The sequence below is a fragment of the Flammeovirga agarivorans genome (assembly GCF_012641475.1).
GTDB classification, from domain to species: domain Bacteria; phylum Bacteroidota; class Bacteroidia; order Cytophagales; family Flammeovirgaceae; genus Flammeovirga; species Flammeovirga agarivorans.
Genome location: NZ_JABAIL010000007.1, coordinates 115,344 through 173,014, shown reverse-complemented (window position 1 = coordinate 173,014; position 57,671 = coordinate 115,344). Strand labels below are relative to the sequence as shown.

41 protein-coding genes (2 of these 41 cut by a window edge) are annotated in these 57,671 nt (G+C 32.6%); 14 read left to right on the top strand and 27 right to left on the bottom strand.

Going from position 1 to position 57,671, the window contains the following annotated elements:
• From aldA to HGP29_RS20720, 6 genes are all read left to right on the top strand, one after another.
• Positions 1-426, top strand: the 3' end of a protein-coding gene (gene aldA, locus HGP29_RS20745) for an aldehyde dehydrogenase (RefSeq protein WP_211093357.1). It extends 1,041 nt beyond the left edge of the window; 426 of the gene's 1,467 nt are visible here — the last part of the coding sequence; its start codon lies beyond the left edge, outside the window; it ends in the stop codon at positions 424-426.
• An 82-nt stretch (positions 427-508) separates the two neighbouring features.
• Complete coding sequence (locus tag HGP29_RS20740; protein ID WP_168884354.1) at positions 509-688, top strand: hypothetical protein; 180 nt, start codon at positions 509-511, stop codon at positions 686-688.
• A 126-nt stretch (positions 689-814) separates the two neighbouring features.
• The gene (locus tag HGP29_RS20735; protein ID WP_211093356.1) at positions 815-1,978 is read left to right on the top strand and encodes a DUF6786 family protein; all 1,164 of its coding nucleotides are present in this window, start codon (positions 815-817) and stop codon (positions 1,976-1,978) included.
• Between the two features lie 110 nt (positions 1,979-2,088).
• Positions 2,089-2,655, top strand: a complete 567-nt coding sequence (locus tag HGP29_RS20730) for a Crp/Fnr family transcriptional regulator (protein ID WP_168884352.1) — start codon at positions 2,089-2,091, stop codon at positions 2,653-2,655.
• Positions 2,656-2,685: 30 nt separating this feature from the next.
• Positions 2,686-2,886 (top strand): hypothetical protein, encoded by a 201-nt coding sequence (locus HGP29_RS20725; RefSeq protein ID WP_168884351.1) that lies wholly within the window; start codon positions 2,686-2,688, stop codon positions 2,884-2,886.
• Positions 2,887-2,913: 27 nt separating this feature from the next.
• Positions 2,914-3,726, top strand: coding sequence for a hypothetical protein (locus HGP29_RS20720; RefSeq protein ID WP_168884234.1), 813 nt, complete (start codon positions 2,914-2,916; stop codon positions 3,724-3,726).
• Positions 3,727-3,729: 3 nt separating this feature from the next.
• Here HGP29_RS20720 and HGP29_RS20715 read toward each other — a convergent pair whose 3' ends face one another.
• From HGP29_RS20715 to HGP29_RS20645, 15 genes are all read right to left on the bottom strand, one after another.
• Positions 3,730-4,680 (bottom strand): helix-turn-helix transcriptional regulator, encoded by a 951-nt coding sequence (locus HGP29_RS20715; RefSeq protein WP_168884350.1) that lies wholly within the window; start codon positions 4,678-4,680, stop codon positions 3,730-3,732.
• Positions 4,681-4,858: 178 nt separating this feature from the next.
• Positions 4,859-6,682, bottom strand: a complete 1,824-nt coding sequence (locus HGP29_RS20710; RefSeq protein ID WP_168884349.1) for an arylsulfatase — start codon at positions 6,680-6,682, stop codon at positions 4,859-4,861.
• A 79-nt stretch (positions 6,683-6,761) separates the two neighbouring features.
• Positions 6,762-8,102, bottom strand: coding sequence for an L-fucose:H+ symporter permease (gene fucP / locus HGP29_RS20705; RefSeq protein ID WP_168884348.1), 1,341 nt, complete (start codon positions 8,100-8,102; stop codon positions 6,762-6,764).
• Between the two features lie 144 nt (positions 8,103-8,246).
• Positions 8,247-9,035, bottom strand: coding sequence for a hypothetical protein (locus HGP29_RS20700; protein ID WP_168884347.1), 789 nt, complete (start codon positions 9,033-9,035; stop codon positions 8,247-8,249).
• Positions 9,036-9,080: 45 nt separating this feature from the next.
• Positions 9,081-10,544, bottom strand: coding sequence for a formylglycine-generating enzyme family protein (locus HGP29_RS20695; protein WP_168884346.1), 1,464 nt, complete (start codon positions 10,542-10,544; stop codon positions 9,081-9,083).
• Positions 10,545-10,549: 5 nt separating this feature from the next.
• Positions 10,550-12,379 carry a hypothetical protein gene (locus tag HGP29_RS20690; protein ID WP_168884345.1) on the bottom strand — a complete coding sequence of 610 codons (1,830 nt, stop codon included), beginning with the start codon at positions 12,377-12,379 and terminating at the stop codon, positions 10,550-10,552.
• A 236-nt stretch (positions 12,380-12,615) separates the two neighbouring features.
• Positions 12,616-15,924 carry a cadherin-like beta sandwich domain-containing protein gene (locus HGP29_RS20685; RefSeq protein WP_168884344.1) on the bottom strand — a complete coding sequence of 1,103 codons (3,309 nt, stop codon included), beginning with the start codon at positions 15,922-15,924 and terminating at the stop codon, positions 12,616-12,618.
• Between the two features lie 434 nt (positions 15,925-16,358).
• Positions 16,359-17,975, bottom strand: coding sequence for an Ig-like domain-containing protein (locus HGP29_RS20680; protein ID WP_168884343.1), 1,617 nt, complete (start codon positions 17,973-17,975; stop codon positions 16,359-16,361).
• 19 nt (positions 17,976-17,994) lie between these two features.
• Positions 17,995-19,629: a RagB/SusD family nutrient uptake outer membrane protein gene (locus HGP29_RS20675; RefSeq protein ID WP_168884342.1), complete on the bottom strand. Its 1,635-nt coding sequence runs from the start codon at positions 19,627-19,629 to the stop codon at positions 17,995-17,997.
• A 2-nt stretch (positions 19,630-19,631) separates the two neighbouring features.
• The gene (locus HGP29_RS20670; RefSeq protein ID WP_168884341.1) at positions 19,632-22,742 is read right to left on the bottom strand and encodes a SusC/RagA family TonB-linked outer membrane protein; all 3,111 of its coding nucleotides are present in this window, start codon (positions 22,740-22,742) and stop codon (positions 19,632-19,634) included.
• Positions 22,743-23,277: 535 nt separating this feature from the next.
• A complete protein-coding gene (locus tag HGP29_RS20665; protein ID WP_168884340.1) occupies positions 23,278-26,310 on the bottom strand; it encodes a putative glycoside hydrolase in 3,033 nt (1,010 codons plus the stop codon).
• 180 nt (positions 26,311-26,490) lie between these two features.
• A complete protein-coding gene (locus tag HGP29_RS20660) occupies positions 26,491-27,627 on the bottom strand; it encodes a putative glycoside hydrolase (RefSeq protein ID WP_168884339.1) in 1,137 nt (378 codons plus the stop codon).
• A gap of 302 nt (positions 27,628-27,929) precedes the next feature.
• Entirely contained in the window at positions 27,930-32,024 is a 4,095-nt protein-coding gene (locus HGP29_RS20655) for a hybrid sensor histidine kinase/response regulator transcription factor (protein ID WP_168884338.1), read from the bottom strand.
• A gap of 483 nt (positions 32,025-32,507) precedes the next feature.
• On the bottom strand, positions 32,508-34,331 hold the full coding sequence (locus HGP29_RS20650) for an alpha-L-fucosidase (protein ID WP_168884337.1): 1,824 nt from the start codon (positions 34,329-34,331) through the stop codon (positions 32,508-32,510).
• Positions 34,332-34,698: 367 nt separating this feature from the next.
• Positions 34,699-35,724, bottom strand: a complete 1,026-nt coding sequence (locus tag HGP29_RS20645; RefSeq protein ID WP_168884336.1) for a LacI family DNA-binding transcriptional regulator — start codon at positions 35,722-35,724, stop codon at positions 34,699-34,701.
• 146 nt (positions 35,725-35,870) lie between these two features.
• Here HGP29_RS20645 and HGP29_RS20640 point away from each other — a divergent pair, with 146 nt between their 5' ends.
• The 3 genes from HGP29_RS20640 to HGP29_RS20630 all read left to right on the top strand — a co-directional run bounded on the left by HGP29_RS20640 (position 35,871) and on the right by HGP29_RS20630 (position 40,281).
• Complete coding sequence (locus HGP29_RS20640; RefSeq protein WP_168884335.1) at positions 35,871-37,649, top strand: L-fucose isomerase; 1,779 nt, start codon at positions 35,871-35,873, stop codon at positions 37,647-37,649.
• A gap of 65 nt (positions 37,650-37,714) precedes the next feature.
• The gene (gene fucK / locus HGP29_RS20635; RefSeq protein ID WP_168884334.1) at positions 37,715-39,109 is read left to right on the top strand and encodes an L-fuculokinase; all 1,395 of its coding nucleotides are present in this window, start codon (positions 37,715-37,717) and stop codon (positions 39,107-39,109) included.
• A gap of 128 nt (positions 39,110-39,237) precedes the next feature.
• On the top strand, positions 39,238-40,281 hold the full coding sequence (locus HGP29_RS20630; RefSeq protein ID WP_211093355.1) for a winged helix-turn-helix domain-containing protein: 1,044 nt from the start codon (positions 39,238-39,240) through the stop codon (positions 40,279-40,281).
• A 77-nt stretch (positions 40,282-40,358) separates the two neighbouring features.
• On the opposite strand, the gene HGP29_RS20625 is transcribed toward HGP29_RS20630, so the two are convergent.
• Both HGP29_RS20625 and HGP29_RS20620 read right to left on the bottom strand, forming a co-directional pair.
• Complete coding sequence (locus HGP29_RS20625; protein WP_168884332.1) at positions 40,359-41,297, bottom strand: manganese-dependent inorganic pyrophosphatase; 939 nt, start codon at positions 41,295-41,297, stop codon at positions 40,359-40,361.
• Positions 41,298-41,436: 139 nt separating this feature from the next.
• Positions 41,437-42,393, bottom strand: a complete 957-nt coding sequence (locus HGP29_RS20620; protein WP_168884331.1) for a hypothetical protein — start codon at positions 42,391-42,393, stop codon at positions 41,437-41,439.
• A 481-nt stretch (positions 42,394-42,874) separates the two neighbouring features.
• Here HGP29_RS20620 and HGP29_RS20615 point away from each other — a divergent pair, with 481 nt between their 5' ends.
• Positions 42,875-43,795, top strand: a complete 921-nt coding sequence (locus HGP29_RS20615) for a leucine-rich repeat domain-containing protein (RefSeq protein WP_168884330.1) — start codon at positions 42,875-42,877, stop codon at positions 43,793-43,795.
• Positions 43,796-44,015: 220 nt separating this feature from the next.
• On the opposite strand, the gene HGP29_RS20610 is transcribed toward HGP29_RS20615, so the two are convergent.
• The 5 genes from HGP29_RS20610 to HGP29_RS20590 form a co-directional block, all read right to left on the bottom strand.
• Positions 44,016-45,140 (bottom strand): NAD(P)/FAD-dependent oxidoreductase, encoded by a 1,125-nt coding sequence (locus HGP29_RS20610; RefSeq protein ID WP_168884329.1) that lies wholly within the window; start codon positions 45,138-45,140, stop codon positions 44,016-44,018.
• A complete protein-coding gene (locus tag HGP29_RS20605) occupies positions 45,133-45,843 on the bottom strand; it encodes a methyltransferase domain-containing protein (protein ID WP_168884328.1) in 711 nt (236 codons plus the stop codon). The genes HGP29_RS20610 and HGP29_RS20605 overlap by 8 nt, the downstream gene beginning before the upstream one ends.
• The gene (locus HGP29_RS20600) at positions 45,840-46,892 is read right to left on the bottom strand and encodes a type III polyketide synthase (RefSeq protein ID WP_168884327.1); all 1,053 of its coding nucleotides are present in this window, start codon (positions 46,890-46,892) and stop codon (positions 45,840-45,842) included. Before HGP29_RS20600 ends, HGP29_RS20605 begins: the two co-directional genes overlap by 4 nt.
• Positions 46,893-46,913: 21 nt before the next feature.
• On the bottom strand, positions 46,914-47,795 hold the full coding sequence (locus tag HGP29_RS20595) for a UbiA family prenyltransferase (protein WP_168884326.1): 882 nt from the start codon (positions 47,793-47,795) through the stop codon (positions 46,914-46,916).
• Positions 47,796-47,947: 152 nt separating this feature from the next.
• The gene (locus HGP29_RS20590; protein WP_168884325.1) at positions 47,948-48,322 is read right to left on the bottom strand and encodes a hypothetical protein; all 375 of its coding nucleotides are present in this window, start codon (positions 48,320-48,322) and stop codon (positions 47,948-47,950) included.
• A 974-nt stretch (positions 48,323-49,296) separates the two neighbouring features.
• Between HGP29_RS20590 and HGP29_RS20585 the strand changes: the two genes are divergently transcribed.
• Positions 49,297-49,707, top strand: coding sequence for a hypothetical protein (locus tag HGP29_RS20585; protein ID WP_168884324.1), 411 nt, complete (start codon positions 49,297-49,299; stop codon positions 49,705-49,707).
• Positions 49,708-49,781: 74 nt separating this feature from the next.
• Positions 49,782-50,126, top strand: a complete 345-nt coding sequence (locus HGP29_RS20580) for a hypothetical protein (protein ID WP_211093354.1) — start codon at positions 49,782-49,784, stop codon at positions 50,124-50,126.
• 234 nt (positions 50,127-50,360) lie between these two features.
• Here HGP29_RS20580 and HGP29_RS20575 read toward each other — a convergent pair whose 3' ends face one another.
• Positions 50,361-50,585: a hypothetical protein gene (locus tag HGP29_RS20575; protein ID WP_168884322.1), complete on the bottom strand. Its 225-nt coding sequence runs from the start codon at positions 50,583-50,585 to the stop codon at positions 50,361-50,363.
• A gap of 226 nt (positions 50,586-50,811) precedes the next feature.
• Between HGP29_RS20575 and HGP29_RS20570 the strand changes: the two genes are divergently transcribed.
• Positions 50,812-51,522, top strand: a complete 711-nt coding sequence (locus HGP29_RS20570; protein ID WP_168884321.1) for a chalcone isomerase family protein — start codon at positions 50,812-50,814, stop codon at positions 51,520-51,522.
• Between the two features lie 52 nt (positions 51,523-51,574).
• Here HGP29_RS20570 and HGP29_RS20565 read toward each other — a convergent pair whose 3' ends face one another.
• The 4 genes from HGP29_RS20565 to HGP29_RS20550 form a co-directional block, all read right to left on the bottom strand.
• The gene (locus tag HGP29_RS20565; RefSeq protein WP_168884320.1) at positions 51,575-52,579 is read right to left on the bottom strand and encodes a helix-turn-helix transcriptional regulator; all 1,005 of its coding nucleotides are present in this window, start codon (positions 52,577-52,579) and stop codon (positions 51,575-51,577) included.
• A gap of 70 nt (positions 52,580-52,649) precedes the next feature.
• The gene (locus HGP29_RS20560; protein WP_168884319.1) at positions 52,650-54,440 is read right to left on the bottom strand and encodes a sensor histidine kinase; all 1,791 of its coding nucleotides are present in this window, start codon (positions 54,438-54,440) and stop codon (positions 52,650-52,652) included.
• Positions 54,441-54,512: 72 nt separating this feature from the next.
• Positions 54,513-56,336, bottom strand: a complete 1,824-nt coding sequence (locus HGP29_RS20555) for a 7TM diverse intracellular signaling domain-containing protein (protein ID WP_168884318.1) — start codon at positions 56,334-56,336, stop codon at positions 54,513-54,515.
• Between the two features lie 44 nt (positions 56,337-56,380).
• Positions 56,381-56,992, bottom strand: coding sequence for a response regulator transcription factor (locus tag HGP29_RS20550; protein WP_168884317.1), 612 nt, complete (start codon positions 56,990-56,992; stop codon positions 56,381-56,383).
• A 117-nt stretch (positions 56,993-57,109) separates the two neighbouring features.
• On the opposite strand from HGP29_RS20550, the gene hrpB reads away from it, so the two are divergent.
• Positions 57,110-57,671 carry the 5' end (the start) of an ATP-dependent helicase HrpB gene (gene hrpB / locus HGP29_RS20545; protein ID WP_168884316.1) on the top strand. 1,928 nt of this gene lie beyond the right edge of the window, so the window shows 562 of its 2,490 coding nt (coding positions 1-562); it begins with the start codon at positions 57,110-57,112; its stop codon lies off the right edge, out of view.

The window sequence follows — 57,671 nt, the reverse complement described above, 5'->3', positions numbered from 1 at the left end:
AAAAGAGCCGTTGAGCAAGGTGGAGATGTATTGTTAGGTGGTAGAGCATCTACAAACTTCTCAAAAGGATATTACTATGAGCCAACGGTTATCGTTAATGTTGAGCAAGATCATGAAATCATGCAGGATGAAACTTTCGGTCCTATCCTTCCAGTAATGAAAGTTTCTTCATTCGACCAAGCTTTAGATTATGCAAACGACAGTGACTATGGCTTAACATCATCTATCTATACTAATGACATCAACAAAGTGCTTAGAGCAACTAAAGAGTTGAGATTTGGTGAGACGTATGTTAACCGTGAAAACTTCGAGGCAATCCAAGGTTTCCACGCAGGCTTCAGAAAGTCGGGTATTGGTGGAGCAGATGGTAAGCATGGTTTAGAAGAGTATCTACAAACTAAAGTAATGTATATACAGCAAAACTAATCCAATTAATTAGCAAGAGTCTATTGCTTTTGGTAGACTCTTGCCACCTATTTTTTTTCAATGATTCATATTTTTTAAGGACATGACTTATCCATTAAACAATCTTCAAGAAGAACAGCAAATCATTAATGCCATTTTACGTAATGATCAAAAACGCAAAAAATGGCTTAAGGCTTCCAATTGGTTAAAAACACAAATGATCAAATGGGAGATTCAAAATATTGCACCTGATCAAAGATCAGTGATCATAAAAAATAAGTAATAGACGAATATATACACAATTAAAGCTCTTCATAATTATGCAAGAGTTTTTTCTCTTTCTAAAAAGGACACCTCAAACTTAGTACTATTTAAAGAAATGAAATTTATTAATAAAATATTTATCGTTATGAGTTTATCAACAACACTAAGTTGTAATGAAGAGAGTAATCAAATCAAAGAAGGTACTTTTGGTTATGATGTTGACTTTTTAAACCAGTACCAGAATACCATTGTTTTAGAAAATAATAATGGAAAAAGTAAGGTAGCAGTTGTACCCGCTTATCAAGGTAGAATACTCACAAGTTCTGCAAGTGGTAATCAGGGAAATAGCTATGGTTGGTTAAATTATGACGCTATTTCTTCAGGTAAAATAGAAGAGAAAATAAATATATATGGTGGTGAAGACCGTTTCTGGCTAGGCCCGGAAGGTGGCCAATACTCTATTTTCTTTGATCCTAAAACAGAATTTACCTTTGAAAATTGGAGGACACCCAAGGAAATTGATACAGATGTATTTGAAGTTGTCGAGAAAAGTAAAAATAAAGCTGTCTTCCAAAAGGAAATGCAGTTAACTAATTACTCTGGTTTCCCATTCCATATTTTAGTCAATCGAGCTGTTAAAGTTTTTGATCAAGCAGAAATTGAAAAAAATATTTCATTAAACCTCAATGATTTATCCGTTGATTATGTAGGTTTTGAATCGATCAATGAAATCAAAAACATTGGTAAAAAAGCATGGAACAAAGAAACTGGCTTACTCTCTATATGGATTTTAGGGATGCTAAATCCTACCAAAGAAACTGTTGTGATGGTTCCTTATAAATCACAAGCTGACTACCAAAGTTATTTTGGTGATATTCCGACAGAAAATATCAAAGTAAAAGATCAACTCATTTTGTTCAAGGCAGATGGTACCCATAGATCCAAAATTGGATTGGCTCCTCAGAATACTATCCCTCTATTAGGAAGTTATGATGCGGAGAAAGAGGTACTAACGGTAGTCCAGTTTAGTTTTAATAATGATCAGGACTATGTAAACTCAATGTGGGAATTACAGGAAAATCCATATAAAGGTGATGTTGTAAATACATACAATGATGGTCCATTAGAAAATGGGGATCAATTAGGTCCGTTTTATGAACTAGAATCATCTTCTCCGGCAAAAGAACTTTCTATCAATGAAAGTATTGTTCACAAACATATTACCTATCATTTTGAAGGTAATAAAGAAGATCTCAATAAGATTAGTTTGCGGTTATTTAAAACTGACTTAGAAAGTATCAAACTTTAGTCTCTTATTAATTTTCTAATTTGATAAGCTCAACTTAATTTAAGTTGGGCTTTTTTCTTACCCAAATTCATTTACATTTGTATTATACTATTTATGAATCACTCAAAAACATGCGAAACTATCTAAATGCAACCGGCTTATTTAATCAACAAGAAATTGATGAGTTTCTCTCAATAGGTAAAAGAGTTTACCTGCAGAAAGGAGAGTTTTATCTTTCCGAGGGAGAAATCGCTAAGAAATTTGCCTTTGTCGTTTCAGGTGTGTTACGTTCATTTTATTATTCTAGTAAAAGTGAAGAAATCACCTATTGTTTTTGCTTTAATAATGAGCTTATTAGTGGTTATTCATCGATGGTCACTCAACTCCCTACAAGAGAGAACATCCAAGCAATAGATGACTGTGAATTGATCGAATTTTCTATGGAACAAGTCAATCAAATCATAGGAAATAAAAGTAATTGGTTACAATTTTCGAAAGAAATCGCTGAACGAAATTACATTAAATTAGAACAACGTATCTTTATTCTTCAGAAAGAAAACGCTCAGATGGCTTATAATGATCTTTTGGAACGACATGCAGAGTATCTCAATAAAATACCATTAGGATATTTAGCCTCTTACCTAGGAATTAGCCAAAGGCATTTAAGTCGTATTCGGAAAGAAGCAACATATATATAATCAAATTCCAAAACTTAAATTACCCTCTTTATGCCCGACAAGAAAAACTTTTTAGTAGGAGTAACTTTCCTTATTATGATTGTTTTAAGTATTTCACTTTTTATTAAAGGAAAAGATGCTGAACTTCAAGCCAAGGAAAGTAAAAAATTACAACAACTGTATTCTGTTGAAAAGGAAAAAGTAAGTGCCTTACAGGAAAAACTAAAAGAATGTAGAGCACAGAATAAATAACGACAGATCATTAACGCTCTATCTTAAATGAACAAAACTCATTTCATCTTCTTCTCTCTAATTTTATGCCTTGGCTGTAGTAAAAAATTAAATACGATTGTGATCCCAGAAGGTACAGATCCTAATTTTAAAATTGTATCACATCAAGATAAGGGGTTCACTGCTACAAATAGAAAAGTAGATGTATTTGGTATTCCGATCTATGCCTATAAGGATGTAGAAGATGAAAAACTTTTACATGCCGCAAATGTGATGGCACAGTATCTAGATAATGATGAAGATGGAGTTGTAGACAATCCTATACTAATCACTACTTTACTAGCAAATAACGCTGCTCTTTTTATGTGGAAAAAGGAGTCTCAAATCCGACTAAATGCTCAAGATTTGGGAGCAGATGAAACCGTTCCAGAATGGCACAGTAATCCTAATATGAGGTTTGATGCTTCACTTGAAGAAGTTTGGCATGTCATTACACATTCGGGTTATTCTAAAGCCTATCCAGAGGTTTTTGGTGAAAATGAAAACTCTCAATTGGCAAAAGCTATGGATATAGCTAGAGGCGGAGTTTATCAAAAAATACCATCCGAATACCCCTCAACAGCCTGGTATACCTACAATGACCGTACTTGTACTTATGATTGTCAGGTGACAGAATATTTTTATTGGGGTATGACTTCAATTCTTGGTGCACAAAAAGATCGATTAGAAAGTATTGATAATGAATGGAGATTAAATACAAAGGATAAAGTTGCCCAAACAGATCCTTTACTGTACCAATTATTGACTGACTCCACTTATCAATTCCCAACGATATTACCCAACGGAAAGTATCGACAGTAAAGACTACTTTCTATACTCACTTGGTTTTACTCCAAAATACCCTATATAGCTTTTGGATAGATGATTTACATCTGAAAATTGATATTCATAGGCTAATGTAGTAAGTGTCTTGTTTGTATTTTCAAGTTCTTCTTTCACTTTTAATAGACGTTGTTCATTGTAAAACTTATAAAGTGTCTGTCCATATAACTCTTTAAAAATATTGGTCAGTTTAGTGGATTGTATACCATATTCTTTGGCCAACTCTTTCAATTTTGGCTTTACTTTCAGGTTTTCAGTGATTAGATATCGGATTCTTTGAACTGCTGCTAATTCATGATCCAAGAAAAATAGTTGGTCTTCTTCTGCCTGAAATTTTTCTAATGTATTTTCTAAAATGACTAATAGTAATCTGAGTCGAGCATTATACCACTTCTCTTTATATTGAGGCAAAATTTCGTGTCTTAATCCTTTAATCATTCCTTTATACCAATCTGTTGTTAACTTATTTCCAGAATGATAGAGGTAAGTATTTATCTTTTCTAACTTTTCAATAACTATGGGAGAAAATACACTCTTATTGATTTGAAAAACAATGGCCTTTTGAGTGATTCCTTTTTTCTGATTGATTCTAATTTTTTGATCCCCTTTTAGAAAAATAAAACCTTTGGGAGTATTAATAAAAACTTCCCTTTCCCCCTCCATAAATGAGATGCCATTAAAAAACAAAGCTATCAGGTAATCGTAATTTTTTGTTTTATGTACATCGACTTTAAAATCCTGAAGAATTTGATGTTCATGTGCTACCACTACAAGCTGTTCATGATCTTCTGAACAATACGAATAACCTTTTATTAAATCATTATCTATCTCTACAGTATAGGGTGATATGATCTTCCCTTTTATATGCTTTTCTAAATAGTTAATGTAAGGTCCATCAAAACCTGATTCATGAAATTCGAGTGATTCTGCCATGTTAATACGATCCGTTTTATATTTAAAATATGGCTTTTACTTCAGAAATTCTATTAAAAAAAGGAAACCGTACTGTTCAATTATATTCAATATTTAAAGAATACTAAAAAGGCCATCATTTACTATGAAATGATGACCCCAAATTATTCTAGCTATAAATTTCTGTTTGAAATTGCTTTTAAAGATTTTTATCAGAGTGATGCTCTACATATATGTAAAAAGCATTTGTTTTTATTCCTTTATCTGTAGTGAACCAAGCGGTTAAATCACTATTTCCTTGAAGGATGTCAGCATCTATCGATACAGCACTTTTTGAGTTATCGACATCAACTGAATATTCTTTTTCTCCTACTTTGATGTGTGCTGTTTTGAAAGACATTGCTTTCCCTGCCACTCTTGCATCGGTATACTTTGTTGCTGGAATAGCATCATCAATTGCTGCATTTAATGGTAATCCACTTTCTTCTGGCCATCTGCTTAAATTAAATGTATACTTACCAGATTTCACAAAGTTGACCGCAAAACTTGCCGGTTTCATTGGCTTACCTTGACGAATTAGTTTCTGGTTCCAAGGTGGGTAATAATCAATTGTTCTAACATCATGGCAAGTCAAAACATCAATATCATCTACACCAAGATCAATTATCGAATATTTAGTTTCTTTGATCATCGTATCCCACCAATTGTTGTAGAAGTCGTTCATCTTTTGAACTCTTTCTTGATGCGTTGAAGCAATATTCTCTTTTTGTCCAGGATCTTTAGAAAGGTCATACAACTCATCTCCATTCACCAATCTCCATTGACCATCCATCACACAACTTTGCTTCCCTTTCTTAGGCCAAGAAATACGTTGAGTATCTACTACAAGCATTCTCTCTTTAGTCTTTGTTTGTTTTAGCAAATAGTCGCTGATATCCATACCATCCATTAACTTGTTTGGTGTATGTTCAATACCAGCAAAGGTTAATAAAGTAGGTAAGATATCTACATGAGCGGTCAAGTCACTTAACTCCTTACCTCCAGTAAGGTTACCATTTGGCCATCTGATGATAAAAGGAACTCTATGGCCACCTTCATATTCACTTGCTTTAGTACCTCTCATTTGAGCATTATAACCATGGTATTTTTTAGTCTTTTTATTCAACTTATAACCATTGGCTGTACCATTATCGGTAGTGAAGATGACGATAGTATTATCTGCAATTTCCAATTCATCTAACTTTGACAATAACGTTTTAAAGTTATCATCTACATTAGAAATCATACCATAAAAACGCTTCTGAGTCTCTAATAAACCTTCAGCATCTTTATACTTTTCGTAATATTTTTCTGGAACATTGTATGGACCATGAGGTGCATTTAAACTTACATAAGCCAAGAAAGGTTCATCTTTCTTCTCTTCAATAAATTTGATGGCTTCATTAAACCAAACATCAGTACAATATCCTTCTTGTTTTTCTGGCTTACCATTTCTAAAGTAAGTATCATCAAAGTAATCGTTATTCCAGTAATCAGGTGTTTGCCCAATTCCTCCTCCGCCATGATAAAAGGCCACATCAAAGCCTCTATCTTGGGGTAAAAAAGGATGGTTATCACCTAAATGCCATTTACCAAACATGGCCGTATTATAACCGTTTTCCTGGAAAATATCGGCCATGGTTACTTCATCTCTATTCAACATTGAAGCACCCATAATCGTATGCCATACGCCTATTCGATTTGGATTTCTACCCGTCATCAAAGCCGATCTTGTAGGAGCACAAGTCGTTGAAACATGATAGTTCGATAAGTTGATTGATTCTTTCGAAAATTGGTCAATAGTAGGCGTTTGAATCACAGTATTACCTGTATGCCCCATATCTCCATAGCCTTGGTCATCTGTAATGACGATAATAATATTAGGTTTTTTGGCTGAAGTTTCTTGTTGATTTACTTTTTGGCATGAAAACGCGAAAAAAAGGTAAACCATTAATCCCAACGAGGAGAATAATTGTTTTTTCATGTTACTGTCCTTAGTAGAATAATTGTTTATATAAAGTAACCACTATCCGATGATTGATAATCGGATAGTGGCATTCCGATTACCTGTTTGCGAACCTTCTAAATCCGAATAATGCGATCATACAGAAACATACAAGAGGTATAATAAACGAGAAGTTTACACCATCTAATCCCATAATCGTTTCTTGATCAATCAAAGTACCTTGCATCGGAGGCATAAGTGCTCCACCTACGATTGCCATAACAAGACCAGCAGCACCAAACTCCTGATCCTGATCTAAATTCTCTAATGTGATACCATAAATTGTCGGGAACATTAAAGACATAAATGCTGATGTAGCTACCAATGCATACAGACCAACATTTCCACCTACGAATATGGTGATACACATTGTAGAGATACCTCCTACTGCAAAAATAGCAAGTAATAAAGCTGAATTTACATACTTCATCATGGCTGTTGCTATGAATCTACAAAGAAGGAAAGTTACCATAGCAATGATATTCAAGCTTTGTGCTTCTGCTTTTGTATAGCCAATATTTTCAGCGTATTGGATGATAAATGTCCAACACATGATCTGAGCCCCTACATAAAATACTTGAGCAAGTACACCTTCTCTGTATATATTATTAGATACCAATCTTTTGATTGTATCCATTAATTTAAACTCCTCATCTTCTTTATTGTTAGGAATCTTTGTAATTGCTATCACCACAAAGAAACCAATAACTACTATACCCAATAAAGCATATGGGTTTCTGATCACTACCAAATCATGCATCTTAATCATTTGCTTAGATGCTTCATCTAATGTTGCGTAGATCAACGATCCATCAGCAGCTTTTTCAGCAGATTGTAATTGTGATAAGATAAATTGCTGAGCGACAAACATACCAGTAATTGATCCAATTGGATTAAAAGATTGTGCGAGATTTAATCTTCTAGTAGATGTTTCTTTAGAACCTAACGATAAGATTAGTGGGTTAGCTGTTGTCTCTAAAAAGGCTAATCCAAAAGTTAAGATATAAAGTGATACTAAGAAAAATCCAAACATCTGGAAATTAGCTGCTGGGATAAATAATAAGGCTCCCACTGCATATAATCCAAGTCCAATTAAGATCACTGATTTATAGGAATATTTTTTAATTAATATTGCTGCCGGTAATGCCATAGTAAAGTAACCTCCATAAAAAGCAAACTGAACTAAAGATGCTTTAAAAGTGGAAATCTCCATTACTGTCTGGAATGCTGACACCATTGGGTTTGTAATATCATTTGCAAACCCCCAAAGTGCAAACAAACTGGAAATCAGTATAAATGGCACTAAATATTTTTTTTCAACGACTTTACTCTCAGAAGTTTTTTCTTCCTTTTGAATATCATGTTGTTCCTCTATTTGCTCTGCAATAATCTCATTCATCTTTTATAAGTAGATAAGTGTTTTAAATTTGTTTTAAAAATTGACAGAAAAAAATCTTTGAATTGGTTATGATTTAAAACTAAAGAAAGTCTATTGCAGAAGTGTCCTACAGTTTCCTGTTTTCATCAATTTTTGTTCAAATTTTTATTGTTTATATAACTTAGTTTTTCTACCTAAGGCATTGATTAAAAATATACCTTTTGAATCGTCGGTAAGTTTAATTTTTATCATATGATCTAAACTCTCCATCACTTCATATGGTACATGTGTGCCTGATAAAGAATATACTTTTAAATAATCTTGTTCATTTCGATTTAAATTTATTGAAACTTCATCAACAAATGGATTCGGAAATACTAAAACATCATCTTTATCATCTAATATAAGTTTAACTTCCAAAATATAAGAATAACTTGTCGCTCCATCAAGGTCATTTTGTATTAATCGATAATATGATGTACCCCAATAAGGCTCGCTGTCTACCCAAGAATAGTCAATAGCAACATTCGAATTTCCTGCACCTTCAATTTTTGCTATAGTTTCCCATCTTTTCTTGTCTGCACTCCTTAAGATATCGAACTCTTTATTATTGAGTTCAGAAGCTGTTTGCCATTGCAATTCAACTGCTTTATCGATAACATCAGCTTCAAAAAAGGTTAATTCAACAGGTAAATCAAAAAGCTCATCTAATTCTACTGTAGAAGAAGAATAACCAGCCTTTGTCCCTCCTTGGAATATTTGTATACCAAAAGGTTGATCATAAATAATCGTTGCATCTCCACTTCCACTATCACCACCATAGATATCTATACCTTTAAACAGGTGTACTGCTAATGTTACTCCACTTCCATTCCCACCTTGGTAGATATTTTGTGCTTCTAAAGGAAGGGCACAAACAATAAGTAGTAAGAATACATATATTAATCTTGACATAAGGGTCTCTTGTTTTAGTAAATGAATGATAGTACTTCACTTATCTTAAGGAGCAGTTCTCACTCCTCTTCCTCCACTGTAACCATTACCTGTATTGTAAAGGGCAGCATATATCCTGTTAGACACTCTCATATGATCTACGTTCGTTCTATAACTCCCGCCTCTTTGCCCTATACCTGTATTTGAGGAAGCTGATGGCCAATCTGAAACATCATGGAAACCATTTGAATCCAATGTGCCATCTCCATGACTTCCTTCGTATAATCTTCCCATTGATGTTCCTGCAGAAATTACTGTTTCATAAACATTACCCCCCATATCTAATATACCATAATAAGTGGCCCCTGCTTCCATTCTTGAATTGGCATTGGAAGAAAAAATTCCAACTCGAACAGGAGTAGAATAGATAGTCAGGTAATTGGCGTTTCCTTCTACATTACTATATCCCGTACTTACTACTTCAGTACTTAAATCTGCATCAGTTAGTGTAATAGCAGAAGAAATTGCAGTTGCATCACCCCAAGGGTTCTCGTTTTCTACAGGAGCTTGATTACCTCTACATGCTTTTTCGAATTCTAACTCTGTCATAGGGCGTATTGCAGCCCAATCCAAATAAGCTAGAATCTGATTTGAATTAATAATATTGACGGGTAAATAAGGATAATTGGAGACATAATCGTCACCATTTAAAGTAATTCTATCTCTAAAATTAACGTTCCCCGAAGTCTTACTGTTCCCTAATTGTGCGTCCGTTAATGTATTAAGAAAATCTGCATATTGTCCTTGAGTAATCTCATATTTCATACAGTAAAAAGCATCATATCCTTTAGGATAATTACTTGGAATAGTTCCATCTTGTATAGTTGATGAATTCGCAGAACTATTTGAATAATATAAGTTCCCATCACTTTGCCCTACTGTAATTGCATTTTCATTTGCTACTAAATAAGGGTTCTCTGAAAGATCCGAATTGTATGTATAGAAAGCATCTGTTTCATTTCCATCTGTTCCTAAATAAAATTGGCCAGCAGGAATATACACCATTTCAATACCATATACTCTAAACTCAAAAGTATCATCATCACTCTGACCATCCTCTCCGTATTCCCACTGTAATGTTACATCATAGTCCACCGATTGCTGACCATGTTCATTTGAGGCATAAAGAAAAATACCTTTAGAAAAACCTGTACCTGTATCATCATCAGTAACAATTGTTCCATTCATGGCCGAATGACCCGAATTATGTGTTAAAGTGGCATGATGCCAACTTTCCTCGCTGAGTTTCCTATACTTTACAAAAAGCCAAACTGCATCCCAATTGCTCTGATCTGAATTCAATTTCCAGGAATTATCCCAACTCACATTCATATCCAAGGTTATGGTCTTATCTGTAGTATTTCTAAAAGCAACAGTTAAACCTGAAATCTGAAGATTATTGGCGTTGGAATTCATCGAAATGAAGACAATAAATAATGATAGTATTATAGGTAGGTAATTCTTATTCATAGCAATTAAAATTCAGTTGGTTGTAAAAGATTATAGTTATTATTATTGTCAGATTCTTTGTACAAGTTTTCTATATTTCTTGATACCTTATGAGATTCATTCTGAATATCCTTCCAAATTTCAAAGTGGATATCTCCCAGTATTTTTTTCATTTCTTTTTCATAATTCTTATTGATCTTCTGTCTCTCAATAACTAATGCTGCGTCTGATATTTCTAATACTCTTGTGATGGAAATATCATTCGTTACTTTATTTATGAGTGCTTTTTTTATTTCAGCCAATTGCTTCTGAGTCAATAAAAAACGCAATCTGTTTTTTTCTAATATTGGACCCGCGGCTAATGAGATGATCTCATTTAACAATTCTTCGTCGGATGTAGTATATGTATTGCAAAGAAAGTTTTGTCGATATGCTTTTTTCCTAATTGGAGTGGCCCCAATCAGCTTATGACATACGATATTATCTCTTTTTAATAGGACTTCAACATTACCCTTTTTGATATCTACATAAAAATTATTTCTTCCTTTTGCAGCAAAACCAACCAACTTTCCATTACAAAACACCTCTGCGGGTTGATTTAGATAAGTTGTTATTTCTACTTTATCTTGATCCTCTAATGTTCCATACCTCTCAACTACATGTAAGGGCATTTCTTTTTGTAACAGAGCATCTGACTTAACAGTCTGATAAGATAACATGACAAACTCTTTGCTGCTCGATGTGCTTTTTCCCCATTTATTTTTATAATAATTAATGAGCAATGAGTACCCCATATTATGATATAATTCAGGAGCAAGGTGAGAACTTCCTCTATAATCATTCCAAGAATCTAGATTGATCATCTTTGCTTTTTTCAATACAGCACTTTCTAATTCATCCTGGAATACAGCTGTTTGCTTGACAGCGGTTACAGCTAATTTCGGTTCATTTTTATTCGTGAAAAATACCTGAGATTTTTGAGGTGATACATATTGAATATATGCCCTGTCGTTCTTTTCAAGAAGCTTATAAATAGACTGATCTGCCACTTTATTCTGATTATATACATACCACACTGATTTAAAGTGATCCAAGATTTTCTGATTTATTTTTGTGTCAGATAAAAACCTCACCTGATAAACAATAGCTAGTGGTTGTTTTATATACGATTGAATATCAATCAATGCATAATAAACCTTATCGATATATGAGAGATCATTATGAATAGTATTTCTTACTGAAGTATATCCTTTTTTTGTAATGTTTAAATCTTCAATGATTGACTCCGTTGTTGCTGTAAGAGTTAAAATTTCATTGTCTGAAGATCTTACCCATTTTGTACTTTTTGAGGTTAACTCCAAAATATTCTGAAGCTGAACTTTCATATGTTGTATCATCTGACTTGATGATTGTTTACGACTATGATGAAAGTCGATATAGAGGGAAAATTTAAAATCAATCTTTTTCTCTTCCGCTACTCTATGGTAAGCTGCTATTATTCTGCTGATCAGATCAATATTTCGTACCGATGCATATCTAATTACAAACTGGAAACCATCTATCCCAGATGCAATGGCTGCTTTCATTTCAAATTCTACAGCATCATCCAAGAATAAAGGATTTGTAATTTCTGATATCAATGGTAAATATGTAGCTTCTGGTCGGTTTGGATTGGCACCTAAATTCGCATAGTTATCAAACTCCATAAAACTATACCAGGGAGATTGTGCACTATATAATGCTAGTGGATGATTTTGTGCCATGACAAGTTTTCCTTCAAAGAGAGAATACTTATCCTGAGCGAAACCCAAAACGGATAGAAACAATAAACAAAAAGTTAAGTATAATGATTTCATAATTTAATCATTAGTTAGTAGGGTGATTACTATATATTTGAATAATTCTAATTCGATTTAATATTGATAAGTTGATCTTTTTATAGATTTTATATTGCTCCTAACAGGTTTAAGTAAATGTCCTTATTGTATTTTCTTTCTATTCAAGGCTAAAAGCTCTTCTTTAAAAAAGTATGAAATTAAATTCTCAAAGAAATATGAGCTTTCAGCTTTGATTATTAGAACATTTAGATGAATTAATCTATAATTACTTTTGTAGTTAATTGAGATTTCGAATCGTATATTCTGGAAATTACAACTCCCTTTGTAGGAATGTTGATCTCTGTATAATTCCCATTTAGTTTTTGACTAACTAGAAGTTTACCAGATAGATCAACAATTATAATATTCTTGTCATCTAGATTTTCTTCTGAGTTTACAATCAGTTTAGATCCTCTACTATATACTTTTGTTGCTTTCAGTTTTTGATCCAAACCTAATACAGCATCCTCAGACTGTAGGACCAGCACAGAATATACTTTTTGAGTGACATTATCTTGAGCCGTTACGGTAATAATTGCAAGATCTCTAAAGCTACTTGCTTGTTGAATATCCACTGATGCATTCACATCTTGAGTGGTAACCGTTATCTCTGGAACCACCTGTGACAATATTTCAATGGTATAGTTAGAATTATCTTCCTCAAAATCCTCGAGACTTTCTCCATTCACCATTAGATCTGAAAGTAATGCATTTGTAGATGCTTGTGCCACTTCGAAGAAAACAACATAACTATTTTCATAATCTGTATTTTCTGCTGTTACAATAATCGTCGCCTGACCATCCACTACTGAGGCCTGCTCAATTGATACTTCAGCATTTTCATCGCTTGCTGTGGCAGTTACTATAGCCAAATCTGTTGTTCCAATTGGAAGTGTACTATAATATGTAAATTCTTCTTCGATAAGCTCAATTGGTGTTCCATTCACAGACAACATGGTCAAAGTGGCATCTGTAGAAAGCACTTTTTCAAGTTCAAAATTCACAATGTATGTCTTTGAGTATTCTGTATCTTCAGCAGTAACTATAATACTTGCTTGCCCTTCTAATTCTTCTGTCTGAATGATTGCTACAGCAGCATTTTCATCTGTTGCTACTGCTGTTACTATTGGTAACTCAACAGCATCAAAAGGTAAGATAAATGTGTAGTTTACATCCTCTCCAACTAATGTAATTTCTTCACCATTTACTGATAAACTAGATAAAGTGGCATCCTTAGATGGTGTATTTTCTAATTCGAAATTAATAGTATATGTATTACTATACTCTGAATTTTCTGCAGTTATTGTTACTATTGCTTGTCCCTCAACCTCGGTGGCTTGTTCAATATTTACTTCGGCTTTGGCATCTGTTGCTTCTGCTGATATAACTGGAATTTCTGTAGTACCATCTGCTAAAGTATAATAGTAATTGAATTTATTATCTTCCAAAGTGATTGCATTTCCATTTACTTCTAATGAAGCTAAAGATGCATCTGTTGATGGAACGTACTCATATTCAAAATGTACTTTATAAACTTTTTGATTACTACTTTGGGCAGTAACAGTTACCAATGAAGTACCCGGAATTTCATCCGTCTCATCAATTTCTAAAGTGGAAAAATTATCATTCACTTCTGCTGAAAGTACAGGAACACCTACATGATCGTTGGCTAATACAACTGAATATTCCTCCGTTTCTGAATCAAAGTTTTCAATAATCACATTATCAAGATATAAAGCTTTTAATGTTGCATCATCTGAAGGTGTCTCTTTTGTAAATGAGACAGTATAGTTTGATTCTGAACCATCAACAGAAGTTACTTTTACTGTTGATGAACCTGGTATAACTTCTTCCCCATTATCTATTGTAATGGAAGCATGCGTATTATAAGGAACTGCACTCACACTTGGATAATTCTCTACGTCATTAGGTAGTTCAACGGTATAATTGTAATTATCTGGTGTAAAACCTTCAACCTCTGTGTCATTTACAAATAATGAAGTTAACCTTGTATCAGAATCGATAGAAAGTCCAGGACCTTGTAAATTATCGACATAATAAACATTCCCTACACTAGAATTTACATCTCCATCTTCCTGACCAAACATTAAAGCAATCTGGTTGTAATATTCATTATCTTCTTCAGCAATTATACCTGAGAAATCGAAAGTATACTCAATCCATGAATCTTGTGTCACTAGATATGGAAACAAACTGACAAGCTTTACATTTGTTCCTTGTTTCTGAATTTGCAGTCGTATATAATTTTTTGATGGGTATGATATTCCCTCACCCGCTGTTTCTTGGTATAATTTTACCTTAAACTGCTTACCGTTTTTAAGGTTCAAATTATTATACCTAATAATATATTGTGAATTCTTGTGAGCCCCTTTTGTGATTTTAGTAACCTTCTCTGATGGACATATTTGATTTCGATCTGGATTATCTACTATCTCTGCTGTTACAAATGAAGAAACCTCATTCGACAAGTCAAATATATCATTCGACGTGTTATCAAAATAATACATATCATTTAGAAACAGTTCTGTATTATTATCTACTAAAACATCTGTGAAGTATGATAGTGAAATATCTGATTGATCTTTTATTTCCCCGCTATTAAAAGATAATAGTAAATCATCTGATGTTGATACTTTATCATTTAATTTCAGTTCTATATAATCTTTATAAATTACTGTCTCAGAAATAGTTGTTTCTATATCATTCACTTTCAAAGTAAAACCAGGGTTGTTGACAACCAACTCTTCTGTAGTTCCAAAAGTTTTTAGTAAAATACTACTACCTGTTTTTGAAGTAACTGGTTTTACCAAAACATTTGATGAAGTTATTTGAGGCCCCATAATCTCGTCAAAATAAGCCTCTAAACCTGTCGATTGAAACCCTCCATTTCCATCTGAAGGATCACTTACAGCAATATAGAATGAAACTGTGTTGTAACCTGTAAGGTCTTCTATTTCCACATTTGAAAAATCAAAGGAATACTCATCCCAATGACCAAACCTTTTGATCACACCAGAAATAGCTTTTTGAGTGGTATTATCATTGTCCTTTCTAAGGATCATTCTAAGATTTTTATTTACATCATCAATATTTTTATCGTTGAAATAAGCTTTCAGAGTAAATTCTCTTGATTTTGTGAAGTCGAATTCAACACCTTCTGGTAAGGCCCAGCGAATTTCTGAATTGGTAGCTGCTAATTTTATAAACCTAGCGACTTCTTTATTATCAAAAGAAGCAATATCTGGGTTTGCAGCTCCCCATTCCATATGGGCTTTATTTACGTTCAAAAGTTGTAAAACTGATGGCTCCCCTACATCAAGAATCAAACTTGATTGTAAATCTTCAGTTAAAGTGTTTACTTCTGCAGTTATAGCTGAAAGTTCTAGCAATTCATTGTTTTCCAGCTTTCCTCCCATTGAAAAAAATGATGAAAGGGAGAAAATGAGAATTAAGAAGATTTTTGTACTAAATCTCTTATTTATTAAAGTAAAGTTTTTATTCATTTCAATTACTTTGTTGATTATCGTTAGTGATTTTTAATAGCTCAATGTTAGTGTCTTCTACACTAAAAAAGGGTTGTTTTTTTTACAAATTTTTGTCTAGAAATTCAATAATGGTGATTTCCATAGTGTGAATAAATAGACAAACACATCTATAAAAAAGTCAAATAATTTTCTTCTATTACCTATCACAAATGTAGGATGTACACTATTAAATTCGTTGTTCAAAAATTACAATTAATGGTAAAAACAATACAAACAGGGGGTTAGGGTGAAATAGTCAAAAGCTTGTAGTTTTGAACAAACAAATCTAATGAAATAAGAATAATCCAAATTACTATGATGAAAAGTATTATTGATTAAATAAAAAACACTCTCTTCCAATAAAGGAAAAGAGTGTTGGTATAAATCGTTATAATTTATTTAGAGCAAATAAATTAATCTTTTAAATAAGTACCTTCAAGGTGATTAAAATACATCACCATCCCATCTGCATCTGCATTCGCTTGGTTACAGTATATGTTTACACTGAAATAATCAATAGGTTCGCCGGCAAATTTAGAGCCATCAAATTCATATTGTACCCATTCACCGTATTGTTCTGTATCAATACTCACAAAACCTAAATGCTTTTGATCTGCACCTACAGCGTCTGATTTTCTAATAATAATAGACATTCTGTTATTAGTGATTTCCTTACCAGGATCTTCAATTTTTGCCCAGAATTTAAAGCGTCCATTGGTTCCTAAATCAAGAGGTTTTTGAAAAGTGAATGATATATATGAGTTTTTATGATTTCCCCTAACTATTTTATACATGCTTTCCTCTTGGCCATTATAACCAGAACCAGTCACTGTTTCTACAGTCACTTCGAAAGGTATAAATTCACTTTCTAAATTGGAGTCATCTCCTACAGTAAAATAATGTAAGTATTCGCTAACGTTTATTGTAAATGACTTTTCAATTCCTCCCTCTTCCGAAATAGCTGTAATAGTTGCCATTCCTTGTCCAGTTGCTGTGATCAAACCAGCATTATCAACAGTAGCAATCGTTTCATCAGAAGATGACCATACTACTTTTCTATTAGTGGCATTCTCAGGAATTGTCAATACAGATAATTGCAACGTCTCATTAATAGTTCTGATAATATTCTCACCGTTCTCACTAATAATACTAAAATCTTCAAGATCAATCGCTTTTTCCACTTCAATCTCGATTGGACCTTCAGTAATTTTACCGTTAGATAAGAATATAAAAGCTGTCCCTACATCTTTTGCAATGTATTTGTCTCCATCAACTGCTACAATAGAAGTGTCTGATGAGAACAATTCAAAGATAGTATCATTGCCATTTTCTGGTAGGAAGGTAAAGTCAATTTTTCCTTCTAACCCTTGAAAAGTATTGACAACAGATGAAGCTAGTGAAATCTCTGTCAGTTCTACTAACTCATGCACTTTGATAGATGCCTGAGCAGCAATATCCTCATAAAGAACATTTTTTGTGATTGCTGAGACAGTTGTTAATCCTACCTGTAAACCAGTGACCATTCCCGTAGAATCTACCGTAGCAATACTGTTATCTTCCATAGCGTATTTGATCAAGCCAATTTCACTAACATCATAAGGTGTAGTGTAAGCATTTACATAAGCAGTTCTACCTTCTACCACATTTGTGATTCTTTCTCGAAAGGCAATCTTTTCCACCTCAGCAACCACATCATCAACAGCAATATAAGAGGTATCTGTCATTCCTGATGAATGCGTTGCCAATACTGTTGCCCATCCGTTAGTTTTGGCAATAACTAACCCATTCTCATCAATTGAAATTACATCTTCATTTTCCAGTGTAGACCAAGTTACTTCGGCGATATCATCATTGGGTTGAAGAAAGGCCATAAACTGTACCGTATCACCCATCGTCATATCAACAGGTGATTGCCAGGGACTAATACTTAACTTTGTATATTCTGTGGTATTTTTTTCTTCTTTTTGCTCACAACCTAAGATGAGAAAACTCAAAAGAAAAGTACCAACGGTATAAAATAAATATTTCATCTTTTGTCTGATTGTAGTTTTAGTATCCGCTATTTTGATCCCAATTAGCATTTAAAGTAAGCTCCTCTGCAGGTATTGGCCAAATGTACTCATGACGAGGATAAGGCACTGGCTCATATGTCACTAAAATTGAATCTCTTTCTACATTTAGCTTCCATTCTGGATTATCTGCTGAGGTATAATAAACATCTCTATTATCAGCCATTTCTTTTAGTCTATTTTGGCGAACAAGATCGAATTTCCTTTTACATTCACCATGTAGTTCCACTCTTCTTTCTTGCCAAACAGCTAGTCTAAAATCTTCTTGAGATAATCCTTCTTGCAAGTTTTCTAGACCTGCTCTATTACGTAATCTATTGATCTGAGTATAAGCATCTGCTGTTGGACCTCCATTCACTTCATTCGCTGCTTCTGCATAGATAAGCAATGCATCTGCCACTCTATATAAAATCAAATTAATATCTCCATCATGGTTTAAAGCTCCGTCTACACCTTTGTAAATTCTAGGATCACTCCATTTTCTGAAAACAGGATTAGAAAAACCTTCAAGACCGTTGGCCATAATCGTTTTGGTTAACATACCAAAGTCTTTTCTTTGGTCGCCCTCTTCAAATGCTCTAAAAAGGTCAGGAGTTGGAACATACCAACCTCTTTTTGCTCCATTAAATTGTTGTAATTGCCCTTGCCCCCAGAATAAGTTGTTACTGTTTACAGCAGATTCTGTTACAACATACAAACCATCTGTTCCTCCAGCCATTGCTCCAAATTCTACTAAAGACTCTGTTGAAAATGAGTTTTCCCAAGGCATTGCATAAGCAGGTGAATCTCCAATTCCTTGAGTGATGATATCGTACCCACCTTCATTATTGATTACTGCATAAGCAGCATCCATGGCATTTTTATAGTACTCACTATTTCCTTTTACCATAGTTCCAGTGGCATCTTTTCTCCACCCTGCCATTGTTAAGTACACTTCAGCAAGAATTACCTGAGCCGATGCTTTTGAAACTCTACCAAGCATTTCGTTAGAATAGCTATTAGGTAATACCTCAATAGCAGCTTCTAAATCTGGAATAATGATGCCTTCATAGATTTCCTGAACAGGCGAACGTTCTATTTCAGTGATATCACTTAGCTTATTTAGTGTCTCATCCACATAAGGTACGTCTCCCCACATTCTCACCAAATGATAGAAATATAAAGCACGCATGGTTCTAATTTCACCAATGATGGCTTCCAATTCTACTTGATCTTCCTCTGGAATAGACATTTGTTCAATCACTTCCAAAGCTTTGTTACACTTTGCAACACCACTCCAAAGCGGTGTCCAAATTCCCTGGTACATAAATGGTTCTTGAGAGGAAACATTATGCAAAACATAGGTATCTACAATGGATTGTAAAAAATGGAAAGATGACATATCATCCGTTCCTACATCCCACATATACATCCATCTAGAGTATAAACCTGTCCCTTCTACCCAGTTATCATAAGTAGAATATGCTAAGGTTCTAGCTCCTTCAACAGTTTGAGGAATATCTTTTTCTGTAATGAGGTTTTTAGGGTCTTCTTTTAAAAAGTTCTGACAGCTGAACAATGCCATTAATGACACTGCAGTTGCTTTTATTAGACTTTGTGATAATAAATTCTTCATAATTAAAGGCTAAGTGAAATTCCAACAGTGTAAGTAATTGGTAGTGGATAGATACCATAATCATGTCCCATCATTAATGAGTTTGCTCCATTTAAAGAAACATCTGGATTGTATCCTTTATAATTAGTCCATGTGTAAATATCATTAGCTGATAACATTATTGAACCTCTAGTTTTATTCATTTTAAAACGGTAAGTCATACTTACTCTCTTTAACCTGATATAAGATGCATCTTCGATCACAAGATCACTAAAAGGTAATTGTGATTGCGTATTATATCTTGATGGCCTATGGTTAGTGCTACTCGGATTGTCAGGTGTCCACCTTGTATCATACATTTCTTGAGTGATATTTGAGTTACCATCCATAAATGATAATCTCCAATTGGTTAAGTTGGCCATATCTTTTCCTTGTTCACCTACAAAATAGATGCTTAGCTCAAGGTTTTTGTATGAGAATGTGTTGTTCATTGACCATACAAAATCAGGCTGTGCAGTACCAATTATTGTTTGATCATCTACAGATATTTTACCATCACCATTTACATCCTTATATTTTTGCTGACCAGGCTGATTAGCTTGATGAATATCCGACTCTTTCCAGGGTGTATAAGTTACTTGTGGATCTCTAGCAATATCTGACTTAAATTTATTGGCCGCCTGCTCTTGAGTCATCCCTTGAAACTCTTCAAAGTCACTATACTGATAAATACCATCAGATTTGTACCCCCAGAATGTACCTAACTCTTCTCCAACAATTAGTCTCTGAGTAGGCCCAGACACCCAAGGGTTTTGATAACCAGAACTTAAAGGGTCTGTGAGAAGTTCCGTGATAATCGTTTTACCCAAGGTAATATTACTGGTTGTTGACCATGAAAAGTTTCTTCTTTCGATATTCACTGTAGTTAATGAAAATTCAAAACCTTCATTTTCTAGTGTACCTACATTAAGTAAACCTGTTTGGAATCCAGTAAATGCAGGTACATTTGTATTCAATAATAGGTCTTCAGTATTCTTTTTATAATAGTCTGCTGTAATTGCTATTCTTTCTTTAAAGAAAGCTAGATCAAGACCAAAGTTGATTTCTTTCGTTTTCTCCCATCTTAACTCATCATTAGTAAAAGATGCTTCTTGATAGGAAGAATATTGGTTTTCAGGGTTTCCTAAAATGATTCTCCCAGAATTGAATGTAGATAAAGACTGACCTGTATACGTGGCAGGGTTACCGTTTTCACCATAACCAATTCGTAATTTAACTAGATCAATATTCTTTTTATCCTTTAGGAATTTCTCATTGTTGATTTTCCATGCACCAGAGATTGCAGGGAAATATCCCCACTTGTTTCCTTCAGAAAATTGAGAGGCTCCATCTGCTCTAATAGACATCGTTAAGAAATATCTATCATCAAAACTTAGAATTGACCTCGCCACACCAGACAACATTGTTCTTTCATCAATACCGGAAACATTAGGCATCTGAATCAAACCTGCTCCCATATCATGATAAAGTGTTGCATCAGAAGGAAAGTTCTTCGCTTCTTGTTGGATATAGTGATTACCAGAATATCTAGCGTTTACTAATAGAAGGTTTTCAGACTTTAGTTTCCCCCATTTCTTGTTATAACGCATCATGTTGTCCCAGTTCCAGGTATTTACATTGGTAAATCTTCTTCTGGCCCAACCACCGTTGTAACCTTGTACATAAAGTGATCTGTCTCTATAAAATGAGTTTTCTCTCTGACTTAAATAAAATCCAAATTTAGACTCAAATTCTAAACCATCAATAGGTTTATATTTAAAGTACAAATTACCAATTAAGTTATTATTGATATAGTCTGTCGTATTACTGTTGGCTAAAGTTATTGGCGTATTATAGAGTGATTGAATCAGAAAGTCTTCGGATAATAGGTTTTCTCCATTTACTGTCATTGTTGGGTGCGATCTCAATGTATGGTATACCACACTAGATTGGCCTTCTTGATCATTAAAACTTGTCGCTGTGTTAACAACGTCTGACATACTTCTAGAGAAGTTCATTGATGATCCAACTCTCACTTTATCTGATAAGTTGGCATTAAAACTACCTTTTAAAGAGAACCTTGTATATCCAGAATTTGGAATGATACCTTCAGAGTCATAATAGCCAGCTGAAGTATAAAAGTTGTATTTTTTTGTACCTCCTGATACAGTAACATTTCCATCTACAGTTCTTCCTTGTTTATAAAACTCTTTTTGCCAATCTGTAGAAGGCATTTGCCCATTCTGAGCTAACTCAAGGTTTTCTTCTGAGACATTATGTCCTGCTTCTTTTCTTAAATTAATAAAATCATTTGCATCGATCATATCAATATACATCCAAGGGGCAACTTCATGAACAGAATAGTTTAAAGATGAGTTTACTCTGATCTTTCCTTCTTCACCTTTTTTTGTTGTGATAAGAATAACACCATTCGAGCCCATCGCACCATAGATTGCCGTTGAAGAGGCATCTTTTAATACTTCAATTGACTCAATGTCTTTTGGATTTAGATCAGCCAATGCACTTAATTGAGCACCTTCTTCTTGGGCAAAACCACCTGTAGTATTTGAGATGAGGGGAACTCCGTCAATCACATACAAAGGATTAGAATTACCACCCAAAGAATTAACCCCTCTGATTCTAATGGTTGAGGATGCTCCAGGTTGACCTGAATTAGAGGTCACTTGTACACCTGCCATTCTACCTTGTAATTCGTTTTCGAAAGAAGCGGTATTCGTTTTCTCAAGTATTTCTTTCCCTACTCGTCCAACAGAACCCGTCAAATCTTCTTTTTTTTGAGCGCCATAGCCAATGACTACAACCTCATCTAATTCATTCATTTCTTCAGTAAGCACCACTTCAATTTGTTTCCTACCATTCACTGGCACTTCTATGGTTTTAAACCCTAGAAAAGAAACAACAAGAGTATCATCCTTTTTTGCTTGGATACTGAACTCACCATTGATGTCGGTTACTGTACCTACATTACCATTACCCTTTACAGCAATCAATGCTCCTGGTAAGGTGACATCTTCACTCTTGACTACCCCTTTAACATCAAAACTTTGAGCATTAATTAGTTGCTGTGTTGTCAATGTTAAGAGAAAAAATAAGAATAAGATGTTAGTTTTTAATTTGTAATTTTTATTCACCGTATAGTCAGAAAGAAAGTTAAAAAATAATTCGTCTGATGATTACAAATGTATTGGTTACGCTTGCTAATTTCATTGTTTAAAAATTACAATTCATAGCTCATTTATACGATAAGTACAATTATACGATTTTTCTCCTTGATTTCATTGAAATTGACAAATAAATAGTGTGTAATTAACAATTAAGGCTATTTAAAAATTTAATAAAGCACTCATTATAAATACTGTTAAGATGTTTTTCATTATTAAATATCAATTAAATTAAACTTTCAATAACTTACAGCATATACTTATTAATTTGAGTACTGAAGATATTTTTTAGCAAAAAAATATCACTCTACATCATTTAATTCTATTATTTTAGTACAATTGAATAAATAAGCAAAGAAAAAACTCCTTAAACACTAAGTCAAAATAGTGATAAGGAGCATAAATTATCTTTTCAGAAGATAACGGATAATTATAAACTGAATAAATTTTATTGTTTTACCCAACGTTGTGTATAATACTTACCATCAGGAAGTCTAACTTTTACTAGAAAGATACCTGAATTTATTTTCTGTAAGTTCACCCATCTCATTTGATCAGAAGTTTCTTCAAATATTAATTTACCTTCAAGATTGTACACATAAACTTCAGTAACATCTCTATTAAAGTACATAATGTTGTGTGAAGAAGGATTAGGATAAACTACAAGTATAGCCTCAGAATCAATACTACTAGTAATTTTATCTTCCACAGGTACTTCGATGGTAAAATTCATCAACTCAGGGCCTCTAATGTCTTCAATAAAAATTGATTTATTTGAAGCATCAAAATCATAATCTGGTGATGCAAAAAAGAATAATAATTGATTGTATTCTTCTTCCAATAACTGAACACTACTAAAATCGAAAATCAGATTATCCCACTCGTCTTGCTTTGTGATAAATTTATCAACCTTAACTTGTGTTTCAGTCTTATTGTCTTTTCTCAAATAACATGATATCATATTATCTGTTATTGATTCATCCTCACTCTTCTGATAAATATTTATTGAAAAAGTACTTGATGTTTTAAGATCAATGGCCTTTTTTAAATTAAATTGTAGGAAAGAGAATACTGTATTTTCACCCCTAGTAAATTTTAATGTTGAAGTATCTGGAAAAAAACTTGTTATAATTGGTGAAGTAGCTGAATCTTCAATTATTGAGGCAGTATTTAATAGAGTATCTACCCTAACCAATGAGTTTCTCTTAGTTGTATTATAATATTCTACAAATTCGGTAGTCGTTTTGTTATTGATATTAATTTTTGATGATACTTCTAACTTATTATCACTTTCATCTACAATACTTCCTTTCGTAATATTAATTTTAATGTTTTTACTAGTTGAAGAAACAAGTGGTTTCGGTAGGTTTAATACTAATCTCTTCTCTGAACTAAAAACATTATCAAGGCCTTCGTAAATATCAGTATCAACTTCTAATTGGAAAGTTAGATCATTAGAAACTGTTATATTTTGAGTACTTTTAAGGTCTAATATGACCTCATTGCCATACTTATTTGAATACCCTTCCAACTCAATTGCATTACTCACCACATTTGGACCCATTACTCCTTCTAAGTAATATTCTAAAACCTTGTCGTTATCTGGAGTATCAAACCTCAATTGGATGGTATTCAGTTCAAGGTTTTTTAGTTGATCATAGGGTATTTCGATAGTATAATTTATCCATTCGTTGTATTGCTCTATCGGCAACTCTTCTTCCCAGATTAACCCATCATTATCAGTAATATTTACTGATATAGAATGATTTAGAACACTAAGATGTGATCCTTTTTTTACATAAAGTTGGAATTTAAATTGAGTGGTTGACTCAGAATCCAATGAACCATTCAAATAGAAAGATATTGAAGTTTGCTCATTTGGTTGATTCTTAAATTTACCTACAAATGTAGCCGTATTGTTTTTGGGGTCTGGATTCTTTACTTTTTCAAAATAATCCAATCCATCTGAATTAAGACTATCTACTAATGTTGAGGTCTGAGAATTGGCGTAATAATTAAAGAAAGACTTTTCAAAAGTGGCTGTTTTATTTTCTAAATCAACCATTACTTTACCATTTTCAAATTCTCTTGAGAGTATCCAACCTTCTTTTTTAAAGTTTGATAATGGCTTGCCAAAGTTCTGTTTAAGCTTCTCATAATCTTCCATCCACCCTTGTGTGTGGGCATATCCCCAACCATAAAGAATATAAGAATACTCATGCATTCCCATCAGAAAACATCCTAACGGAAAGTCCAAGTTATCATTAGCTAGTGCAATTAATTCATCCTGTGAGTATTGATCCATAAATTCGTTCTCTCTCCAATACCAACCAGGCCATGCTTTTAATAATACCATCTTTCCCTTCTTGCCCATATTGTCCATAGCTTTTAAATCAAGCAATATATTCTCCTTGCTTTCAGCTTGTAAAAAGGCAAAATGTTCAATCATAAATGCATCCACATAGTCTGCATATTGTGTACCGTTAGTTTGTTCGTTTACAGATCTTATTCCATTTACTAGAATAATTTTATCGTCTCCAATTGCAGATCTAGTTTCCTCTAAAAGCTTAAAAACACTTTCTCCAAGTTCATAAAACTTCTCTTCTCCCCAGTAGTTTTTATTGTTTTCAACAGTAATCTGAGTTAATGCATCCACAAATACACCATCTGTATTGCTGTTCACAATAGCCTCTTTTAATGACTGTACCCACCATGATCTCATCTCAGGATTTGTAAGATCATAATTTGTATTTGATGTCTCCCTACTGTCTTCTAAAACCCATTCAGGGTGTTGTTGAAATTCTTCGCTAGCCTCATAGACATCATAGTGTACAAATCCATTCCAATAATATAACACCTGAAGGTTAGGGTTAATTCTTTTAAGTTGACGAGTTTCTGCCGCAATCCCTTTTTCCGTACTTCCATAAGCCTTCATCGCATGAGTTTTCTCTAAAGTGATGAAGGGGCTTTGATGAGCGACAAACTGAACTTCCTCTTCATTTAGTAAATCAATATTCTTGTGAAAATGAAGGTGTGTATTGATATGATTCCATGAAAAATTTGGGTAATAATCTGGAAACTTCACTTCATATTGAACCGTATTTTCTATCGTTCTTTTCTCAAAAGACATCAATGATACCCCTTTATCGTTCAACTGATTATCAGAAAAAAATGTCAATGTGAGTTCATCGTAATCACTTATCTCAATCCAAGAAGGTATTAGTAAGTTGAGCATATTTTCAACCTGAGTCACCTTCTCTATAGTATACTCAACATTATTGATCCATAGGATATAATTCTCTCCACTAATTTCTTGTTCAAAAACGCCAATGTCCTCATATTCTATTGCTATAGTAGATCCATCTGAATGAATAGTAATATCAATAGGCTCAAGTTCGTTTCCTTCTTCACTATTAACAGCAAAAACAGAAGCAAATGAGATAATTAATAATAGAGGGATAAGAAGTATTTGTTGTTTCATTCGGTTGTTAATCTGAGTGATAATTCATTTCAAATCAAAGATCGCTGTAATGCATTGATTTTTGGGGCTTTTTTCTTTCAAAGAATTTCCAATTTGGACTAAAAACTGCCTTTACAGTATAAAAAAGACCCATTACTAAATAAATTAATAATGGGTCAAATTTACATTTTCAATAAAAACTTATTGGATCTTCCAATCGTAATTTGCTGTTTTATTTTCAAGGTCAACAGTGATAACTACATTCTCGAATTCTCTTGTTAAGACCCATCCATTTTGTTTAAATGCACCAGTAGGTTTACCAGGTGCTTTCTTGAATAACTCATAATCTATTTCAAAACCATGTTCATAATGGTACCCCCATGAGTAACTAAAATAAGCTTTATCATCCGCTCCCATCAAGAAGCTTCCTAAAGCAAATGGTAAGGCCTTTTTAGAAAGTTCTTCTTTTTCTTTAAATGACAATACCATTTTATCTTTATCCATCCATGCAAAACCAGGCCACCCTTTTACTAATGCCATTTTATTTGCCTTACCAATCTCTTGAATTGCTTTTATATCTGCTAACATCATTTCTTTTGATTCACTATGAAAATACCCAAAGTGTTCAATCATAGCTGCGTCTGCATATGGTAAGTATTGCATGCCTTTTGTCTCCCCTCTTAAAGAACGTACACCATTATAGATAATCATCTGATCATTACCAATAGCAGCTCTCAATTCTTCCATCAACTGAAAAACTCCTTTTTGAATAGCATCATATTTTTCTTTTCCCCACTTACGTTCGTTTACTTTGCTACCCACTTGCATAAATGCATCCATAAAAATACCATCACAACCTTTTTTAATGGCAGATTTTGCGACTGAAACCCACCAAGAACGCACTTTTTCATTAGAAAGGTCATACCTCTTCAGATTCTTTGTCTTTGGTTTATAATCAAGCGTTCCATCTGAATTCTTAAGCCACCACTCATCATGCTTATCGTATTCCGAATTAGCATCATAAAAAGGGTAATTTAAAAAGGCATTCCAATAAAAGATCACCTTTGCATCTGGATTTACTTTTCTTAATTTTCTTGCGTCTTTATAAATGCCATCCTCCGTATTTTTATTTTCTACAAAGGCATGACGTTTTTCTAAAGCCACAATATTCGTTCTTTCAGCAACGAACTTTACTTGTTCTTTGTTCAACTCATGTTCAACTTGTCCAAAATGAAAGAACAGCGGCATTTTATCCCAATTATGTTTAATTTCAATGTTTTGTGCTTTCGATAAAAAACTAGTTAACGAAAGAAGTAGTAATAAAGTCTTTAATTTCATTCTATTGTTGTTTTATAACTTCCAATGGTTGTTTCATCATCCACACCTTTAATTATGCTCACTTTATATTCGAGGTGAAAGTACTTTATCTTCCAATCTTATTGATATCATAGAGCCTTTATTATACTTTCATTTCACTTGTTAGCATTATCTACTCTCTATTGATATTCATCAAATAAGCAGATATTTATATAGGTAAACTGTTTCGATTCATCTCAAGGTAATGGCTCCTATTTTATCAAAGTAAGTGTTGCTGACCATGTAAAAGTAGATAGTGAATCCATGAAAATTTTGAACAAAAGTTACATTAATTTGTCACTTTCTTTCTTAAACTGCTTTTTATATGCTGCTGGTGTTACGGCATATTGTTTTTTAAACGCCTTAGTAAAATATGATTGACTATTGAACCCTACAGTATACATCACTTCCCTAATAGATAGTGCATCATCATGCTCTAAAAGGTGTGCTGCTTTCTTTAGTCGGTATTCTCTTAAGTACTTATTCGCATTCAATCCAGAAATCAATTTAAACTTTCTATAGAACTGAATGTATGACATGTTTACTGAATCAGCAATCTGATCAATATTAAATTGATCATCGCCATAGTTTTCTTCAATGATCTCTTTAATCTTCTTTAGAAGTATTTCATCTCTAGTAAGAATTTCTTCTTTATCAGGACTCATGATAATCTTTTTCTTAAGTTTTTCAGATTCATGAGATTTTTGTGCTATTAGATTATTTACCTGCAGTTCTAACATATAAGGGGAGAACGGCTTTGAAATATGAATCTGTCCACCTTTTTCTAGAGCCTTTTTCTTTGATTCATAGTCTACCAAAGCTGATAAAAAGATGATCGATATATGGCTTGTCTCAGGGTTTCCTTTTAAATGTTCTGCCAATTCATAACCATTCATTTTTGGCATATTGATATCAAGTAATAATACATCAGGACCTATAGACATTGTTTTTTCTAAACCATCCTCTCCATCTACGGCATCAAAAACCTGGTATCTGTCATCAAATAATTGATGAATTAATGAACGTATATCTTCATTGTCATCTACTACAAGAATCTTCGGCTTATTATTCTTTGTAACATCAGGAACTGAGTCTTTCTTAGCTTCCTTTTCGATCACTTCATCTTCATTGATGTTTTGAAGTTCTTTTGTTGCTTCTTCAATATTGGTTGGGATTGAAACTACAAACTTAGTACCTCTATGCTCTTTGCTATCAACTGTGATTGTCCCATGCTGTAGATCCAGAAGTTGTTTTACTAAAAATAGTCCAATGCCACTACTTCCAAAGACAGTTTCTTGGTTTTCACCATTGTAAAACCTTTCAAAAATATGACTAATTTCTTCTTGCTTAATACCAATTCCATTGTCTTCTACTGTCATAACCATATTGTCATGATCTTGTACAACATGGAAGCTTATTTGCCCCCCTTTTGGGGTATACTTAAAAGCATTAGAAAGTAAATTAAACATAATTCGTTCTATCACCGCTTTATCAAACCATCCTTTTATAGGGGCTGTTTCTATTTGTACATCATAATTGATATTCTTGTCTTTTGAATAGTCAATAAAAGCATCTGCTGTCTTCTTAACAAAAGGAGCAATGTCTTGCTTGATTGGCTTTAATTTCAATTCACCCTTACCAATTTTTCTAAAATCAATAAGAGAATTGGTAAGGTTCAATAATCTTTGTCCATTAATATTAATGTTCTCCACAAAACTCTTTAACTCAGGGTGAAGACGGTTATCATAAGCCAGTTTCTCTAACGGACTTAGAATTAATGTTAGTGGAGTTCTTAACTCATGACTGATATTCGTAAAGAAAGTTAGTTTGGCTTCATTAATCTCCGTTAAATGCTCCTTATCCTTCTGCTCTGCCAAAACCCTTTTCTGTAATCGAATCATATTTGATAAGTATTTTGTTACACCAAATATGATTAATGATAGAATAAGGAGATAGAAAAAATATGCTGTAAATGTACGATACCAAGGGCTTTCAATAATAATATCTAATCTTTTCACCTCTTCACTTTCTACCCCATCACTATTGTAAGCTTTCAATTCAAAAGTATATTCTCCAGAGGGTAATTTTATGTAGTTCGCATGACGTTGATCTGTCTCTGTCATTGTCCATTTGGTATCAATACCTTTTAATCTGTATGCAAACTTTGTATTGTTTATTCCTTCTGGATTTAAAGCTCCTAGCTCCAATGTAATTTGATTCATTTCATAAGGAAGCGTAATACTTTCAGTATTAAATATTGGTGAAGTCAACAGGGTTTTATCATCATATTTTTTATTGGCTTCGATCTCTTCATTTCTAATTTTCAAATGCAAAATCTGAGGGTTTGGGACAATAGGGTTATTCTTTATTTCCAATGGGTTGAATGCTACCACCCCTTTTAGGGATCCCATTAATAGGGTACCATATTGATCTTTAAAATATGAAGACTTTCTAAAATTATTAGCACTTAAACCGTCACTAGTATCATATATTTTGATAGCATTGTTTTTGGGATTAAACTTAACGATACCATCATCTGTAGATAGCCATAAAAGGCCTTCTTTGTCTTCTAAAATACTATAAATCACATTATCAGGTAAGCCATTTGCTCTTGTGATTCTTTCAAAACCAATAATAGAATTATCCCTTTCGATACATTTATGTAATCCTCCTCCAAAGGTACCAATCCATAGCACATTCGTTGAACTTCTATATATTGTAAAGACCTTATCTTCACCCAATGAATTTACATCTACTTTAGAAGTATGGAAGGATTTCACTTTATGAGAATCCTTAAAGTATTGAAATAACCCATTATTCGTTGCAAAGTAGATGCTTTTATTGTTGTCAAAAATCTGATTTACATGTCCTTTTACCTTTAAATTCTCATGAAAAGGAATCACATTTATTTTTTGATTATTAACGACTTTTTGTCCACCTAGATCAAACTCGTAAATCTTTCGTCCAACAGAAAAAATAATCTTACCATCAATACCTTCCAACTCGTCTACTACATTAATATTTGAAGGAAAGCCTTTAATTTCTAGGTACTTTTCTTGTTTTAAATCATAGATATACAACCCTTTGTTAGTACCAATAAAAATCTGATTGTTTATTTCCTTTAAGCTATTAACATTCAAATGACTTAAAGAACTTTTAAATGTCATTTCATGTGATTTTTCTAAATTAAATTCTTGTTCACTGATATTGATACCATTCAGGAAATGACCTACCCATAATCGGTTTTTACTATCAATTAATATATCGTTCACAAGATTAGAACTTAGTGAATTGCTCCTAACTTTATTATTACCTATGATATGAAATAACTTTTTATAAGGATCAAGAATACTAATTCCTCCATGACCCGTTGCAAACCAAACAACTCCTGATTCTTCCAATAATATATCGTTGATGATATTACTCGACAAACTGAAATCCTCATCACTATGTTTGTATCTTAAAATAGACTGACTCTCATTATGATACCTTATTACACCTCCACCAAAAGTTGTAACCCAAATATTCCCTTTATTATCGCTCTCAAAGTTTGTAATATGAAAATGGCTATTTCCAATCGCGTAATTAGATAAGTCTTTAGAATTGACTAATCTGATTTTCTCCCAATTAAGATCAAAAGTCAATATTTTCTGTCTAGTTGAGACGTATAAATTTTTCTTTTCTTTATCCAACATCATTTTTGAAAAGAAATGATCTTTATACTGGCTAATTTCTAATTCCTCAATTGTAAAAAAGTTTCCCTCTTCACCTCTTTTACTAATGTGTAATGCTTTATTAGTCAGGATATAATAAGTGCCATTATAGATCACCATATCCGAATATGTGATATCCTTTTCTATTCTTGAACCAGCAACATCTACTTTCTTTACAGATATATTTTGTAATTCTCCTTCTACCAGTAACAAGTCTTTTTTTGTCAAGATCCACTTTTTGTTATCATTTACCTCAATAATCTTGACTACTTTATTTCCATTGATTAAAAAGTTATTTATTTCAGGAAGATTTAAAAAGGAATTATTATTTATAGAATAGATTGAAATACCTGCATTTGTACTTAACCATAATTTCCCTTTTTTATCATCATAAATATCATAAACTGAACTATTGATCAATGACTTTTCATCTCCAGGTTCATGAATAAAAGACTTAAATTCATTGCCATCATATCGAATTAACCCATTGGGTGTTCCCATCCAAATAAACCCAAACTCATCCTGGTGTAAACAATTAATTGTATTCTGGTTTAAACCATCCGTATTTGTAAGGGTATTAAAATAAGGAATACTTTTTATTGAAGCGTGTAAATTTGGTACTAAAAGAAGTTGTACTATAATCAGTATAAAAAATCTATTTATCATATTATAAAAATCTTTTAAGCGGTGTTCTATTACTATTTAGGCTATTTGATATGATAACTCATTGATCATTGTTGTAAAATTACAATTCGAACCTGTATAAACGAGCAAAAAAAGTAACAATTTATTGTTCATTTCTTTCAAAACACTCAAATTAGACAAAGAAATAGGTGTTTTATATATCAAGATATAATTTCTTGGAATACTTTATTTGGCATATTGTTAAGAAAGACTTCTGTCAAGAGAAATGCTCTAATCTTTACTATGTGTATAAAGGACTGAAAAATATCACCAAATGAATATATAACTTTTCTAAGAATCAATAATTAAAAAAAGGACAAAAACAGCTGTCTTCGTCCTTTTCTATTTACTTGATTTTTTGAAATGAAATGATTGTTCTTTTATCAGAGTATTTTATTTATATGTCCACTTTTTTCGGGTAATCTATAAATTAGGTATAACCTTTTTGTGATCTTAGATTATCAATTAGTTTACATTTTTATCTTCAGATGTAGGTACTGGCTCGAAAGAAACCGAAGCTAAATTAATCCAACCTGTTTTATCGATATCATTCAGCTCAATAGTGATTTTCTGTTTCCCTTCTTTTTCAAAATTGATAACGCCTAATTTTCTTTTCTTAAAAACATCCATTCTTCGTACCTCTCTCTGATTCTTTACTTTACTTACTTCTCCACTATATGTTGGTACGAAATTATATTTTTTATCATTGATCGTCAGTAATCCTTCTTGCATATCAGAATCTTGGTCGCATGCATAATCAATTGATACTATATACATACCTGAAGATGGAACGACTACTTCCCAAGATGCTTTACTTCCTTTAGAAGCCCATTGAGTTAATACAGGCTTTGAATGCCAATCACCAAAGATCTCCATCCATCTATTTTTACCTTTTTCTACTGCAACCAATTCTGCTTCATGAGGTAATAACAAAGTTTCAAGACCAGAATTAATCACCTTATCGGTTGATACTTTCGGTGTACCTTCAAATTCAACAACGATTACAGAAGCAATCGCATCATGTTTCATTAGTGGAAGTGTTAAGACAGTAGAAAGTTCATTGGTAGAAACATTTACCTCTTTTTGAGAATCCATGAAATAGGCTTTTAATGTCTTGTTCTCAAACTTTGGTAGATTTAGTGTATAATTTTCTGGCCACTCTTTTACAAAAAGATACATTTTATTTCCTTTTTGGGTAGCAGCAAATTGTGTTTGTCCACCTAAATACAAGGGTTGTGTTCCATAGATTGCCTCTTTATATTTTGAGATCCAATGTCCTGTTTCTCTTAAAATCATAGCTGAAACATCAGGAACAGAACCATCCGCTTTAGGACCAATATTAAACAGATAATTTCCGCCTTTAGACACAACATCAATGAGTCTGTGTATAATCTCGTCTTGAGTCTTCCAGTTGAAATCTAAATTGCTGTATGCCCATGTGTTGTTGTGTGTATCACATGTTTCCCACAGACCATCTAAAGGCATTGAAGGAATTTCATTATCACCTAACGTTGTGAAATCACCTAACCCCTGACCAATTCTAGAATTGATAAGACAATTAGGTTGGTATTTCTCAACCATCTCTTTTAACTGTACTACTTGTTCTTCACGAATAGGACCTGGAGTATCGAAGAAAATGCAACCAATTTCACCATAACCAGTAAGTAATTCTTTGATTTGAGGTAATGCCTTTTCTGTTAAGTATTTCTGAAAATCAGCTTCATCAGGATTAAACTCCCAATTGTTTCCATACCCATTTTTTTCAAACCAATCTTGTGTCTGTGAATAGTAGATACCAAATTTAAGGCCTTTCTTTTTACATGCTTTTTGAAGTGCTTTTACAACATCTTTCTTATATGGAGTTGCTTTCGTAATAGTAAAATCACTTACTTTTGAATCAAACATAGCAAAACCATCATGATGCTTGGCGGTTATTACCAAGTATTTCATACCTGCATCTACTGCTAACTGAGCAATGGCATCCGCATCAAATTGAGAGGGGTTAAATGTCTTAGCTGTTTCTTTGTAGTCTTTAGTATTAATTTTGGCTCTTTTCATGATCCATTCATTAATACCAAAATAGTGTTGACCATCCCATTCTCCAGCCATCTTAGAATAAAGGCCCCAGTGAATAAACATGGCAAATTTTGCTTCTGTATACCAATCGGTATTTTTAGTGATATTCTTATTAATAGTCTGTTCTCCCCATAATTCGTCCATCCCTTTTTCTTGAGCATTAGCAACTAAAGAAATGAAAATGAGGAATTGTAAAATAAAATTTCGTCTCATTTCAGTTTATATTAAATAGAAAAAAATGTTATCTGTGCTATAAGTGCTATTCCAAAAGTACAGTGTTGGGAAAAAACGTCGTTGGAAAAAAGTTTCAATAAATTGCTCTTTTCTATCAGACTGGAAAAAGTGTTGATTTTTTTAAGAAAAAGACCATTTTTAGTATCAAAAACACCTCTATCGAATTAATAGATCTTGTTAAAAAATGGTATCGTTGGGCTGAAATACTAATTCACAAGTAGTCAGGAATGGAATTATTTATGATCTCTTCTGATTCTAAACTCAAGAAAAACTAGCCAGATATAGATTAATATCATCACGAAGTTTTCTTTCAAGTTTCATGTTCTGAAAGTGATATTTCAGAACATCATGTGGACTCTCTTCTCAAATAAAATGTTTTCACCCTTGTTGTATCATAAGCATAAGATTCTCCTTTCTTATTATGTTCAATTTCGTCTAATAATAACTCTGATGCCTTCTCTCCCATTTCTTCCGCCGGCTGATTGATGGTTGATAATTTTGGTGAAGTATATATAGACAAAGGCTCATTCGCAAAACCTAACAAGGAAATATCATCTGGAATTTTAATGTTATTCTCTTTCAAATATTCCAATGCCTGAAATGCAAAATAGTCATTAAAGCAAGTAATAAGATCAATCTCTTCAAAAGTATATTTTGAGAAAAATCGCCTTAAGGCTGATTTCACTTCTGATTCATGATCACAATGAATGATAAAATCTGGATTTTCTTCAATGCCTTTTTCTCTAAGTGCTTCTTGATAACCTAATGTTCTATTGAATGACGTTGAAACACTATTGCTACCTTGTATATGAATAATTTTCTTTTTGCCTTGATCAATAAAATCACATACTGTCTCAAACATCCCAGTAAAATCATCAGAAACAACATAATTAGCGTCTATCTCTTCATAGATACGGTCCATAAATAATAAAGGGATTCCCTCATCTTGAATATCAATCAAAAATGACGGGTCTTCATGTTGGTAGGATAGAAAAATAATTATTCCATCTACATGATAAGCCGATAATGATTTACAAGCCTCTTTTTCCTGTTCTTTAGAATTTCCAGCTGTAGATATAATAATCTGATAATTATTTTCATGCATCACTTTCTCCACTCCTTTCAATACGCGAAAAAAGAAATTAGTATCAAAAGTGGGAAATATCACACCAATAGTTCTTGTACTTTGTCGTTGTAAACCTTGAGCTAGTGGATTGGGTATATAATCCATCTGCTTCGCTAATTGTCTTACCCGCTCCTTGGTCTTAATATTTATTTTAGGATGATCATTTAACGCTCTTGACACCGTTGAAACATTCATTTCCAAGGCTTTCGCCAGATCTTTTATTGTCGTCTTTCTCGATTTCTTCAAAGCAGTAGTCTATTTTTTACAAAGTGATCGATTCTTTTCCAAAGGTAAATTGCAAACGTTTGCATTGCAAACTAAATCGAACAGTATTTATAATTGTAACATCAACACGAACAACTAATGTATTACAACATTTAATCATAGATAAAATGGTTTTAAACGAATCTAACTTACCAAAAATTGGTATTCGACCTACTATTGATGCAAGACTTGGCGGTGTACGCGAATCTCTTGAGGAACAAACAATGGCTATGGCTCAAACTGTAGTTGACTTCTTAGAAGCCAACTTAAAGTATCCAAATGGAGAGGCTGTACAATGTGTAGTTGCAGATTCTACTATTGGTAGAGTTAGTGAAGCTGCTGCCTGTGCAGAAAAATTTGTAAAAGAAAACGTAGGTTTATCGATCACTGTTACTCCTTGTTGGTGTTATGGTAGTGAAACGATTGATCTTACTCCACATATTCCTAAAGCGATCTGGGGCTTCAATGGTACAGAAAGACCTGGAGCTGTTTATTTGGCTGCAGCGTTAGCGGGTCATTCTCAAAAAGGAGTTCCTGCTTTTTCTATCTACTCTCATGAAGTACAGGAAGCCGGTGATACATCAATCCCAGCAGATGTACAAGCAAAATTATTAAAGTTTACCAAAGCAGGATTAGCAGTAGCTGCAATGAAAGGGAAGTCGTACTTATCTATTGGTTCGGTGTCAATGGGTATTGCAGGTTCTATCGTAGATGAAACGTTTTTCCAAGAGTATTTAGGCATGAGAAACGAATATGTGGATATGTCTGAAATCTCAAGAAGAATTGAAGAAAATATTTATGATCCAGAAGAGTATAAAAAAGCTTTATCATGGACTAAAGAGTATTGTGAAGAAGGCATTGACTTAAATGAAGACAATGTAAAAAGAACTGATGCAGAGAAAGAAAAAGTTTGGGAGAAAGTAGTCAAAATGACATTAATCTGTAAAGATTTGATGCAAGGTAATCCTAAATTAAAAGCATTAGGTTTCGGTGAGGAAGCATTAGGACATAATGCACTTGCGGCAGGATTCCAAGGACAAAGACAATGGACTGACTTCCAGCCTAATGGTGATTTTATGGAAGCAATTCTCAACTCATCATTTGATTGGAACGGAATCCGTAATCCTTATATGATGGCCACTGAAAATGATGCTTTAAATGGCATTACGATGTTATTTGGCTACTTATTAACAAACCAAGCTCAAGTTTTCTGTGATGTAAGAACATTCTGGTCAGCAGATTCAGTTGAAAGAGTAACTGGTGAGCGTTTAGAGGGGTTAGCAGAAAATGGTATTATTCACTTAATTAATTCAGGTTCGGCTACACTTGATGGTACAGGTCAACAATCTGATGCTGATGGCAACCCTGTAATGAAACCATTCTGGGAAATTTCTGAGGAAGAAAAAGAAAAATGCCTCACGAATACAAAATGGCCTGCTGCCATCCATGAATACTTTAGAGGAGGTGGATTCTCTTCTCAATTCCTTACAAAAGGTGGAATGCCTGTAACAATGGCTAGAATTAACTTAATTAAGGGAGTTGGCCCCGTATTACAATTAGCTGAAGGTTGGTCAGTTGAGCTACCTGAACATGTACATAAAACATTAGATCAAAGAACAAATGAAACTTGGCCTACTACTTGGTTCGTTCCAAGATTAACAGGTGAAGGTGCATTTAAAGACGTATATTCTGTAATGGCCAACTGGGGTGCCAACCACGGTGCATTCTCTTTTGGTCACTATGGAGAAGAATTAATTACACTAGCATCAATGCTGAGAATTCCTGTATGTATGCATAATGTAGATACAAACGGAATATTTAGACCTAGTTCTTGGGCAGGACATGGTATGGATGCAGAAGGTGCCGATTATAGAGCATGTGATAACTACGGACCACTGTACAAGTAATAGTTTTTCTTTACCAATAAAAGGCTATCATTCCTGGTAGCCTTTTTTTAAATCATTATTCTATTATGACAAAGGATTTAGCAGTTGTTCTTGATTGTGGAGCAACAAATATCAGAGCAATTATTATCGATAAAACAGGTAAAGTAATTGCAAAATATGCGGTCAACAACAACTCCAGACCAGATCCCATCAATGAGGAATATACAATTTGGGATCTTGATGAAATTATAGATAAACTAAGTTACTGTTCACAGAAAGTTATAGAATTAGTTGATCATAAAAGAATTGCTAGTATTGGTATTAGTACTTTTGGTGTAGATGGTGCATTTGTCAATGAAAGAGGAGACCTTATAAGTCCAGTAATTTCATGGAAATGCGCTCGTACCATCCCTGTCTTAAACAATATTGATAACTATTTCAGTAAACAAGATCTTTTGATGAAAACTGGAGTGGGTTCATTCAGTTTCAATACAATCAATAAGTTAATCTGGTATAAAGAGAACCAAGAAGAAACGATAAATACAGCAAAATATTGGTTGTTCATTTCTTCGTTAATTGGACATCAGCTTACTGGCGAATTTTACACAGACCATACAATGGCAGGAACATCACAGCTTTGTAATCTAGTTTCACAAGATTTTGATGATGAGATACTGAATAAAATTGGCTTAAGTAGAGACCTTTTTCCTAAAATGAAATATGCAGGTGAACAGGTAGGGCTATTACATGCTAAAGGTGCTCAATTATTGGGCCTTCCAGAAAACATTCCTGTAAAAAGTATAGGGCATGATACTCAATTTGCTCTATTTGGAGCAGGTGTTGATTTAAAAAATGCGGTATTAAGTTCTGGAACTTGGGAAATTCTAATGGTTCAAGCAAAAGAAGTTTACCTTAAGCCTGAGTTAGAACAATATGGTATTACTGTTGAGTTTGACCCAGCCAAAGGTTTTTATAATATAGGCTTACAATGGATGGCTTCAGCGAATATAGAATGGGTTAAAAATACATTCTACAGCGACCTTCCTGAAGATAAAGTATATCAAGTGATGATTGAGGATGCTATGAATTCCAAGCTCACTGAAGATATCTATTCTCCTAAATTACAACCTGATCAGGATATCAATATCTCTGCACAACTAACCTCAAGCAGAGGTGATATTTTTAAATCCTGTATGCAATCGATCAGCAACCAACTAAAGAAGGCTGTAAGTATTTTGGAAGAAGTAAGTAACTTCAAAGTGGACCAAATTACTGTAGTGGGCGGCGGAGCTAAAAATGCGTACTGGAATCAATTAAAAGCCAATAAAACAGGCTTGAGAATCCAAACCATACAAGAGAAAGAAACTACCGTTTTAGGAGCATCATTCTTTCTATTTGAGGAATCTCCTGAAGTAATTAGAGAAAATTACAAATATGATTTTTCTAGTTTTACTCCAGAAGAGTTAGAAGTCAATGCTTAAGTTGTTTACTGGAGTATAACATCTTTTCTTATACTCCGGTAACTTAAATATCATCACTTATCATCAACGAAAATCAATGGGATTTTAAATTTCCATATGATTCTAAATAGGTTTTCCTACCACCATCTATGATAGACTTTAACGATCAGCTATATACCACTTTTCAAGAGGAGAGTAAACAAAATATACCAAAGTATGTTCAACTAAGTAATACTTTCAAATCACTAATTAAGATGGGGATTTTGAAGGCTGATGATCGTATGCCTTCATTTAATGAGCTGATTATTAGTTTAGATGTGTCGAAGGATACGATTGAAAAAGCTTACAAGATTCTAAAAGATGAACACTTTGTAATTAGTGTAAGAGGAAAAGGCACCTTTGTGATGAGTAGTTCTTCCATGGGTAAAGTAAAAGTTTTATTGATTTTCAATAAAATGAGTAACTCCAAAAAGAAGATGTACGAAGCCTTTGTGAAAACTTCCGAAAATCACTTAGAAACAGATATTCTAATGCATAATGGTAGTCTTCATCGACTAAAAAAGATATTAGCTGAACAGAAAAACAACTATCATTATTTTGGGATCATTCCAATCTTTAATCAAGTATCTGACTATGATGTAGATCAAGCATTAAAAATCATTCCAAAGCACCAATTATTATTATTGGGTAGAGCTGAAAACAATCTTACTGAAGAGTTACCTAGTGTTTATGAAGACTTTGCAGAAGATATCTTCAATATTCTTCAACAAAACATTAAGAACATCCTTCCCTTCTCAAAATTACATTTAGTGATTGCTAAGGATAGTTCGAGATCTTTAAAAGATATTTGGTCTGGATTTGTTAGGTTCTGTATTCATTTTAATCTCCCTTATACAGTTACTACCACCTTTGAAAGTAATACCATAGAAAAAGATTCCCTCTATATTGTTACAGATGATGAAGATCTTGCAAATATTGTAAAAGATAGTAGAGCCAATAATTATAAATTAGGCCAAGAGATTGGAATAATTTCGTACAATGATTCTCCCTTAAAAGAAATTATCGATGGGGGTATTACGATCATTTCTGCATCCTTTAAGGATATGGGTAAAATTGCAGCACTACAGATAATAGATAAGCACTTAGAGAAAGTGAAGGTTCCTTTTATTATGAAAAGAAGAGGTTCATTCTAATAAAAAAGGTTGATCTAATGAAAGACCAACCTTCTCCGTATAGGTAAAACCTAATAATATTTTTACTTCAATAACTACTATTTGTTATAAAAAGCAGATACTGGAGGAATAAAATCATTCTTACGAGAAATTTTTCCTGCTAAAGCAACACCTAAATCACCTTTAGTTACACCGTATGCCTCCTCTAAAACTTTAAAGTCTGCATCGTCTGCACCGATAATTACAGAATTGTTTGTAGTAAGGTCTACGTATGCAAAGAAAATGGCATTGTAACCATTCTTCTTATTTTCTTGCATTGCAGCAGAAATCTCATCATGTTTTGCAATTACTTTGTCAATTAGTAAGCTTTCACAAACACCAAAACCAATTTTAATATCACCGAAGATAAAATCTTTGTAATCTAAGTTTAAGATTTCAGCTGCAGTATATTTTGATAAATCAGACTTGGCGATCAACATTTGTTGTGCAAAATCCTCAACGTTTTCCACACCAGCGATTTTAGCTAACTTTGCAGCAATTTCTCTATCAATATCAGTAGTATGTGGTACTGTTAAACCTAAAGTATCAGAAAGAATACCTCCTAACATCACACCGGCCATCTGCTTTGTGATTTCTACGTTCATTTCTTCGTAGTAATCAGCGATAATTGTACAACAAGAAGCTACTGTACGCATATCAATATGGATTGGCCCTTTTTGGAAGAAGAAATTATCTTGAACCGCGTGGTGATCGATGATTGATAAGATATTTGCCTCAACAACAGAAGCAGCAGATTGAGTAGTTTGGTTATGATCAACAACAACTACATTCTTTCCTGAAAAATTATCTTCAAAAGCAGGTACTTCTACACCAAATTGCTCTAATACAAATGTTGTTTCAGGGTTGATTTCACCTTGAACGATTGGTGTACCTCCCCATAAATTTGCAGCTGCAATAGCAGAACAAGTACAGTCTGTATCTGGGTTTTTATGCCCTACAAATAAAGCGTCTTTTGGAAAAGATAGTTGAAAACTCATTGCCTTCTTTTTCTTGGTTATTTTGATAAATTTTTAAAACATGCGAAAATAAAAAAATTTCTTCGAATCACACACATCCTCTTCCCCACTTTATACAGGATTTCTAATCTATATTGAATAACGTCATAAAAAATAACATTTATAGTTCTCTATTTAATTTAGAAAGAGCCTTATTCATGGCTTCTACACCATTCTCAATCTCACCCAGCATATCAATTCTCAGTCTCAATAATTCTTGATTATAAATTCCTGATGGTAATAATAAGACTCTCAAGCGTTCCATTTTTTCTTCTTCAGTAAACTGTTCTTCAAAAGGCTTCCAATTGTCTTTAATTATTTCGATCCCAGTTCTTCCATTCCCATCTACAATATTTTCATCTGTCAACATATACCATATGGTTGAAGAGAATAGCTTTTGCTGATTAGTCTTGGCATATACAGAACGAATAATATTTTTGTGATGATCCACTTCAACAGTAGCATCTTGTCTCGATGATTTAACGGCTAAATAGGTACCAGCAACGGCACCTGCAATACCAATCCAATCTTTGGCATCACTATCGTTTAACCCTTCATCTTTCGAAATCAAGATACCTGCAACTAATACCGTTGATAAAGTACCTACGATAATGGCAGCATTGGATAGGCGAGTTTGCTTTTTATTATTTAATGCTGTTAGATCATTTAAGATCCTTGCTAATCTTAATTGTTCACAATGGATACTACTCAACAATCCATCATTTTCAAAAGAGGCCAATTGTAATCTCTTATCAATTTCATTTTGATAGTAACTTTTATGCAAAAGTATTCTATCATTCATGTTGCCTGCTTTTATTTTCTCATCCAAACGTTTATACGCTTTAATATCTTCTGATACACCATAAATTTCAGCTAAGATTAAGCTACTCTTTGAAAATCGATTGGTCATAAAAGTATCCTCTAATACATCATAATCTATAGATATTTTGAGCTCATCATTAGAGTAGACCGAAAAACAGTTATCTTTTGTTGATTGCTTTGGGGACTGATAATAACTTTTTTTTGAACAGCTGAAAACAATAAACAGTAAACCAATAAATAGTAAATATTTTTTCAAGTTTAAATCTTTAAGTGGATATCAATAACACTTTTACAATAAAAGGATCGGGCAAAAGTACGAACTAAATTAATCTCTACTTTACAATGTTATCATAAAATTTTATAGACTTTTATCAGCTAAAATTAAAATAATAGATAAACAAAAAAGACATCCGAATATCGAATGCCTTTCCGAAAAGTTTTTCCTGTACGAATACTAAATCTGTTTTGTTGTACTTATGATTAGTACATTAAATCGTCTATTTTAATAACCTATTAGTAAATTTAGATGAATTACTGTTTGTGTTTTACTTACATCAATACTAACGGGAATTAATGAATGATTAATCAATAAAAAAGATTGAAACGGAAATACTATTTACTGAAACGACATAATAATGAACTGAAACGACTCGTTGTATTTAAGTGTTTAGTATTCAATAATTTTATATTCGTATATTCGATATGAAATAGATTTCAATCATTGCTTTTTTAACTACATGCAACTCAATAAATTTATACTACTATTCTCTCTATTACTAACTCCTTTTCTCAATAATGCTCAAACCAATAGAGCAAATAAAAACTTATACTTTGATTTGGAAGCTTTAAAAGAAGATGAAGTTTTTCATGATCTTTCTAGTGCAATCAAAAAACCATTTAAAGTAAGGGTTTTAGATCTTTCTAATAGAGCACTTAATACGTTACCAAAAGAAGTAAGTACATTTCCCAATCTAGAATGTATTGATATCTCTTACAATCAATTTACTTCTCTACCTGAAGTGTTGCTACAAATGGATCTTAAAGTATTGTTTATCAATGGTAACGATATCAAATCTTTACCCAAAAAGGCTAAAACATTAAAAAATACAGTAATTATTGCTTCAGGGAATCCTATTACTAAAGAAGCTCAAAAGCTAGCTTACAAAAGCTATAAATCTTTATTTTTTAGTAAGTATACTGCCTTTGAAAGAATTGGCCTTGGTATATACCCTGGATTAAATCTTTCATTAAATGAAGCCATCAATGATTCATTAAATGCCATTTCTGGAATCCAAAGTTTAGAAGAACAGAAGTGTATCAATAATAAGTTGTACGAATTTACTGGAATTGGGCGACTGATTATTAGTAATACAAGTCTTTGTCACTCTGAAAAAAAACTAGGAAATTTTATTGAACTGTCTTCACTTCAAATTATAAATTCGTCCATTAATTTATCTACTGTCCCCTTTTATAAACTGCTGGGATTAAAAGAACTCTTCTTTGAATCTACCGAGATTATTGGTCAACTTTCTTCTTCATTGTCTTGTATTGAAGGACTCGAGTACCTTCATATCAGCAACAGCAAAGTATCTCAAGATGATTTGATGGATTTACAAAATAAACTCCCCTATTTAGAAATTATAGTCGATAAAAATTAATTGGGCACAAAAAAAGTAGATAACATCATCATCTACTTTTCTAACCCAAATTTTATCTTATAATCCCTTTTGCTGATTGAAAAACTTACTATAATAAAATCGTATTACTTATTAATATTTTTATTGTTGACTCACATCTTAGTAACCTTATTGATAAAAAGTTAGTTCAGCAAATCATAAATATCAGATGAGAATACTATTTCAACAGTAAATTCTACAATTAGAAAGGATTACCATGGGTAGAACGTATAATTTTTTCAGTAATAAAAGGGCTAAATTTTAAGCTTCTTAGTAGGATATTGGTCGTCATATTATCTCCAAATAATCGTTGAATAAACCTTCCTGTTTTTAAACGGTGGTGAAATGTATCCTTCCATTGTGTTGTATAATTGTACTTCAAATTATTCCATGAGATATGTTGATGTAAATAATTGTCTAACTCTTTGTGAAGAATCACAGAAGCCTGCATCGCCATACTCATCCCGTTACCACATAATGGAGCAATTAAACCTGCTGCATCCCCCAACATTGGTATTTCATTTTCTATCAATTTTTTATTAGAAAAATCAACTTGAGCAATACTTAGTGGTTTATCCCATAAACGTTCGTATTGGAGGTATTTTTTTAAAAAGGGGTTCTGAGATAAATACTTTTTTTCAATTTCATCGAGCGTATGTACTTCCTTTAGATTACTTCCTCTAGAAAGAAAACACATACATATTTTATCTTCTTCTACTTTAGAGATTCCACAATACCCTCCTCGAAAATTATGCAGTTCAATAACATCATCAGGAAATTCACCTCTTAAATGATATTTCACTCCGATAAAATTCTTGAGCCTGTAATTCAAAGGAGCTTTTTTGATATAATCACGTTGTAAAAGCTTGTCTAATAAAGACCGTTTACCAAATGCACCAATCACAACTCTAGACAGATAATCTGATTTATTTGTTTTAATAAACCAACTATTGTTTTCTTTTGAAAGGTCTGTCACTTTTTCAGAAGTATGTACTGTCACCCCACTATCAATAGCGATTTGGTATAATTGATGGTCCAATAAATATCGAGAAATGCCTTTACCTCCAACTGTTAGAGCAGCCTCAAGCGTAGTTCCATCAACAGCACTAACTTTTAACTTATTAATTTGGGGTAACTTTAAGTCAACATGATCTATTCCCAATCGATTTAAAAAGCCCCAAGCCTCATCACTGATGTATTCACCACATACTCGATGAAAGGGATATTTTTTTTGTTCGATGAGCAACGTATTCCAACCAGATTTTGCCAATTGAATACTTAAGGTTAAACCACCAAGACCTCCTCCGATTATAATGACATCATACATTTTCTTTAGTATCAAAAGTGATCAACCAACGAAATGCCCACATCCATTTCATTCTAAAAGCTTTAATATTTGATTGTTGAAAAATCTTTTTCCAATCTTCTTTTCGAAAACTTCTTGCTACAGAGAGGCAAGCATCATTTTTAACTAGATAAGAGGATGATGCTACTTGAGTAATCCATTTAATGCTGTAATATGCTAAATGATGCCTGTGCAGATCATTTACAACACCTCCCATTTTCGCATTATTTCTCATCCATTGAAAAAGTGAAACCAAGTCGTTTTCTTTTAAATGATGACAGAATAGACTGCTTACAATAATATCAAAATCGTTTTCCTGTTTTAATAAATCTCTGTAATCTGATTCAATAAATTCGATAGGTAAATCTTTACAGTTTTCTCTTGAGTAATTAATACAATCGCCTTTAAGGTCAACTCCTATCAACTTTAGCTTAAATTTTTTACCAAATTGTTGATGAATTACTTTTAGTGTATCACCTCCTCCAGATCCTATATCTAGTATTGTCACTTCTTTTTGAGGGTATTTTTGAAGAAAATACTCCACACCTTTCAACATCACCTGATAACCACCTAATAAGGTATTTATGGTATGTAACTCTTTTAGATTTTGATACAAATCAGGAGTCGGTATATCGGGTTGATCCAATAACTCAAGTTGGTTACTTCTTACTGATAAATCGATCATGCGGAAATTTTTGTTAGTAGCATTGCTTCCATAGTTAAACCCGGACCAAAACCTGCAGCAAAAATCTTTTCTTTACAGTTTTTATTCGTCAACTTATCTAAAACATGTAATATGGTTACAGAAGACATATTTCCATTTTCAGTAAGAACTTCATAAGAGTGATTAAACTCTTCTTTATCAACATTAATGGCCCTAGCAATACTTTGTAAAATTCTCACTCCTCCAGGATGGAATGCCCAAGTTAATTTTTCTTGATCTACCTCCTCTTCCTGAATAACATCAGTAATTAAGTTCTGAATATCTTTTTCTATAATATCTGGAACATAATTGCTCAACCTCATCTGAAAACCAGATCTAGAAACCGTCCAAGCCATTTCGTCATAAGCATTGATGGCTAATCGAGATGCAAACTTGTCAATTTTAAATAGTGATTTCTCTGTAGTAGAATTACTTATAAATAATGCAGCTGCTCCATCTCCGAAAAGAGTATTAGCCATTAAATGATCTTCTTCATATCTGTTCTGATAGTGTAATGAACATAACTCTACATCTACAAGCAGTACTTTGGCGTTTTTATTTGTATGACATATTTGATCAGCGATTCTTAATCCATGTAAAGCTGCATAACAACCCATAAAATTTACAGTTGTTCGGGTCGTTTTTGAGGAAAGTGATAATGCTTTAATAAGGTCGATATCAATACCTGGAGCTGAAATTCCCGTACATGATATCGTCACTAAATGTGTAATTTCTTTTAATTGATCTTCTGGAATACAATTTTTCACAGCTTCCACAGCCAATGGAACTGCACTTTTATTAAATTTTTCAAGTCTGTCTTCTAATGTTGGAGTCTCCCCGTCAAAAAAATCATATAGGTTATCTAAAACACTATATCGTTCTTGAATTCCTGATTTATGAGAGATCATTTTTAATAACCTTTGTTCTCTCACTTTATCTTTAGGAATTGCAGACATCATAAAAGATAATAGGTCTTCTTGAGGATATCTATTTTGGGGTCTAGCTATCCCAATAGAATGAATGTAAGTCATGTGATTAATTTTGCGTTTTCTTTATAACTGTAACAGTTCAGTATGGTTTTGAATAAGTAGAATTATATAGCAGGTGTTCATACAGAAGCCAGAAATATTATTCATTCTCATTAGGTTTCTGAAACTTGCTTCTTCAGGATTTGACCAAGTTTTAAACATCCATATGTTGAACCATAAAAGTACTGGCAATAGGCATCCTGCAAAGACTAAAAAAGAACCATGAAAAAGAGTGTTGAAATAATAAAATAGGATACCTCCTGCAATGGAGAATAATATCATTGAAAAAATAAATGTCCCTTTAATTCCAAGTAACATACTGATGGTAACATCACCACTCTCTTTATCCTGTTTATGTTGATATATTTGAGATAATGGATAAGCTCCTCCGACCATTAGCGAAGATGCTATTGCAGCAAATGGAAGATCTGTTTTAAAGAATGAGATATTTGTGCCATCTACTCCACAATAGACCATCCAAAAGGTCCAAAACCCTTGAAAGATAAATACAGTGAGAAAGCCAAGAAAAGGATATTTTTTGAGTCGTATTTTTCTACTGCTATACATTCTTGACATTAAAACATAAGTAGTAACTAATATACCAAACTCAATATTGAGAATATAACTCCAGGCTAAGCCAATAAAATCCATTAATAAAGTGATTTTAAATAAGAGTGGAGTAGATTCTGGAGGTTTCTCTAAACCACCTATACTCTCCGTATCTTTGTCTTCATAGCTATTGTAACCATTACTTGCTGGATATATCAGTAAATGAAGAATAAAAAACACACTAATGGCATACTCCCAATTTACGACCATCGTTTGACTTAATGCAAAAAAATAGATTGGCATTAAATAGAATGAGAACGGTATTCGAAGTAGAGTCAGTGTGTTTTTAAGTTCCATATTGTTTGTTCAAGAGAAAAAGGTTTTATAATGAATTAAGAAGTTAACTGATATTTCTCTATCAAACAAAAAGGTTTTTAGTTAGAACGATTAATTGTTAAGGTAAAATTTAAAAAACGGGGAATATCTCAAATAAAAAAAGCTGAACAGAATTAAACTAAGTTTATTAATTCATTTTGTGATTGTAAGGCTGTGAGTTTCCAACCACGATTAAGTGCCATAGTTTCAACTAAATCTCTTTCTTCTTGATCTAGTCCACATACTGTGAAAATTTCATTACATCTCTCAAAACCAAATGTTTTAAGCATTGAGATTAATTGGTATTTATCTGGTATAGATAAAGGACATGATAAATCTTCAGTATTAATAATAATCGTATTGATATTATTATTTTTCATCACATTAGCGGCTTTAATCATTGCATCAGCTATAAAAGTTTGGGAGATAAATCCTTCAAGTTTTAATTGAACGTTGTTTGCATGAACACTCAAAATCGCATTTGAGCTATTCTGGGAAATTGTCATCATAGTTATAATAATGGTAATTGGATTATGCTAATTTAATTATTTATCAGTTTGAGATAATGCTTTAAAATATATATTCTGTATTGTGAAACTATTGATAAAAAAGGTGAACTCAAAATATCTAACTAGTATTTTCAGTAAATAAAAAGTGAATAATTCTTCGTTTATCTAAGTTAATCTTGAAATAAGTCTATATACAGAAACACCTTATCAGGTTCTTTTGTGAAAATGGGTAAAGAATCACAGAACCTAATAAGGTGTAAATATTTCTTATGAAAAGGAGTTGGTATGATTATGTCATCATTTTGTTAGAACAAACATACTGCATTAGGGCATAAAAAAAACTACCCATAGGGGTAGTTTTAATTGTACTCTTCTAATATTTTGCTTCTATCAAATTCTATTCCTCTTAACATAAAAACCCTATCAAATCATATTGAAATTTAAGGTTTTAGTATAAAGTTCTAGTTTTCAACTTATTTCATTTTTGAAATATTTTTTTCAGGACTTCATTAAAGTTTTTCGTAAAATAAAATACTCCACCCCGCTAAGGGTGGAGTACAAAACATCTTTAAGTAAATCGCTAGAATCTAGGGGTATTACTCCAGTAGTATAGTTATCATTATCAATTATCAAAACATCATTATTATTCTTATTCAAAATCTTCGGCACAACATCGTTGTGCCTGTGATAGTAGTTATTCTGGGTTATTATAGTTTCAAAAACATCTTTTATTTCTAATTGGTAATCTGTTTTTGATTTGTTACATTTACTTATACGCGTTGTTTTTAAAGCATGATTTCCTTCAAAGGGTCAAAAGCTTCCTTATTTAGACCAAACTAGAAATAGTTTAATTTTCAAATTGGTACAATTATTTTCACTATTTCTATAAAACTTTTATTTCCGGTAAAATTATTTTTTCTTCATTCTAGTTATTAATACTTTTATCACTTCAGATTTTAAATTTTATAAAAAGCATGAGCTACGAAGTTATCTACACTACAGATTTTCATAAAGTTGAATGGAATAAAGACGAGAAGGTTTTAAAGACTACTTGGTTTACTCCAATTGACATGGAGGAAGAAGTTTACAGACAAGAAGTAGTGAGACAGATTGATATAAATCAATTATATGCTCCTGAAAAAATGTTAGTAGATACTAAAGAAGCGTATTACAACGTCTTACCTGCTACTCAGGATTGGATTAATGAAAGATTTGTGAAAGTCCTTAATATCATTCCTTTAGAGAAGATGGCTTGGATTGTTTCTGAAGATTTTTTCGCTCAAGTATCTTTCGATCAAGTGATGGATGACGCTAATGACCAAGCTCCATTTAAAATCAAACACTTTACTACAGAAGAAGAAGCCTTAGAATGGCTCAATGAATAATAACCTATAAATAACCCATGTGCTTAACGTCAGGAAAATGCTACTCTTTACACTGGGATCAGATGAAGAGGCTAATGCGTATATACTTTTCTATAAATAATGAAACTCAAGAAAAAGACTATCTTTCTGAAACACAGCATCAATTGATGCTTATGGAAAAACTTAAACCTAAATTTGTCTTGGTCTGCAACACTAATGATAGCCTATCGGTTGTTCAAAATAACTTAGGTTGGTTCAATACTAAAATTGCATCATCTATGAGACAAGCTGGTACGCACAAATTGGCATGGATTACATCTCAAAGTAAACACAGTGAGATTTTGAATAATGAGTTTCTAGAACTAGAGAGTATACCCGGACCGTTACAAACGAAATATTTTACTGATGAGTTAGATGCTTTTGAATGGTTCAATCATTAATAAATTTAGAAGGCTAATTACTAAACTGCTTTTATGCATTATATGATAACTATACAGCCATAGTAATTTTTGTAAATATGGATTGTGAAGTTGAAAATCAATAGAAATATAGTATTACAAAGTATATCATATTTATGTTATCAATAAAAAACGATAAAAATCACTATTTTTTCAATAATTTAAATAACAACACACACTCTTTATCCATTGAGGTTAAATGAGTCTTTTCTATCTTTATATTCTTCTAAAAGTATAATATTCGTTATTGATATCACTCTCATATATAACACCAAATTCTTCTCTACTTTGTACCAACCATTTGTTGAATTCTAAAATAGAGAGCTCTAATCCTTCTTCGATAAATTGTGATTTAAATGATGAAACAAGAAATTCATAAGAAAAAGTAGCCTTACCTTCTCTCTCTATAGTGTCTAATACTAATTTAATTATACCGTTCATATAGCGATGAGTCATTAAAATTTAATATCACAAAAGAATAAGGAACATCGCAATAGTACAATGTGTAATAATAATCATTAAGAGGTATTAGTTTTTATTATTGTTTATACATAAACATATTTAAGTGACGATCATCATCAAATTTATCTAATCGGTTTCATGTAATTTGCAACACGAAAAAAATGAATTATCCAGATTTAATATTCTAAATAAGTACTTAACTTTTATGATACGTCGATTTTTTGTACTCACTTTTTTAGGGGCAATTATTTTAACCAATTCTTTCGCACAAACTTCCTATAAAGTGAACTTACTTTTCAATATTGATTTTCCAGATCAAGTAACAATTGAAAATGATAAATTTATACTAAATGGAGAGGGTAGTTATATTCAAGGTGTACATAAGTTATTCGCTTGTGGCCTTTATGTAAAAGAGAAAAGTGATGACCCTGTAAAAATCATCTATTCTGAGGATACAAAAATTTTTGAACTCGTTGTCACAACCACACAATTTCAATCTCAAAAAACGATTGATGAGATCAAAAACTTGCATGAAGAAAATAAAGACTTACTGAAGAAAGGTGAAATCACGACACTAATTAGTAACGTAAAAAATGCTGATGTAGCATTACCTAGTAATTTTGTGGAATCAGTTAACTTCTTTGAGAAAGCATTTGATGGAGCCAATAGAGGGAATACCGATGATTACCATGGGTATATTGAAGAATTCATTCAATTATTTGAAGATAAAAATCTATTGGAAGACCACTACAGATTAACGTTTTTGGGAGAAAATAGAGTAATTATTTACAAAAACTCCCAAAAAGTTATGGATGTGCAAGACAAGGCGTTTCCAAAAGCATTATTCAATATATTTATTGGTAATGATGCTACTAACAAACGACTCAAAGGGAATCTATTACATACTGCTTCATAATACAAACTGTAATACGTAAAATATCCTATCTAATAAATGAAGGTAGGATATTTTACTTGTAAGCTCTAAATAGTCTTTCAATCCTTTCTTTCATTTTCTCTCGAAATGATGCAGGAGATAGCACAGTCAAAGCGTCACCAAAAGAAAATATTTGAGTTTCCAATTCTTTATTAGGGATTACGTCAATAGAAAATGTTGAGCCTCTTTCATCCTCCTGTTTTAGCTTTTGGGTACCATGTAAAGGCTTGGTTTTTACATAATCAGCCCTTTCTTTTTCAACAAAAAACTCGATCAGTATTGAGGGGGCATCATTTCTTGTTACACCAATGATGTCTTCAAAAAACTCATTGAAATCAATATTTATGTTCTCAACATAATTCTTCTCAATCAATGTTACCGCTTCAATCCTATCCAGGGCAATATTAGTTATTGTCGAAAAACGTTCGTCTTGTCCTAAGAGGAACCATCTATTATTGTACTGCTTCAGGTAGTATGGGTGAATTGTAAAGTCAATAATTTCTCCATCACTAAACGGTTTATATTTTATGTCTATTACTTTTTTATAATAGATAGCATCAAATAATTCGGCAAGGTATTCGAGTCCTACCAGATCAATATTACTATCAAAACCAATGATCTCTACATCAGACTCTAAGACAAATGTTGATTCTAATTTTGTCTTCAATTCTTTCACCCACTCAAATTGTGGTAACCCTTCGAACCTACTAAGTACGGTTAAAGCACTTCTCAGCTGATTGGCTTCTTTTTCATTTATTGGTTGATTTGATATAGAAAACTTAGGGTTTTTATATCGATAATAGGTTTTTCGTCCGTATTTCTCCTTTAGCAAATCAACCTTATACCCTGCTTCACTTTCCATAAAACGGATATCATCATAAATCTGTCTTTTGCGGATACCAGAAGAATTTGGATCTAACTCACTCAAAGCTTTATTGCACTCTTCAATCAAATCTTCCAAAAAATACCTTTTACCGGAGTTACTAAAACAACGGTCTAAAGTATTATAACGGATTTGTGCATTTTTATTTATAGGCATTTTATATCATCTTGGCTTCAAGATTTAATTTAATGCATATCCTCTGCACAACAAATACTGATTTAGAATTTTAAAGAGAAATTTCAGAAATAATAATATTTGTTCCTCCTGTATTGGATGTAATAGTGAGATAACCTCCGATTTCTTTTACTCTATTTGTAATATTCATCATACCCATGCCTTTTGTCTTACTTTTTTCCACAGGTAGTCCTATACCATTGTCGTTATAATGAATCGATAGTTTATTTTTTCGGGTATCTATTTTGAAGACGATAATTAATAAACTCGCCATACTATGCTTTTTGGCATTAGATAGAAGTTCTTGAGAAATTCTATACAATTGGTTGATAAAAACTGGAGGAATACTATCAAAGTCCTCTCCTTCAAATTGAACGAAACAGTGCATTTTCTCTGTATGAAACCTTTCCACAAGATTAAAGAATAGAGTTTCGAAAGTAACCTTATCAATCATTTCTTCTTTCATAAGACCCTGTGACAATTCTTCTACTTCTGTAGCTGTCATTTTTAGAATTTCTTTAATCTCTTCTTGAGATAAATTTTGTGCTTTATTAATTAAAGAAAGGTTTCCACCTACAAAGTCATGCAATTCTCTACCAATACGGATTCTCTCCTTCTCTTTACCTTTAATAATAGCTTTTGAATACTGTTGTAAAAGTTGTTGTTCTTCTAATTCAAGTATTGATTTTTGTCTATATTTTGAATAAACAAACTGAAGAAGAAGTAAGAAAAAAGTACCCGTATCAAACGTAAGAATCATATAATAGACATAATCTATTGCTAGAAAATGTGGAAGAATACCTAGATGTGGCATGGATACAAAGAAGGTCAATAATAGTACTGTTGATACATAACAAAAGAATGCAATTTTCGCTGCTGGGATCTTTTGTCTACAACCTATATAAATGTATCTGATATTTAGGATAAAGTTCAATAACGCTAAAGAAATCGACATCTGAACCAAAAGCCTTAAGGTAACATTCTCTACCAATACAAAATGTTGCACAATCAATACGATAATCGTTAATGCAACTTGAAGTGCTATGATTATTTTTAGATCCTTCGGAATTGGTTGGTTTTCTGAGAAGATAATCTTGTAATTAAAGACAGTACTAAAGATGACAAAAAGACCATTACCTATAATTCTAATATCATAAATAAAGATCTCATTCTCTCCAGATAAAAACGTTAAGAAATAACCAATTTCTGACTCTGCAAAAATAATAGCCCCAAAAATTCCAATGAGATTATAGAGATAAATTCGAAGGCTTGAAATTACACCTAATAAAGCGGCTAGAAATAATAAACCACAAATGATTACTCTAGATGTCTGTTTAAAAAGAAACTTATTTTCTAAATTATCTTGATAAGTGTTGGGTGTTACAAAATCTATTTTACTCGACAAAAAAGTACTGTAAGATTGTATTTTAAAATAAAAGACTTTTTGTTCACCCTCTTTAAATTGAATAGGAACTCCAAATTCTTGGTCAATCTCTATACCATCCGTCACTCCTATACTGCAATTATAATTTTTAAATCCTTTCTCTAGGTTTGATTTTTCATAAATCTGCAATGTGTTGAATATAGGAACTTCTACAGTTAGGTAATAAATACTATTGGATTTTGAAGAAATCTCAACCTTATACCATCTTGTGATATTTCCGCCATCATGCATTAAGTAGGGTTCTTCTTCAGTCCATATATTATTCTGTTCCTCAACTTCCATTAGTGATAACTCTTCCTGATTATTCAATGAATAAAAAGAAAATGAGATACCAGCAGCCTTCGTTACAAAGGAGGTAGGAAGTAGTAAAAAGAAAATATATATCCTTAAGTTAATCATATAAATAACACAGTAAAGAAGAAACGAGTAGTTAAAATGCGGAAGAGTAATAATTTATCTACAAATATAATTTTATCTTTTAATTACAGAGTCCTCATCACTTAATTCTATATCAAAAATTCTACAATAATAATCACCGGCTTGCTTTTGGTCCTCATATTTCGCCCCTATAGCAAATATTCTCATTTTAATATTATGGACCATCTCAGTGAATTGTTCTTTTGAATTTTCATGCTCACTACTCCATTCTATAGAAATCACACCTTTCTGTCCTACTTCAACAAATTGAACATAGAGTTTACCTTTTAATTTGTTCAACTCTAAAACATTTAATACCTCTTGCACAATCCTGTAAATATGTTGTTGTGTACTGATTTTCACATTCTCCCAACCTCGTATATGGTAGAAGCACTTTAAAGTAGTATTGTTGTATTTTGAAAACAGATCTAAGATTACGTCTTCAAATTCATCTTCCTCAAAAGAGGGTAACAGTAGATGATGACTAAGCGTTCGTACTTCATCTATAGTATTCTGCAGTAAATCTTTAGATTCTGTGATGTCATATGCATCGGATATCTCATGTAAATTCGTTGTAATATCCTTCGTTAAACGTTGACTTATTCTTTGCCTTTCTTTTTGTTCCCCTTCAATAATTGCGTGGTTGCTTTTATCTTTTATGTCTAAAATTGAAAGCTTCAGTTTCTTTTTCTCCTTTTCAGAATTGACAAACTCTATTACCATAAAAATTAAGAAGATAAACGCCTGTAAAGCATTTAAGAAATAAGTCAGCCACATCGTCATAAACTCTCTATCTTTAAAACCTAACGATGGTATTGTAAAGAGCATAAACCCAAGAAGGAAGTTGATAAACTGAGCAATAAATAATGACTTTGCCAACCTTGTTCCTCTATAAGCAAACCTTCCTATCATCAATAATGATAAAATGATACTTGCAGATGACATTAGAATACTTAAATAGGTTGATATTGTATTTACTAGATAATTATCAATACTAAATAGTATAAACGATAAGAATATCATAGAATTAACAATAACAAATCCTAAGATTGTCTTCTTGATAAATCGTAAATGTTTGCCATATAGTTTAACGAACTTGGAATAAAATAATAAAGAGAAACATACAAAAAATGCATTTCCTACAATTCGTATCACATATGTGAAAATCTCATTTTTTGTGATTAATAATATCAGACCTGAATCCGCTTCGAGCGGTAACATAGCCCCTAGGTAAAGAATAAAGTAGTAGAGGTATATTTTCTCTTTTATCACAATAAAAGTGAGTATTGATACGAGCACAAACAGTAAATAAACTGCCCTAAAAATATTTGTTAGTATGGTTTTATCATGAATTGTTTTCTTTAAAGAAGACTCCTTAAACAAATATATACCGGTATTGACAGGGTGACCTTCATTTTGAAAAAATATAAATACTTCAGAATCATGTTTTGGTAAGTCTAAAACATAACCTGATGCAGCATAAACAGAGCCTTTATTGAAATAAGAACTTTCTGATCCAAGTTGATAGGAATAGGTAGTATCTTCGTTAAAAACCCATGCTTTTATTTTAGGGATCAGCACATAATTGATAACAAGTTTGTAAGGCTCTTCTTGAGTATTTTTAAACTTAAGTCTTAATAATTTAGAGGAAGAGCCAGGGCCCCAACTTGCTTTGATTTCTGATAAGGATTGCCATTGAATTTGGTCATTATTGATCACCTCAGAAAATTGATTTTTTTCTAAATTAATATCAATAAAATCAAATTGATTTATGATGTCTTGACCAGACATTTCAGGCGCAACGATAAGTTGTGCAAGTGTAGTCGAATAACAAGAGAAAGTAATAAGTAAATAGGCAATTAATACTTTAAAATTCATCTTAATTGTGTAGAAAATATGTTAGTTAACACAATATACACAAATTATACTAACAAATTTTCAATTGCATATTTTATTAAGTCAGTTCTGGAATCTAAGTTTAATTTAGACCTAACATTCTTTGTATGAGTCTTTACTGTTTCATGACTGATATGCAACACTTCAGAGATTTCTTTCATGCTTAATCCATCAGCAATTAATTTGATAATTTCTTCTTCTCTTGGAGATATTTTAGAGGAATGAGGTTGAGCAACATTGATGATGTTTTGCAATCTAGGTGTAAAATATTGGTTCCCATTCAAGATAGATTTAATACCCTCTTTAAAGGTATTCATTTCATCATCTTTTAAGATATAACCGTCAATTTTTTGTTTAATTACTTTTCTAACAATCGATGGTTTACTATGCATAGAAACAATCACATATTTAGTATTCATGGATTGCTCTCTCGCTCTTTGAATAAACTCAAAACCCTTCATTTCGGGCATATCTAAATCCACCAAAGCGATATCAAAACTAGATAAATTCAAGTCTAAAGCATCAATTGGGTTAAAGCAAACAGTAACTTCTGCGGATAATAAATTTTTTAATAATTGTTCAATCCCGGTACAAAATAGTATATGGTCATCTACAATTAGTATATTTAGCTCTTTCATCTTCAGGTAATTTCTTATTACAAAAATACAGAATTCAAAAGCATTTAGAATCCCTATTTTGGGTGATTTTAAAGAGGTTTGTACCTTTGTCTGTTTTTTCACCAATACTTAGATCAAGTGGCATTAGATATATCTAAAATAGATCTTCCTGTAAAGGAAATAGCAGAAGAAATTATTTCTACCTGTACAGAGCATTCGACAATGATACTCAAGGCTCCTCCGGGTGCCGGGAAAAGTACACTTGTCCCCTTATTATTTCTTGATCAACCTTTTCTTGAAGGTAAAAAAATCTATTTGCTCGAGCCTCGACGATTAGCAGCAAAAACAATTGCTAACCGTATGGCTGATCTTTTAGGTGAAAAAGTAGGTGATACCGTAGGTTATCGTGTTAGGTTTGATACTAAGGTTTCTAAGAATACAAGGATTGAAGTTTTGACTGAGGGAATTCTTACTAGAATGATCCATCAAGACAATGCTTTAGAAGACGTTGCTATGGTTATCTTTGATGAGTTTCATGAAAGAAGTTTACATGCTGATGTGGCTATGGCACTTTGTAGGGAAACTCAGCAGGTACTCCGAGATGACCTGAAGATACTTGTTATGTCTGCAACATTAGACATGCCACAACTATCTTCTATGCTTGATAACGCCCCAATTCTGGAAAGTAAGGGAAGAATGT

What these genes read in the sequence shown, in the direction of transcription:
- HGP29_RS20740 (WP_168884354.1), top strand. Translation starts at nt 509, where the DNA reads ATGACTTATCCATTAAACAATCTTCAAGAAGAACAGCAAATCATTAAT.
- HGP29_RS20735 (WP_211093356.1), top strand. Translation starts at nt 815, where the DNA reads ATGAGTTTATCAACAACACTAAGTTGTAATGAAGAGAGTAATCAAATC.
- HGP29_RS20730 (WP_168884352.1), top strand. Translation starts at nt 2,089, where the DNA reads ATGCGAAACTATCTAAATGCAACCGGCTTATTTAATCAACAAGAAATT.
- HGP29_RS20725 (WP_168884351.1), top strand. Translation starts at nt 2,686, where the DNA reads ATGCCCGACAAGAAAAACTTTTTAGTAGGAGTAACTTTCCTTATTATG.
- HGP29_RS20720 (WP_168884234.1), top strand. Translation starts at nt 2,914, where the DNA reads ATGAACAAAACTCATTTCATCTTCTTCTCTCTAATTTTATGCCTTGGC.
- HGP29_RS20715 (WP_168884350.1), bottom strand. Translation starts at nt 4,680, where the DNA reads ATGGCAGAATCACTCGAATTTCATGAATCAGGTTTTGATGGACCTTAC.
- HGP29_RS20710 (WP_168884349.1), bottom strand. Translation starts at nt 6,682, where the DNA reads ATGAAAAAACAATTATTCTCCTCGTTGGGATTAATGGTTTACCTTTTT.
- fucP (WP_168884348.1), bottom strand. Translation starts at nt 8,102, where the DNA reads ATGAATGAGATTATTGCAGAGCAAATAGAGGAACAACATGATATTCAA.
- HGP29_RS20700 (WP_168884347.1), bottom strand. Translation starts at nt 9,035, where the DNA reads ATGTCAAGATTAATATATGTATTCTTACTACTTATTGTTTGTGCCCTT.
- HGP29_RS20695 (WP_168884346.1), bottom strand. Translation starts at nt 10,544, where the DNA reads ATGAATAAGAATTACCTACCTATAATACTATCATTATTTATTGTCTTC.
- HGP29_RS20690 (WP_168884345.1), bottom strand. Translation starts at nt 12,379, where the DNA reads ATGAAATCATTATACTTAACTTTTTGTTTATTGTTTCTATCCGTTTTG.
- HGP29_RS20685 (WP_168884344.1), bottom strand. Translation starts at nt 15,924, where the DNA reads ATGAATAAAAACTTTACTTTAATAAATAAGAGATTTAGTACAAAAATC.
- HGP29_RS20680 (WP_168884343.1), bottom strand. Translation starts at nt 17,975, where the DNA reads ATGAAATATTTATTTTATACCGTTGGTACTTTTCTTTTGAGTTTTCTC.
- HGP29_RS20675 (WP_168884342.1), bottom strand. Translation starts at nt 19,629, where the DNA reads ATGAAGAATTTATTATCACAAAGTCTAATAAAAGCAACTGCAGTGTCA.
- HGP29_RS20665 (WP_168884340.1), bottom strand. Translation starts at nt 26,310, where the DNA reads ATGAAACAACAAATACTTCTTATCCCTCTATTATTAATTATCTCATTT.
- HGP29_RS20660 (WP_168884339.1), bottom strand. Translation starts at nt 27,627, where the DNA reads ATGAAATTAAAGACTTTATTACTACTTCTTTCGTTAACTAGTTTTTTA.
- HGP29_RS20655 (WP_168884338.1), bottom strand. Translation starts at nt 32,024, where the DNA reads ATGATAAATAGATTTTTTATACTGATTATAGTACAACTTCTTTTAGTA.
- HGP29_RS20650 (WP_168884337.1), bottom strand. Translation starts at nt 34,331, where the DNA reads ATGAGACGAAATTTTATTTTACAATTCCTCATTTTCATTTCTTTAGTT.
- HGP29_RS20640 (WP_168884335.1), top strand. Translation starts at nt 35,871, where the DNA reads ATGGTTTTAAACGAATCTAACTTACCAAAAATTGGTATTCGACCTACT.
- fucK (WP_168884334.1), top strand. Translation starts at nt 37,715, where the DNA reads ATGACAAAGGATTTAGCAGTTGTTCTTGATTGTGGAGCAACAAATATC.
- HGP29_RS20630 (WP_211093355.1), top strand. Translation starts at nt 39,238, where the DNA reads ATGATAGACTTTAACGATCAGCTATATACCACTTTTCAAGAGGAGAGT.
- HGP29_RS20625 (WP_168884332.1), bottom strand. Translation starts at nt 41,297, where the DNA reads ATGAGTTTTCAACTATCTTTTCCAAAAGACGCTTTATTTGTAGGGCAT.
- HGP29_RS20615 (WP_168884330.1), top strand. Translation starts at nt 42,875, where the DNA reads ATGCAACTCAATAAATTTATACTACTATTCTCTCTATTACTAACTCCT.
- HGP29_RS20610 (WP_168884329.1), bottom strand. Translation starts at nt 45,140, where the DNA reads ATGTATGATGTCATTATAATCGGAGGAGGTCTTGGTGGTTTAACCTTA.
- HGP29_RS20605 (WP_168884328.1), bottom strand. Translation starts at nt 45,843, where the DNA reads ATGATCGATTTATCAGTAAGAAGTAACCAACTTGAGTTATTGGATCAA.
- HGP29_RS20600 (WP_168884327.1), bottom strand. Translation starts at nt 46,892, where the DNA reads ATGACTTACATTCATTCTATTGGGATAGCTAGACCCCAAAATAGATAT.
- HGP29_RS20595 (WP_168884326.1), bottom strand. Translation starts at nt 47,795, where the DNA reads ATGGAACTTAAAAACACACTGACTCTACTTCGAATACCGTTCTCATTC.
- HGP29_RS20590 (WP_168884325.1), bottom strand. Translation starts at nt 48,322, where the DNA reads ATGATGACAATTTCCCAGAATAGCTCAAATGCGATTTTGAGTGTTCAT.
- HGP29_RS20585 (WP_168884324.1), top strand. Translation starts at nt 49,297, where the DNA reads ATGAGCTACGAAGTTATCTACACTACAGATTTTCATAAAGTTGAATGG.
- HGP29_RS20580 (WP_211093354.1), top strand. Translation starts at nt 49,782, where the DNA reads ATGCGTATATACTTTTCTATAAATAATGAAACTCAAGAAAAAGACTAT.
- HGP29_RS20575 (WP_168884322.1), bottom strand. Translation starts at nt 50,585, where the DNA reads ATGAACGGTATAATTAAATTAGTATTAGACACTATAGAGAGAGAAGGT.
- HGP29_RS20570 (WP_168884321.1), top strand. Translation starts at nt 50,812, where the DNA reads ATGATACGTCGATTTTTTGTACTCACTTTTTTAGGGGCAATTATTTTA.
- HGP29_RS20565 (WP_168884320.1), bottom strand. Translation starts at nt 52,579, where the DNA reads ATGCCTATAAATAAAAATGCACAAATCCGTTATAATACTTTAGACCGT.
- HGP29_RS20560 (WP_168884319.1), bottom strand. Translation starts at nt 54,440, where the DNA reads ATGATTAACTTAAGGATATATATTTTCTTTTTACTACTTCCTACCTCC.
- HGP29_RS20555 (WP_168884318.1), bottom strand. Translation starts at nt 56,336, where the DNA reads ATGAATTTTAAAGTATTAATTGCCTATTTACTTATTACTTTCTCTTGT.
- HGP29_RS20550 (WP_168884317.1), bottom strand. Translation starts at nt 56,992, where the DNA reads ATGAAAGAGCTAAATATACTAATTGTAGATGACCATATACTATTTTGT.